Source organism: Deinococcus aquatilis DSM 23025, assembly GCF_000378445.1.
Classification (GTDB): domain Bacteria; phylum Deinococcota; class Deinococci; order Deinococcales; family Deinococcaceae; genus Deinococcus; species Deinococcus aquatilis.
Genome location: NZ_KB899698.1, coordinates 1 through 56,211, shown reverse-complemented (window position 1 = coordinate 56,211; position 56,211 = coordinate 1). Strand labels below are relative to the sequence as shown.

59 protein-coding genes and 2 pseudogenes (1 of these 61 only partly in view) are annotated in these 56,211 nt (G+C 62.3%); 46 read left to right on the top strand and 15 right to left on the bottom strand.

The genetic code is table 11. The features are described from left to right. The 22 genes from F561_RS0103495 to recQ form a co-directional block, all read left to right on the top strand. On the top strand, positions 1 to 877 hold the 3' portion of the coding sequence (locus F561_RS0103495; protein ID WP_019008557.1) for a hypothetical protein. Its footprint begins 245 nt before the window's first position; the window shows 877 of its 1,122 coding nt (coding positions 246-1,122); the start codon falls outside the window, past its left edge; the stop codon is at positions 875 to 877. Between the two features lie 70 nt (positions 878 to 947). Then, positions 948 to 1,340, top strand: coding sequence for a hypothetical protein (locus tag F561_RS0103490; RefSeq protein ID WP_157451525.1), 393 nt, complete (start codon positions 948 to 950; stop codon positions 1,338 to 1,340). 179 nt (positions 1,341 to 1,519) lie between these two features. Then, positions 1,520 to 2,536: a type II toxin-antitoxin system prevent-host-death family antitoxin gene (locus F561_RS27700; protein WP_169389483.1), complete on the top strand. Its 1,017-nt coding sequence runs from the start codon at positions 1,520 to 1,522 to the stop codon at positions 2,534 to 2,536. 110 nt (positions 2,537 to 2,646) lie between these two features. Further along, positions 2,647 to 3,414 carry a ParB/RepB/Spo0J family partition protein gene (locus F561_RS0103475; RefSeq protein WP_169389482.1) on the top strand — a complete coding sequence of 256 codons (768 nt, stop codon included), beginning with the start codon at positions 2,647 to 2,649 and terminating at the stop codon, positions 3,412 to 3,414. A gap of 549 nt (positions 3,415 to 3,963) precedes the next feature. After that, on the top strand, positions 3,964 to 9,072 hold the full coding sequence (locus F561_RS0103465) for an N-6 DNA methylase (protein WP_019008551.1): 5,109 nt from the start codon (positions 3,964 to 3,966) through the stop codon (positions 9,070 to 9,072). 180 nt (positions 9,073 to 9,252) lie between these two features. Then, positions 9,253 to 9,873: a hypothetical protein gene (locus tag F561_RS28590; RefSeq protein WP_157451524.1), complete on the top strand. Its 621-nt coding sequence runs from the start codon at positions 9,253 to 9,255 to the stop codon at positions 9,871 to 9,873. 50 nt (positions 9,874 to 9,923) lie between these two features. Beyond that, positions 9,924 to 11,126 carry a PRTRC system protein E gene (locus F561_RS0103450; protein ID WP_083922282.1) on the top strand — a complete coding sequence of 401 codons (1,203 nt, stop codon included), beginning with the start codon at positions 9,924 to 9,926 and terminating at the stop codon, positions 11,124 to 11,126. A gap of 36 nt (positions 11,127 to 11,162) precedes the next feature. Then, entirely contained in the window at positions 11,163 to 11,390 is a 228-nt protein-coding gene (locus tag F561_RS0103445) for a PRTRC system protein C (protein WP_019008547.1), read from the top strand. 46 nt (positions 11,391 to 11,436) lie between these two features. After that, complete coding sequence (locus tag F561_RS30280) at positions 11,437 to 11,559, top strand: hypothetical protein (protein ID WP_281166570.1); 123 nt, start codon at positions 11,437 to 11,439, stop codon at positions 11,557 to 11,559. A 44-nt stretch (positions 11,560 to 11,603) separates the two neighbouring features. Beyond that, positions 11,604 to 12,572, top strand: coding sequence for a hypothetical protein (locus tag F561_RS0103435; protein ID WP_019008545.1), 969 nt, complete (start codon positions 11,604 to 11,606; stop codon positions 12,570 to 12,572). Next, complete coding sequence (locus tag F561_RS0103430; protein ID WP_245556417.1) at positions 12,569 to 13,339, top strand: PRTRC system protein B; 771 nt, start codon at positions 12,569 to 12,571, stop codon at positions 13,337 to 13,339. The genes F561_RS0103435 and F561_RS0103430 overlap by 4 nt, the downstream gene beginning before the upstream one ends. 35 nt (positions 13,340 to 13,374) lie before the next feature. Beyond that, entirely contained in the window at positions 13,375 to 14,175 is an 801-nt protein-coding gene (locus tag F561_RS0103425; protein ID WP_019008543.1) for a PRTRC system ThiF family protein, read from the top strand. Between the two features lie 55 nt (positions 14,176 to 14,230). After that, positions 14,231 to 15,397 carry a hypothetical protein gene (locus tag F561_RS0103420; RefSeq protein ID WP_157451523.1) on the top strand — a complete coding sequence of 389 codons (1,167 nt, stop codon included), beginning with the start codon at positions 14,231 to 14,233 and terminating at the stop codon, positions 15,395 to 15,397. Between the two features lie 35 nt (positions 15,398 to 15,432). Next, a complete protein-coding gene (locus tag F561_RS0103415; protein ID WP_051096815.1) occupies positions 15,433 to 16,152 on the top strand; it encodes a PRTRC system protein B in 720 nt (239 codons plus the stop codon). 39 nt (positions 16,153 to 16,191) lie between these two features. Further along, positions 16,192 to 16,434, top strand: a complete 243-nt coding sequence (locus tag F561_RS0103410; protein ID WP_019008540.1) for a hypothetical protein — start codon at positions 16,192 to 16,194, stop codon at positions 16,432 to 16,434. After that, positions 16,431 to 16,676 carry a hypothetical protein gene (locus F561_RS27695; RefSeq protein WP_083922280.1) on the top strand — a complete coding sequence of 82 codons (246 nt, stop codon included), beginning with the start codon at positions 16,431 to 16,433 and terminating at the stop codon, positions 16,674 to 16,676. The genes F561_RS0103410 and F561_RS27695 overlap by 4 nt, the downstream gene beginning before the upstream one ends. Before the next feature lie 204 nt (positions 16,677 to 16,880). Next, a complete protein-coding gene (locus tag F561_RS24685) occupies positions 16,881 to 17,216 on the top strand; it encodes a hypothetical protein (RefSeq protein ID WP_040379720.1) in 336 nt (111 codons plus the stop codon). 97 nt (positions 17,217 to 17,313) lie between these two features. After that, on the top strand, positions 17,314 to 17,712 hold the full coding sequence (locus tag F561_RS0103395; RefSeq protein ID WP_019008537.1) for a hypothetical protein: 399 nt from the start codon (positions 17,314 to 17,316) through the stop codon (positions 17,710 to 17,712). A gap of 53 nt (positions 17,713 to 17,765) precedes the next feature. Continuing rightward, a complete protein-coding gene (locus tag F561_RS0103390) occupies positions 17,766 to 18,521 on the top strand; it encodes a hypothetical protein (protein ID WP_157451521.1) in 756 nt (251 codons plus the stop codon). A 64-nt stretch (positions 18,522 to 18,585) separates the two neighbouring features. After that, the gene (locus F561_RS0103385) at positions 18,586 to 18,795 is read left to right on the top strand and encodes an antitoxin VbhA family protein (RefSeq protein ID WP_019008535.1); all 210 of its coding nucleotides are present in this window, start codon (positions 18,586 to 18,588) and stop codon (positions 18,793 to 18,795) included. Next, the gene (locus F561_RS24680) at positions 18,695 to 19,498 is read left to right on the top strand and encodes a Fic family protein (protein ID WP_083922278.1); all 804 of its coding nucleotides are present in this window, start codon (positions 18,695 to 18,697) and stop codon (positions 19,496 to 19,498) included. The genes F561_RS0103385 and F561_RS24680 overlap by 101 nt, the downstream gene beginning before the upstream one ends. A 202-nt stretch (positions 19,499 to 19,700) precedes the next feature. After that, positions 19,701 to 22,412: a DNA helicase RecQ gene (recQ, locus tag F561_RS0103375; RefSeq protein WP_019008533.1), complete on the top strand. Its 2,712-nt coding sequence runs from the start codon at positions 19,701 to 19,703 to the stop codon at positions 22,410 to 22,412. Positions 22,413 to 22,458: 46 nt separating this feature from the next. Here the strand turns inward: recQ and F561_RS27030 are convergent, their stop codons facing one another. Then, positions 22,459 to 23,424, bottom strand: coding sequence for a competence protein CoiA family protein (locus tag F561_RS27030; RefSeq protein ID WP_245556418.1), 966 nt, complete (start codon positions 23,422 to 23,424; stop codon positions 22,459 to 22,461). Positions 23,425 to 23,586: 162 nt separating this feature from the next. Between F561_RS27030 and F561_RS0103365 the strand changes: the two genes are divergently transcribed. The 3 genes from F561_RS0103365 to F561_RS0103355 all read left to right on the top strand — a co-directional run bounded on the left by F561_RS0103365 (position 23,587) and on the right by F561_RS0103355 (position 24,798). After that, positions 23,587 to 23,925: a hypothetical protein gene (locus tag F561_RS0103365; protein ID WP_019008531.1), complete on the top strand. Its 339-nt coding sequence runs from the start codon at positions 23,587 to 23,589 to the stop codon at positions 23,923 to 23,925. 146 nt (positions 23,926 to 24,071) lie between these two features. Then, positions 24,072 to 24,263, top strand: a complete 192-nt coding sequence (locus F561_RS0103360) for a hypothetical protein (protein WP_019008530.1) — start codon at positions 24,072 to 24,074, stop codon at positions 24,261 to 24,263. Continuing rightward, entirely contained in the window at positions 24,244 to 24,798 is a 555-nt protein-coding gene (locus tag F561_RS0103355) for a Fic family protein (RefSeq protein ID WP_019008529.1), read from the top strand. Before F561_RS0103360 ends, F561_RS0103355 begins: the two co-directional genes overlap by 20 nt. Positions 24,799 to 24,966: 168 nt before the next feature. Here the strand turns inward: F561_RS0103355 and F561_RS0103350 are convergent, their stop codons facing one another. Continuing rightward, on the bottom strand, positions 24,967 to 25,287 hold the full coding sequence (locus F561_RS0103350; protein ID WP_019008528.1) for a hypothetical protein: 321 nt from the start codon (positions 25,285 to 25,287) through the stop codon (positions 24,967 to 24,969). Positions 25,288 to 25,629: 342 nt separating this feature from the next. Here F561_RS0103350 and F561_RS0103345 point away from each other — a divergent pair, with 342 nt between their 5' ends. From F561_RS0103345 to F561_RS0103320, 5 genes are all read left to right on the top strand, one after another. After that, positions 25,630 to 26,424 (top strand): hypothetical protein, encoded by a 795-nt coding sequence (locus tag F561_RS0103345; RefSeq protein ID WP_019008527.1) that lies wholly within the window; start codon positions 25,630 to 25,632, stop codon positions 26,422 to 26,424. Between the two features lie 106 nt (positions 26,425 to 26,530). Next, positions 26,531 to 27,463, top strand: a complete 933-nt coding sequence (locus F561_RS0103340) for an NAD(P)/FAD-dependent oxidoreductase (protein WP_040379756.1) — start codon at positions 26,531 to 26,533, stop codon at positions 27,461 to 27,463. Between the two features lie 89 nt (positions 27,464 to 27,552). Next, a complete protein-coding gene (locus F561_RS0103335; protein ID WP_157451519.1) occupies positions 27,553 to 28,527 on the top strand; it encodes a PIN domain-containing protein in 975 nt (324 codons plus the stop codon). A 156-nt stretch (positions 28,528 to 28,683) separates the two neighbouring features. After that, on the top strand, positions 28,684 to 29,844 hold the full coding sequence (locus tag F561_RS0103330) for a hypothetical protein (protein WP_019008524.1): 1,161 nt from the start codon (positions 28,684 to 28,686) through the stop codon (positions 29,842 to 29,844). A gap of 771 nt (positions 29,845 to 30,615) precedes the next feature. Then, on the top strand, positions 30,616 to 30,885 hold the full coding sequence (locus F561_RS0103320; protein WP_157451518.1) for a hypothetical protein: 270 nt from the start codon (positions 30,616 to 30,618) through the stop codon (positions 30,883 to 30,885). A 52-nt stretch (positions 30,886 to 30,937) separates the two neighbouring features. Here F561_RS0103320 and F561_RS0103315 read toward each other — a convergent pair whose 3' ends face one another. Further along, on the bottom strand, positions 30,938 to 31,258 hold the full coding sequence (locus tag F561_RS0103315; RefSeq protein WP_019008521.1) for a cyclic-di-AMP receptor: 321 nt from the start codon (positions 31,256 to 31,258) through the stop codon (positions 30,938 to 30,940). Between the two features lie 226 nt (positions 31,259 to 31,484). Here F561_RS0103315 and F561_RS24670 point away from each other — a divergent pair, with 226 nt between their 5' ends. From F561_RS24670 to F561_RS0103270, 4 genes are all read left to right on the top strand, one after another. Further along, positions 31,485 to 32,012 carry a single-stranded DNA-binding protein gene (locus F561_RS24670; protein ID WP_083922276.1) on the top strand — a complete coding sequence of 176 codons (528 nt, stop codon included), beginning with the start codon at positions 31,485 to 31,487 and terminating at the stop codon, positions 32,010 to 32,012. 314 nt (positions 32,013 to 32,326) lie between these two features. Beyond that, complete coding sequence (locus F561_RS0103305; protein ID WP_019008518.1) at positions 32,327 to 32,644, top strand: hypothetical protein; 318 nt, start codon at positions 32,327 to 32,329, stop codon at positions 32,642 to 32,644. Between the two features lie 793 nt (positions 32,645 to 33,437). After that, positions 33,438 to 35,135, top strand: coding sequence for a UvrD-helicase domain-containing protein (locus F561_RS27690; RefSeq protein ID WP_083922275.1), 1,698 nt, complete (start codon positions 33,438 to 33,440; stop codon positions 35,133 to 35,135). 65 nt (positions 35,136 to 35,200) lie between these two features. Then, a complete protein-coding gene (locus F561_RS0103270; protein WP_157451517.1) occupies positions 35,201 to 35,878 on the top strand; it encodes a hypothetical protein in 678 nt (225 codons plus the stop codon). 37 nt (positions 35,879 to 35,915) lie between these two features. On the opposite strand, the pseudogene F561_RS0103265 reads toward F561_RS0103270, so the two are convergent. The 4 genes and pseudogenes from F561_RS0103265 to F561_RS0103255 all read right to left on the bottom strand — a co-directional run. After that, a pseudogene (locus F561_RS0103265) lies at positions 35,916 to 37,526 on the bottom strand (Tn3 family transposase); the annotation flags it as partial. A 6-nt stretch (positions 37,527 to 37,532) separates the two neighbouring features. Next, positions 37,533 to 37,934 (bottom strand): annotated as a pseudogene (locus F561_RS30690) (DUF4158 domain-containing protein); the annotation flags it as partial. A 4-nt stretch (positions 37,935 to 37,938) separates the two neighbouring features. Next, positions 37,939 to 38,496 (bottom strand): recombinase family protein, encoded by a 558-nt coding sequence (locus F561_RS0103260; RefSeq protein WP_019008509.1) that lies wholly within the window; start codon positions 38,494 to 38,496, stop codon positions 37,939 to 37,941. 222 nt (positions 38,497 to 38,718) lie between these two features. Further along, the gene (locus F561_RS0103255) at positions 38,719 to 39,612 is read right to left on the bottom strand and encodes a LysR substrate-binding domain-containing protein (protein ID WP_019008508.1); all 894 of its coding nucleotides are present in this window, start codon (positions 39,610 to 39,612) and stop codon (positions 38,719 to 38,721) included. Positions 39,613 to 39,692: 80 nt separating this feature from the next. Between F561_RS0103255 and F561_RS0103250 the strand changes: the two genes are divergently transcribed. From F561_RS0103250 to F561_RS0103240, 3 genes are all read left to right on the top strand, one after another. Beyond that, a complete protein-coding gene (locus tag F561_RS0103250; protein WP_019008507.1) occupies positions 39,693 to 40,832 on the top strand; it encodes a TDT family transporter in 1,140 nt (379 codons plus the stop codon). A gap of 85 nt (positions 40,833 to 40,917) precedes the next feature. Further along, positions 40,918 to 42,201 (top strand): molybdopterin-dependent oxidoreductase, encoded by a 1,284-nt coding sequence (locus F561_RS0103245; RefSeq protein ID WP_019008506.1) that lies wholly within the window; start codon positions 40,918 to 40,920, stop codon positions 42,199 to 42,201. A 9-nt stretch (positions 42,202 to 42,210) separates the two neighbouring features. Beyond that, positions 42,211 to 42,885, top strand: a complete 675-nt coding sequence (locus tag F561_RS0103240; RefSeq protein WP_019008505.1) for a c-type cytochrome — start codon at positions 42,211 to 42,213, stop codon at positions 42,883 to 42,885. A 101-nt stretch (positions 42,886 to 42,986) separates the two neighbouring features. Here F561_RS0103240 and F561_RS0103235 read toward each other — a convergent pair whose 3' ends face one another. Next, positions 42,987 to 43,814, bottom strand: a complete 828-nt coding sequence (locus F561_RS0103235; protein ID WP_019008504.1) for a TolB family protein — start codon at positions 43,812 to 43,814, stop codon at positions 42,987 to 42,989. 217 nt (positions 43,815 to 44,031) lie between these two features. On the opposite strand from F561_RS0103235, the gene F561_RS24665 reads away from it, so the two are divergent. From F561_RS24665 to F561_RS0103215, 3 genes are read left to right on the top strand one after another with little or no spacing between them, the layout of a single operon-like run. Continuing rightward, entirely contained in the window at positions 44,032 to 45,681 is a 1,650-nt protein-coding gene (locus tag F561_RS24665) for a YncE family protein (RefSeq protein WP_019008503.1), read from the top strand. A gap of 11 nt (positions 45,682 to 45,692) precedes the next feature. Then, positions 45,693 to 46,427 (top strand): plastocyanin/azurin family copper-binding protein, encoded by a 735-nt coding sequence (locus F561_RS27025; RefSeq protein WP_019008502.1) that lies wholly within the window; start codon positions 45,693 to 45,695, stop codon positions 46,425 to 46,427. Between the two features lie 29 nt (positions 46,428 to 46,456). Then, positions 46,457 to 46,906, top strand: coding sequence for a CHRD domain-containing protein (locus tag F561_RS0103215; protein WP_157451516.1), 450 nt, complete (start codon positions 46,457 to 46,459; stop codon positions 46,904 to 46,906). Positions 46,907 to 46,954: 48 nt separating this feature from the next. Here F561_RS0103215 and F561_RS0103210 read toward each other — a convergent pair whose 3' ends face one another. From F561_RS0103210 to F561_RS0103190, 5 genes are all read right to left on the bottom strand, one after another. Beyond that, positions 46,955 to 47,659, bottom strand: a complete 705-nt coding sequence (locus tag F561_RS0103210) for an anti-sigma factor (protein ID WP_019008500.1) — start codon at positions 47,657 to 47,659, stop codon at positions 46,955 to 46,957. Further along, positions 47,656 to 48,210 (bottom strand): RNA polymerase sigma factor, encoded by a 555-nt coding sequence (locus F561_RS0103205; protein ID WP_019008499.1) that lies wholly within the window; start codon positions 48,208 to 48,210, stop codon positions 47,656 to 47,658. Before F561_RS0103205 ends, F561_RS0103210 begins: the two co-directional genes overlap by 4 nt. 118 nt (positions 48,211 to 48,328) lie before the next feature. Further along, a complete protein-coding gene (locus F561_RS28585; RefSeq protein WP_157451515.1) occupies positions 48,329 to 48,547 on the bottom strand; it encodes a hypothetical protein in 219 nt (72 codons plus the stop codon). A 45-nt stretch (positions 48,548 to 48,592) separates the two neighbouring features. Beyond that, the gene (locus tag F561_RS0103195) at positions 48,593 to 49,063 is read right to left on the bottom strand and encodes a putative iron-sulfur cluster-binding metallochaperone (protein WP_019008497.1); all 471 of its coding nucleotides are present in this window, start codon (positions 49,061 to 49,063) and stop codon (positions 48,593 to 48,595) included. Positions 49,064 to 49,096: 33 nt separating this feature from the next. Beyond that, a complete protein-coding gene (locus tag F561_RS0103190) occupies positions 49,097 to 49,516 on the bottom strand; it encodes a MerR family DNA-binding protein (protein WP_019008496.1) in 420 nt (139 codons plus the stop codon). Between the two features lie 340 nt (positions 49,517 to 49,856). Between F561_RS0103190 and F561_RS28580 the strand changes: the two genes are divergently transcribed. From F561_RS28580 to F561_RS0103160, 4 genes are all read left to right on the top strand, one after another. Further along, a complete protein-coding gene (locus F561_RS28580; protein ID WP_157451514.1) occupies positions 49,857 to 51,203 on the top strand; it encodes a hypothetical protein in 1,347 nt (448 codons plus the stop codon). Beyond that, the gene (locus tag F561_RS0103170) at positions 51,200 to 51,886 is read left to right on the top strand and encodes a hypothetical protein (RefSeq protein WP_019008492.1); all 687 of its coding nucleotides are present in this window, start codon (positions 51,200 to 51,202) and stop codon (positions 51,884 to 51,886) included. The genes F561_RS28580 and F561_RS0103170 overlap by 4 nt, the downstream gene beginning before the upstream one ends. A gap of 225 nt (positions 51,887 to 52,111) precedes the next feature. After that, positions 52,112 to 52,357: a hypothetical protein gene (locus F561_RS0103165; RefSeq protein ID WP_019008491.1), complete on the top strand. Its 246-nt coding sequence runs from the start codon at positions 52,112 to 52,114 to the stop codon at positions 52,355 to 52,357. A 136-nt stretch (positions 52,358 to 52,493) separates the two neighbouring features. Then, positions 52,494 to 54,203, top strand: a complete 1,710-nt coding sequence (locus F561_RS0103160) for a hypothetical protein (RefSeq protein ID WP_157451513.1) — start codon at positions 52,494 to 52,496, stop codon at positions 54,201 to 54,203. 300 nt (positions 54,204 to 54,503) lie between these two features. Here F561_RS0103160 and F561_RS29855 read toward each other — a convergent pair whose 3' ends face one another. Together F561_RS29855 and F561_RS0103145 are read right to left on the bottom strand one after the other, a co-directional pair. Then, entirely contained in the window at positions 54,504 to 54,881 is a 378-nt protein-coding gene (locus F561_RS29855) for an integrase core domain-containing protein (protein ID WP_040379743.1), read from the bottom strand. A gap of 477 nt (positions 54,882 to 55,358) precedes the next feature. Continuing rightward, positions 55,359 to 55,646 (bottom strand): transposase, encoded by a 288-nt coding sequence (locus F561_RS0103145; protein ID WP_019008487.1) that lies wholly within the window; start codon positions 55,644 to 55,646, stop codon positions 55,359 to 55,361. Positions 55,647 to 55,701: 55 nt separating this feature from the next. Here F561_RS0103145 and F561_RS30465 point away from each other — a divergent pair, with 55 nt between their 5' ends. Both F561_RS30465 and F561_RS0103135 read left to right on the top strand, forming a co-directional pair. Beyond that, positions 55,702 to 55,986, top strand: coding sequence for a restriction endonuclease (locus tag F561_RS30465; protein ID WP_019008486.1), 285 nt, complete (start codon positions 55,702 to 55,704; stop codon positions 55,984 to 55,986). Further along, positions 55,983 to 56,211 (top strand): transposase (locus F561_RS0103135; protein WP_019008485.1); only part of this gene is annotated, 229 nt, incomplete at its 3' end. The genes F561_RS30465 and F561_RS0103135, both read left to right, overlap by 4 nt.

The window sequence follows — 56,211 nt, the reverse complement described above, 5'->3', positions numbered from 1 at the left end:
TGGCACGCAAGCCCGGCAGGAACTGCTGCGGTTTACGGGCACGCCGAGTACGTTTGACGAGGGCCAGGGCAGCGCGGGCGAGTGTGCAGCGCCGGTGCGGGTCAGCGTCCTGGCCGAAGCTCGTAAGGCCCTGGCGAAACTCACCCCCATGAAAGTACGCGAGGTCGACGCGCTGCGGCGCACGGTCAAGAACTTGCGGGAAGGCGAGGCGCCTCAACAGGACCTGGCTCGGCGAGGACTGTGGCCGACAGGAGATCTACAGGCGGTGGCGCAGGACGGACAGTTAGTCTTCATCGTGCGGGGGCCGGATGGACGGACGTGGAATGCCAAGCGCCGGAGTGTGGGTGAGGCGGAGGGGCCGAAGTACCGCTTACTGGTGAGCGGGATTGGCGCACCGGCGTGGTGCAATCCAGGGTTTGGACGGGCGTCCCGGGTGCTGCTGGTGGAAGGGGAGTTGAATGCGGCGGCCGCTTGGCGGGCCGTGACGGCGTTGGGTTTGGATTTCGACGTGCAGGGTGTCGCTGGTGCAGATGCTTGGCCGTTCCTGGAGGGCCTCGATCGGGAGGTCTGGATCTACGCGGATAGGGATGCGAGTGGGGAACGGATGCGGGCCCGGCTGCAGGACCTGGCGTTCGAAGTGGGGGCGCCTCGGGTGCGGCAGGTGCCGGCGTTAGAAGCGGGCGTGGATTTCTGTGATGTGCTGGGCGAGTCTGGAGTGCGTGCCCTAAGTGCGGTGCTGCATGCCGAACACGCGGTGCCAGAGCAGGCTATAGAAACGCTGTCGTGGCCGTTGCCCTTGTCTGCGGTGGCGCGTCAGCGGCCGGAGGCGCTGCTGGGGTTCAAGCAGCAGATCGGTGAATGGCCGTTAATGCGGTGAGGGGGGCTTGACTTTGAGAGGCGGTGATGCTCCAAAGAGAGAGGGGGTACGAGACATGCAGATTATCCACATGAGTTACCACGGGCCGGTGCTGGCCGTATTGAGTGCGGCACTCGCAGAGGTGGCGCAGGAGCGCTTGCGGGCGATCTATCCCATGGAGCGGGTGTGGGCCGAGGTGGCTCAGGGGCCGGAACTCAAAGGGCTAGAAGTCGCGGTGGTGCTGGAGGATCTGGAGATCGTGCAGGCGCACCGGATGGACTGGACGGAAGTGGACGGGCAGTACCGGCAGAAATCAGTGCGGGAGACGCTCCGGATCTTGATGGGGCGGTATGTGGTGGGGAATGCGCGAGGTCGGCGAACAGAAGCAGAGTCGTGGGAGGCCGCGCGTGATCTGGTGCTGGCGAGTCGTTCGTCTGGAATCTACCTGACCGGGCAATCCGTCGAGGAAATGATGCGCCTTTGATGATCGACCACCAGTGAGCCTTAACATTATGCGTATGCCTCTCTTGAAGAGGCATTTTTTGACTGAACTGAGCCCTGAGAGGCGAAGTCGAGGTGAGTCACTGAGCGTCCTCTATCGGGTCACCAGTACGGTTTGTAACTTTCTTGCAATGTTTGTACAAAATGTGTTACGGTCACGATATGGCTCGTGAACACCTCACCGTCAGCGCAGGTGACCTTCGCAAGTCACTCTCGGATGTGCTGAATCGAGCAGCACAAGCAGGCGAGACCACCTTGATTACTCGTCATGGTGCATCCATTGCCGCCCTCGTGCCCATTACGGTGTATGAGGCGTTATGCCGTCCCAAGGAGACCCCTATGTCGATGCAACCTGCCACTCGCTTATGTATGGCGAATATTGCTGGAGGAGCGGGCAAAACGTTTCTCACCCTTTCCATTGGTGCTGCCCTTGCCCGTCAAGGCTATCGTGTCGCTGTTCTGGACATGGATGCTCAAGCTTCTGCCACGAAATGGGTCGGATTACATGATGACCGCTCCAGCCCAGGTCTCGATCCTGAGCGTACAGCCGGGGTCGTTTTCCGAGTTGATGAACCGAGCGATGCAATTTTGCCAGACCCTATTCGCGTCCAAGATTTTGATCTGTGGCCGGCGAATGATGGCATCATCCGTGACGTCGCTCCGAACATTACGGCTGACTCTTTTCGAATGGGAAATCTTCGAGAGGCCCTCCGAAAACGTGAGATGGACTATGACTTTATTCTGATTGATACACAGCCTGGACGAAGCGCTGACCTACCAGCAGCTGTCGTAGCGGCAGATCATGTCCTTGTTCCTGTGTGTGATGTCAAAGGACTTGAGAATCTCCAAAAACTTGTGACGCTGATTAAAGGTGGACGTGCCTATGCGCCGAATTTGCAGCTACGCATGTTCATTCCCAATAAATATCAAGCCCACCGCAGGATGTCGCGTCGTGAGCTCGAACTCCTTCAAGGCTATGAAAGTGTTGCTGTCATCGCTCCTCCTGTACGTTTAGGCGATCTAGCGCGCAGTATTCAAGAAGATCACCGTTCGATTTTTGATATTGATCCAAAAGCTGGGATTACCCAGGACATCGTTGAACTCGCTCACTTCATTGTCAAGACTTTCCGTCCGCTTCAGCAACCTGTCGGAGCTGCCTCTCAAGAGGTTGCTGGATGAGTTCGAGTCTTCCGTCTCTCTCCGACATCATGGGTGTCGAGGGCCATCCCTCTCTTCTGCCACTGCCTCAGATTCAAGTGGTCTCTGAGCGGAATCCCAGGCGAATTGGAATGTTGCCGGAAGACAATCCTTTCGAAGAGTCTGTCCTCTCTGAATTAATCGACAGTGTGCGTGAGCATGGGATCTTACAACCTCTTCTGGTCAGGAAGATCGACTCCAAGTACCAACTGATCGCTGGTGAGCGGCGATACAATGCCGCACGCTTTGTTGGCCTGAAAGAAGTGCCTGTTCTGATCCGTGAGATGACGGATGCTGAGGCACAAATCTTTGCCATTGTTGAGAATGCTCAGCGCAAAAATCTTAACCTTGTACAAGATGCCTTGATCGGGCGTCAAATTATTGCACTCCATTTAGACATCCAGCCGGAACAAGTTGGGGCCTATCTCACGGCGATTCATACCGGACGTCGTCCGGATGATCGGAATGTGTCAGCATTTATTGCTCGGGTGTTTGGGAATACCTTGTCGACCTGGTTGAACTCTCGCCTGCCTCTTCTCAAATTGACTGAGTCCGAACAGCAGGCTCTCCTGAATGGCGTCCCCTTCGTCTTACTTAAGCCTCTACTCAAGTTGGATCCAGATCATCCAGAGCGGTCCCAATTGTTGAAGCGGATTGAAGCAGGTGAGCTGACGACTCAAGAGCTCAAAGCTGAAATAGAACGCCTTGTTGGGCGAAATCGATCTGTAAGTCCGATGCAGCAGCTTGGTCTTGAAACGAAAATGCTCCTCCCGAAGTTGTCTTCGCTCCAAGGTTCAGACCTCAAGCGTGCAGAGCGATTGCTCAAAGAACTCAACCAGCTTCTCGGGAAATTGTCGTAATTTCAGCACTCCATAAGTTCTGCCGTCACAGGCCCTTGGGTCCCAATCTGGTTGAGCATATTTTTTGAATTCTGGGGGTGATCTAAAATTTAGATCACCCCTTTTGCTGTCCTCATACATGTGTTGGAACTCCCATGCCAAGCGTTGATCTAAATTTTAGATCACGAGATCTTGGATCAACGAACGAGCGTTGTGGACAGTGAAAACTGACATCTAGGCTATACGTGCATTGACCACGCTGAGTTGTCCTACTCCTCACCTCATTGGCAACTTTCCAGTCTTGTTGCGCTGAACAGAACCCAAGAAGTTTCAGACCAATATGGTTGAGCTGAGTCCGTTCCAAAGCGCAGTTCTAGACGAGAAAACCTCTTGGGTCGACACGAGCACCGTTCTGAGAACTCTAATGCTCATTCTGTTGGCCTCACCTCTGTGGAAATTGAAGATGGGCCTGTCTTTTCCCAAATACGGGTATTGCTGAACAACCAGAACTGAACTTTCTTCCATGCTTGCAGACTTGGCCTGCGACCCGGTCGCAGGCCAGGACTAGGTATGACGTCCTTACCGCCTGTCCAGCGCCCCCTCACCACTGACCTGTTCGGCACGTACCGCCCCACGGTGAAGGGCAAACAGATCAAACCCGCCGTCCTGCCGACACCCGTCCAGCCGACAGATCAGGCCCTCGCTGCCTTTGCCCTGCGCGCGGCCCCGCAGCCTTCTCCCGCGCCCAGCTGCCACCCGTACGGCGTCGATGCCCTGCCCAAAGTCACCGACGCGGCCCGCGTCCACGCGAACGACGTTGCTCGGCAGACTGCGGCAAGTGGGGGCGAACTCACCGAGTCGGGCCGTGCTGCCCTGCGGGCCTGGAGCGGTGAAGGTGGCCTCGGCGGCAGCATCAACGCCTTCTACACCCCGACCGCCCTCACGGAAGTCGTCTGGGAAGTCGCCAGCGCGCTCGGCCCGATCACGCAAACGCTCGAATTCTCCTGTGGTGGCGGCATCTTCCTTTCCCGCGCGCCCAAAGACACCCTGCTAACTGCCGTCGAACTGGATGACATCTCCGCGCAAGTGGCCGCCGCCTTGCACCCCTGGGTCGCCACCCACGCGCTGAGCTTCGAAGCCTTTCACCAACGCCATGAAGGCCTGTTCGATCTCGTGATCGGCAATCCCCCCTTCGGTGTCCGGGGCGCGACTGCTCGCGTTAACCGACCCCGCATCACCCAAGCGCACTGGTACTTCATTCTCGCAGGTCTTGAACGCCTCCATCCCGGCGGCCTGATGGCGGTCATTGTGCCGGAAAGCATGCTCCGCAACCCGAGTGAACAGGGCTTGCGTGAACAGGTGCTCGACAGCGCGCATCTCCTCACGGCTAGCCCCATTCCCGAAGACGCCTTCAAAGCCACTGGAGCGGGTGTCACCACCGTGCTCCTCGTCCTGCGCCGTCACGATGCAGGCGTGCGGGAAGCGTTGGGCGCATTGGCCTTGGAAGAGCAGACTGTCATTCGGGACGCCCGTCTTAAGCAAGACCCAGCCCTGCGTGCCTTCATTGAGGGTCAGGTGTGTTTTCGATCCCTCCCGGATGGAAGTTGGGAACTGGCCACCACCTTTGTGCCCCTCGGTCTGTCCAGCTGTCAGAAGGCGGTCGTGCGGACGGGACGTTTTGGGGAACCCAGCTACGCAGGACCCGTGCAATTCAGCCGCGTCGAAGACCTGATTAAAAACGCCAAAGCACGCCGCTTAGATCTGTTGACCCGCTCTGCGGTGGAAGCGGCTGTGCGTACGCTGCTTGGGGTCGAAGCAGAGCACCGCGTTCGTGCCGCCCCCATCCAAGCCCACCCGTTTGTGGAAGGCCAACTCTCTGCGTGTGGCACGTACCGTTTCCAGCGTGGACAATGGGGCTACCACAGCGCTCTGAACCACCCGGCCACGTTGAGTGCCCTGCAGGTTGCGCAGAGCTTGACGGCGGCCCGGAGTGCCGTTCAGCGTCGCCGCTCGAATGCCGCGTCGGCCCGTGAGCGGACTCGGGCCCTGCACCAAGCGCACCTGGAGACGTATGGACCATATGACCTGACAACTCTAGGCCGGGCGACGGCCGCTGCACCCGTCCTGGGCGTGCTCCTGTCTGCCAAGGGAGAGGTTCTGGCCGCGCTCGCCGATCTGCCCGACCCCACGCCGGCGATGACCCCGGGCACCCTGACCGAGGTGGCCCAGCAGCTCGAAGCGTACGGTCTCTTGGATGAGGTGCACCTCAGTCAGCACGCGGGGGTCAGTCCGACCGTCGCCGCGGCCCACTTGCGGGCGGAGTACGCCTTCACGGGTCACACCTGGGAAGCGAATACCACGTACTACCGAGGCCGCGCCCACCAGAAAGCCCGCCGCGCCGAAGAACTCGCTGACACGGTCACGGGCCTGCGTCGGGAGGCCCTATTCGCGCAAGCGACTCGGCTCCGTGAGACCGCGCCTTGGGTGGATCTGGCCGACATGACGCTCGAGCCCCGGGACGCCCTGATTCCCGAAGCCGTGCTCACCGAATGGGTCAATGCCTACCTCGGGACCTTCGTCGCGGTGAAGCGCAACACTTGGGATACGGCTGGAGAGCCGACCCATCTGATCTATGCCAGTCGGGACGAGCACGGCCTCTTCCTGCGCATGCGTAACGCCCTGAACGATGACTTGAGCCGCGCGGAACGTCAGGCTATCTCCCCTGCCCGCGTCCGCTTGCTGGAGGCGTACCTGAACTGCCGCACGCCTGTCGACGCGGTGATCAACCAAGACTTGAAGACGACCGAACAGATCGCGGCGGAGCGCAACGCCCATCAGGGCAAGGCCATCCGGATGGAACACGCCTTGGCAGCGCACTTTCGTTCTTGGTTGCTGGACAGCGAGCATGCAGGCGCGGTGGAAACGCGGCTGAACGAGGAACGCTATGGCCTCCTAATTCCCGCACCGGATATGCGTACCCTCACGCTGCCGGAGTATCAGGGCCCGCTCGCCCACCCCTTTCAGGCCGGACATGTGCGCACGGCGGCCCGTTTGCAGGGTGCGATTCTGGATTTTGCCGTCGGATTGGGCAAGACGTTGACTGGCTTGATGCTCGCGGCGATGCTGCGCCAGTCCGGGCGAGCTCGTTTACCCGCGATTGTGGTACCGCTCAGCCGCTTGGGGGACTGGGTCATGAACGCCGCCAGTGCGCTCCCTGACCTACGCATCCGTGTGATCGGGGGCGAACCCGTACGCGGCCCGGATGGACAGATCCTTCTCGATTCAGACGGGGAACCGCAGTTGCGTGAGGACTCCGGTGACCAGCGCCGCCGCAAGATCGCGTCCCTCCTCACCGACGCGCCTGATCTGGTGGTGATGTCGTTCGAGGCTTTCGAGATGATGCCCATGCTGGAAGAGACCCGAATGCGCTTCGTGCAGAGCGACAGCACCCTGATGGCTGGAGTGGGCCGGAGTGCGACCTTCGACGAGCGCCACCGGAAGATGGGCGGGCACCGCCAGCTCGCGCAAGTGGAACGCTTCACGGGACGGCATCTGGCCCGCGTGCGGGTGGCCACCGAGACCGACATCCCCTTTGAGGCCACCGGCATCGATGCGATCCTGATTGACGAAGTGCAAGCAATGAAATCAACGTACGCTGCCCCCGCGGTCTACGGGGAAAGTGCCCCTAAATTTCTGGGTGGTGGGAACGAAAGTAATCGGGCGCTGGACACCAATCACAAGTGCCGCTTCGTGCGCGCGAATGGAGGCTGCACGATTGGCCTGAGTGCGACTTGGTTCACCAACTCCCCCCTCGAGATCTTCAATATGTTGAGCTTAGTGACGGATGCTTTGCCGGAGTACGGCATTCATAACGTCTCGGCGTTCACCGCGCGATTCTGTGTGATTGAGCCGCGGCTGATTACCGAGCCGGATGGCAGTGTGGCGTACCGCTCGTGTGTGGTGGGCTTTCGGAATCTGGACGAGTTACGGGCGATCATCGGACAGCATGTGATTCGGGAGACGGAGTTTACCTGTCAGATGCATGACCGCGTCGGGATGCCGCTTCCGCCTCTGACCACCGTTGAGCACCTGTTCGACCTAGCCCTGGTCGTGCAGGAACGCTATGACGCCGAGCAGGCTTTGGTGGAAGCAGCAGACAGTGAGGGAGAAAACCACTTGTTTGCAATCTTCGCGCGTCTGAGTAAGCTCACGCTGCATCCCCCGTTGTTGGACGTGGACGCACCGAATGCCCGCTTCGCGGCGTGCGTGCAGGCGTGTGTCGCGGCTCGGCAGACGGGTGGTCGGAATGTTGTGTTTATGTATACAGGTGGCGAGGACGGCCTCACTTACCGGGCGCTCAAGGAGATGCTGATCGCTGCGGGATACCCAGCCCAGGAAATTGAGATCATCACCGCGAGCACGCATCCGAGTAGTGGCGAGCGGCTGAATGTCGAACGGCGCTTCCGTCGAGGCGAGCTGACCTGCGTGCTGGGCAGCAGCGTCATTGAGCAAGGCGGGAACTATCAGGGCGGCACAGACATCCACCATCTGGATTACCCGCATCACCACATGGCGTTCGTGCAGCGGGTCGGGCGGTGCCGGCGTCAGGGCACGCGGGTAGGGGAGATCCGCAACCACTTGTACTTCGCGCGTGGGAGTTTTGACGTGTTGCGCTACCAGAACATGCTCGGCAAGAAGGGCTGGGCCGATCAGGTCTTCGATGCATCCATCACGACCTGTGAGAACGCGGCGGTGGGCTTTGACGGCGAGGAGATCGCGGTGATGCTGAGCCGGAATCCGGTGGCGACGCGTGCGGCGATTCGGGCGAAGAAGGAAGCGCGTGCGCAGGAAAGGCGTCAGGCGAGCTTGCGGGCCGACCTGACGGTGGTGCAGGAGTACTTGGACATGCTGGCCTTGTTGGCTCGTCGGGATGCGGTGGCGCGGAGCCGGGAGAAGGGGCCGAGCATGCAGGATGTCGCGGGCATCAACCGCCTGGTGACCGGCTTGCGGGCGCGACATGCCCAGGTGAAGACGCTCCGGGCGGCGGGCCATCCGTTGGCGGCGTTGACCCGGCTGAACGCACCCGTGGTCTGGATGGAAGGCTTGCCGCTGCATGTCGGCATGACCTTCACCGTGTCAGGAACGGCGTATGAAGTGACAGGCCTGTCCGGTGTGGAAGCGGGCGTGCCAGTGAAGGCCGTCGCCAGTGGGAAGGCCGAGGTATTGGACACAGCTCGCTTGGTGCAGGCCGCGGACGTCTTGCCCACGGCAGATCTGGCGCAGTATGGTCGGGAGCGTTTCTCCCTGTTGTCGCCCGCACTTCAGGAGCGCCTGGAACGGGTGGACGTGCAGGCGGCAGTACCAGCAAATCTGATCTTGACCCCTGCTCCTGTGGAATCAGGCTTACCCGCGCTGCGCTTGCGGTACGGCTTGAGTGTCACGGCCAGTGCGCCGAGTCGGCCTGGGGTGGAGGTGTACAGCCTGGTGGAAGGCCGCTTACGGTTGGGCGAGGTCGTGGGGACACCGCAGTTCTTGGTGGAATGGCGGGGCGTGCGGGACGTGCGGCAGGTGACCGTGGTGTTACCGGATGAGGGCAAGCGGGAGCAGACTCGCCGGTTGCTACGGGCGCAGGATCCGAAGTTGCGGGCCCGAGTGGATACCCTCTTGCAAGCCATTTAGGTCGGGGGGGGTGGGCCGCCTTATTGGGGGGGTGGCCCGACCCTCACAGCTTGGATACGCCTCGCTGCTTAGGGTAGAGGTCGCTCGCTTCACGCCAGCTTCCTTCTTATGATGACTCTCCCCTTACCTGTCCTTGAACACGACCCGTGGGCCTCCACTGCTGGAGGCCCCACCGCGGTCATGCCCCCCGTCCCCCCGATTGATCGCCCGTCGGTGCCCAGTCTGTTCCCTTCACAATTGGTTCTCGAACAGACCGTGCTTCAGGACCTGCTTCGGCATTTCCGCCAGCAAGGGCTGCCGTATAAAGCGAGTGGCGTCAGTCGACTGACGTTCGCCATCGTGCGGGCGGCCTTGCGTCTCGGCCACCGATTGATTGAGGGGCGGCTCCTGTGCATGCTGCCAGACCACCTCGGCCGCCTGCCCGCATTAGGGTTCTTAGCCCTGACCGAGAATGGGTTGAATGCCCGACCAGGGGCAGCCTTATTCAGCATGCCGCTCTGCCGCTTGGTGTTGGACGAGGTGTTTACCGACGACCAGGGGACAGCCGTGCGCCCGATTTATCAGTCGGTGGTGACCAGTGAGCAGCGGATCGAGATTGAGGAATTGGCGGAAGTGGTCGTGCAAAGTCCAGATCTGGCCTACCGTCTGGATCTGTTGGCGAGTCTGGCCGAACAGGGCACCCCGATGTGGAGTGAGGCAGCAGAACGGGCCCTCCGGGCGGGGGTGGATGCCCGGCATCCAGAGGCGCACCGGAGTGTACGCACCAGTCGCTTGAGCGTTCGTCCGGAGGATTTTTCTTAGCGCTGGGGAACAGATCAGTCTTGGCCCCCAGATGGGGGCCAAGGTGCGGTATGACCACTTATACGGACGCTGCCCCCCCTCTCTCCGCTCTGAATGCCCCTGTGCTGCCTGAGGACAAGGCGCGCGCGGCCCAACTCTGGGAGGCCGTCAAGGGCACGGCCTTGGAAGCCCCTTACCGGCAGGTGAGCACGGTGCATGCCGAGAAAGCCCTGAACCGGGAGAACTATCTGAGCTTTCTGGAGGCGCTCGAGGAGTTGTTCGTCGCCACGCCCGTCCAGAACGCCGCGCCAGTCGCCGCGTTTGATCCAGCGCGCCGGAGTCTCGCTGTGGAGGTCACCGCTGCACCGGTGGCCGAGGAGACTGAAGCAGATCCAGAGATGGAGCCAAATGAGGAAGGCCCTGTCGCTGTTGAACTGGACGAGGACCTGCCAGTCGCAGTGGAATCGGACGAGCCCACTTTGCCCTCAGGAGAAGGGGCTGGCTCAGCCTTGTTCATCCCGCAGAGCAGCGGTCTGCTCGCGCAACTGGCGGGCTTACTCGCCGACGGCGGCCAACTGACCCTGCAACTCCTGCGCGTGGGCGATCAACTCACGCTCGGCATCTTCCCACAACCTCATCCCGGTGAAACCCAGGCACAACCCCTGATGGTGACCGAGACGCCGGCGTGGCTCGATCTGCATCTGGTGCAGGCCATGCAGGGCTATGCGGAGGCCCGACGGGATGCGTTCCAGATCTGCCAGAGGGCCGCTCAGAAACAGCAGCAACTCAATCACAAGGCGACGGAGAAGCCGAAAACGCCTGCAAGCCCCGCGAAGGGCAAGCGTTTCCAGGTGGTGTTACACGCGGCCCCAGGCACGACCCTACAAGGCGATGTGGGCGGGACGGCGTGTGACTTAACTCTCGGCGAGAACGAGGTACCGCAAGGCAATCTGATGATCACGGCCACCCACCCGCTCTTCGGCGAAGTCAAAAAGACGCTGAGTATGTATGCGAATAAGACGCACAACTTTGAGGAACAACAAGGCGGGTGGGTGCGCGTGACGGTGACGCCCGTAGACGCGGCGCTCACGGCCACGAAAGGGGAAACCAGTGTGACATTCCACGGGGAGGTCCTGTTGCCTGCAGGCCGCTGGACGATCAGTGCGGAAGCCGCCGAGCACGAGACGACCAGCCAGCTCGTGACCGTGCGGGCAGGCAAAGAGGAGCCCGTGACCCTCACGCTCACGCCCATCACGATCAATTCGCTGTTCTGAACAGGCTTGGCCCCCGCTGGGGGGCCAACAGCTCGTATGAGTGATTCTCTTTCCACCCCAGTCCAGCCCCTGCAGCGCCGCTTCAAGTTCGACGGTCAGACGCTGGAAGACCCGAACCCGAAGCTGACTCCAGAGCAAGTCAAGGAGTTCTACGCGCCCCGGCATCCCGAACTCACGACGGCGGGTATCGGCAGTCCGGTGACCGATCTCGCGAAGGGCACGGTGACCGTGGAATTTATCAAGAGCTATGGCCGCAAAGGGTAAGGCGGTTCCCGCATGCCTGCCCAGTCCGCGGCTGCCCTCCGGGGTGGTGATCTTGCCCGGGGCCCACGACGTGGCCGCCAGTCGCTCCCTCGTGGCCCTGCGCGAGAGTCTGCGGACGTCCGGGAGTCTGCCGGTGCAGACCAGCGAGGCGGTCCCGATGCTGCCGTAAGTTGGGCCGACCGCGCTGTTCCGAAGCTCTCAGGCGTGGGCCCTGTGTTGTATCAAGCGGATTTGGATGGTTTGGCCGCGCAGTGGGTCGCGTTGCAGGCGAATGATCCGACGCCCCTGGTCCTGCCCTTGTTTGGTACTGTCCTGCCTGATCTTGGGCAGGAGGGTAGTTTGGGGGAACGACTGACTCGGGCCTTGAACGCGGCCGCGCCGTTGACTGAAGTGACGGTGCACGTCCAGAACCGGGACGGCCACTTGGTCTTTCAAGCGGCGGCCCATCAGGATGGGGTGGTGTCTCTTGGGCGCTTGCACACCGCACTGTGGGCAGTAGAGCCTCGGTTACTGCCGGGCATCCTCGCCGTCCTGGAAGACTCTTCGAGCCCGGTGATGCCGGTGCTTGGGCCGCGGGCGGCGGCGGAGATCGCGGAGTATTGGCACAACACCGATCACCTCTTGGAACTGGGGCTGCCCGAACATCTGGGCCGGGACGAGCCGTTCGAACTCAGCGAGCGGCAGGCCATCCGCTTGGCGCGCCGATTTGGCTTACCTCACGCGCGCCAGGTGCAGGATGCGACGCCGTGGCAGTATTTCCGCAGGTTACTGACCTTGCCAGAAGTGCTTGCCCAGCTGGAGGCCCTGCCGGAGAGGTGGGAGAAGCTCAAGGCCCTGGGCCCCTTGCTCGCTCAACTGGCCGAGGCCACTGATGCCTTACCGGAACTCTCCATCCAGGAGGCCAGCGAAGTGGGTGGCTTGCTCATTCCGCATACCTTCCTGACGGTCTGCGAGGCGCCGTATGGCATTGCGGAAGAAACAGTGGATGAATTTGTGCGTAACCATTGGGAAAGCGGAGACGAGGATCCGCAGTACGTCTTGCACGTGGACAACACGGCCGAGTCGCACGCACGTCTGGCGGCGTATCTCCAGCACGCTCCAGTGATCGAACGATTGTGCGAAGCCATCGTCGACCTCTTGACGGCCCTGGATGAAGACTGTCCAACGGGACCGACGAAGTGACCAGAACTCACGCGTGGCCCAACTCCGGGCCACCGACACCTATGCCGTTTGATGTCACGCTTGATCTACCGCCCAGCGAAGCCGCCGTTCCCCAACCGTTGCGGCCCGAACTGGCCTTGCTGCTGTACAGCCGCCAGAACGCCCATCTCCTGCTCAAACATCCCGTCCATGCGGGCCCAGACGGGAGCTGTTCCTTGGGCGCCGGACAGGCCCTGAGTCCGGCGGATCATGGCTACCTGATGCAGTTTCTCAGCGGTTTGGACCTGCAACTCACGCAGGCCACGACCTTGGCCGTGGGAGTGAACAGTTTGATCTGGTGGGTGCCCCCAGCTGAGCGTCCCGTGTGGTTTGATGCGAAGTATCAGGCGACGGCGAGTATTGCCCGGCTCTCCGGGCAGCCGGTTCCCTGGCCGGGGCTGGTGATGCGCGCTTCTGCGGGGCGGTTGCAAGTGTTTGCGGTGCGGGGAGAAGAACGTCCTACGGCGCAGACGCCACTGATGCATGCCCCCTTCTGGAATCTGTTCGCGCAAGGCGTGGTCTGTCGGGGCAGTGTGCAGTACCCAGCCGCGTGCACGCCCAGCTTGCAAGAGGCTTGGGAAGCCGTGTTCTTCCAATCCGTCTTTACTGGGCCGAGCCGGACAGATCGGTACATGAATTGGGGTGCCGGCTATGAAGCGTTGCTTGACCAGGCGCGGCAGCTTGGACACTTTCCGGAAGAGGTGCTGGTCGATGCTGGACTGACCTTACAAGCACTCAGTCGGACGTAACAGGGGTGGCCCCTCGAGTGGGGCCACGTGCGGGGATGCATCAGTTGACTTTTGATCCCCGGCAGGTCATTCGCGTGTTCCTGATTGGGGTGGGCGGGACGGGCAGCCTCTTGTTGACGCACCTGTTGCGGCTTGATCAAGCCATCCGGGCGCTGGGAGGAGCGGGCCTGCACGTGACGGCTTTCGACGACGATCAGGTGAGTGAGACCAACCTGACCCGGCAACACTTTGCGCCCGCAGATGTGGGCCGATACAAGAGCATCGTGCTGGTGGAACGCTGCAATCTGTATGCAGGCCTGAGTTGGGCGGCGTGGCCGCGCTGGGTGCAGGCGAGTGATTTCGGGTCACCCGTACAGGTGGTAATCACGTGTGTGGATTCGGCACAAAGTCGCCGAGCGGTGCACGCGGCCATGCTGGGGCGTTCGGTGGGGTACTGGTTGGATTGTGGGAATGCAGCCCGGACGGGACAGGTGATTCTGGGTCAGCTGAGCGGCCCAGTGGCGCAGCGCTTGCCGCATATTTTGGAGCGTGATCCGTCCATGCAGGTGGGGGAGGACGATGACGCGCCGAGTTGTTCGGCAGCGGAGGCGTTGACCCGGCAGCATTTGTTCATCAATCCAAATGTGGCGTTGCAGGCCGCGCAGCTGTTAGGGGAGCTGCTGCTGCATGGACAGACGGCGACCTGCGGGGCGTTTATTCACTTATCGCAAGGCGTGCGGGTGGTGGCCCTGCCCGTGCCGGAGGGTCAAGTGCCAGCGAGACGCGGAAAAGCACCGAAGCCACTCTTGGTGCCCGCCAAGATTCGTGCGCGGCGGCCACGTCGGGCGAAGGTGTAAGCAGTGGCCCCAGAACGGGGCCACCCAGCGGTATGTCTGAAGAGGAACTCGAGTCATGGCTCAACACGTTTCGCTGCACACAACCGCCCGTGCGAGCCTTCCCAGCGCGAATCTTTCGCGAACCATTGACCGCCGCCCTGGCGCACCTGCTGCACGCGTCGCCCAGCCCAGCGTTGACCCCAGTGCCCGGCCCACCCCCGCCGTTGCTGCCCTAGCGGTTCCACTCGCTCACCGCTTGCCGACAGGGTTCCGCGTCACGCCCGTGTCGCCCAGCTTGCAAGATGAGACCTGCGACTTGATCCTGACGCTGACTCGGCAGGGCATCTTGCCCCGGGTGCAGCCACAGGCGGACGACACGCCAGCAGGCTACCTGTGCCGAGGCTATGCGGCCGCGCATCAAACGGTTTTTGATCTCGCGAACGTCGAGGTGGAACTGAGCATGTCGCGGCACTGGATCTCCTTGGTCGGGGCGCAGCCCGTCTTGGAGGTGCGGGTGCTGCCCCCACAGGCGTGGCCGACAGATCGGATCATTGACCTCCGGGGTCTCCGGGCAGACTTGGCCCGTTCTGACCCGCACTTGTTTGGGGCGTTGGTCGGGGGCTTACGAACAGCCTTGGCGCCGTACGCGCCGATCTTTACCGCCGAGGATGCCTTGCTCGGAGAAACTCAGTTCCTCTTTGGCGAGAGTTGGGAGGAGATGACCGAGGAGGCGCTGAGCGAAGCGCATCAGGGGTTGTTGCTGAACGTCGGTCCCCGCGATCTGGTGCGGTGGGCCGACCGGCAGGGGATCCCCCATCCGTATGCGCTCGGGCCGAAGTATCCGCGCCCCCTCTGGACCGCGCCGAAAGCCGTGCGAGATCGCTTGCTCGACACCTTGTGTGGGCACGTCCATCCAGGTTTGCGGCAAGCGGGCGAGGTGTTACGCTTCGTCGGGACTCTCCCGGAGCACTGGGGGTGTGCGCGGGAGTGGGCAGGACAAGGGCTGCACCCGGGCCTGATTCATGTCGTGACTTGCCAGGCCGATCCGGTTCGAGATCCGGTGCTGGAAGTTTTTCGGGATCTGGCCGATCTGGTGGGCACACCGGATGAGGTTGAAACCGAGCCGCTCCAAGTCTTTGGGGTGCACGATCAAGCCTCACATCAGGACGTGCTCGCGTACGTGCAGGCCGTGGGGCGCATTCAGGAGCAGGTGGCGGAGATGTGGGCGAGCTTGAGCGGTTGAAGGGGTGGCCCCGAGCTCCGGGGCCAGTCCCGTGAATGTCCGCAGTCTTCCGTTTCCCTGAATCCTCAAGCTCCTCCTCTACACCCGCCCTGAATCAGCCGCAGTTGGCTTTGGTGCTGTATGCGGGCGAGCGCTCGTTCGTGCTGAAACATCCTCTGACTGCGAACGCCAAAGGCCAGCCCGTCATGGGCGCGGGACGAGGGGTGAGCACCAGAGATCGGCAAGCCTTGTTGCAGGCGTTGGGCGTTCAGGGCCTGACGCCGGTTCAGCCGAATACCTTAGCGACATCGCCCGTCGCGTGTGCATGGTGGGTGCCGGCAGGTGAGCGGGCCTTGTTATTTGAACCGAAGTATGGACAGACGGCCACAGTCAGTCGACTGTCTGGGGTGCCGATTCCTTGGCCGGCGTTGGTGTTCATCGCGTCTGCGGCCCGCTTGCAGGTGTTCGCCTTGCGGGAGAATGTCCGCCCGACATTGGAGACCCCGTTGATGCATGCACCGTTCTGGAATCTCTTTCAGGGCGGTGGGGTGTGCCGAGGGAGTGTGCAGTACCCCACGGCCTGTACCCCGGGCTTGCAGGAGGCATGGGAAGCCGTCTTCTTCCAGTCCGTCTTTACCGGGCCAAGTCGCACGGATCGGTACATGAACTGGGGGCGGTCGTACGAGGAGTTGTTGAGCCACGCCCTCAAGCAGGAGCAGTTTCCGCTGGACGTGCTGATGCCTGCAGGGGTCACCTTACACGAGGCGTTGAGTTGAATGATCAGCCTTGGCCCACGGGGTGGGCCAGGAGAAGGCATGATTCATCCTTCGAGTCCGCACCTTCGGCTGCTCGCTGACCAGCTCTTGCACCTTGCTCAAACGCTCGACCTGAATGGGCAGCAGGAACCCGAAGTCGGCGATCAGTTACGTGCGATGAGCCAGCACTTGGAAGTCTTGGAGGACGATCTCAGTGCGCCGCCCCCAGTGGCCGTGTGGGCCGCGGGGATTGCGACTCGTGCCGGACAGTACGAGGCGTTTCGTCGAGCGGATGACGCATGAGGCGCCCGAGGTTGGCACAAGTGCATGCAGCGTACTTACCGGATGTGCCTCTGGAGCAGTTGTGCGCGATGACGTTGGGTACAGAGCAAGCAGAGACCGCCCGGCAGCAGGGAGCGGTGGCTCGGCGGATTCGGCGGGAAGCGGAGACTCGGCTGACGTGGCGACAGACGCAGGCGCAGGTTCGGGAACGCCAACAGACGCCGGAACAATTGCAGGCGGCCGCCGAGGAACTCTTACGTTAACTCCAGGGCAGTGGTGGCCCCCTGAGATGGGGGCCAACCGTGCGTATGTATCAGCAACATAGTGATCTCGGGCTGCTCTGTCCGCCCCAACCGTTTCCAACCGTCGACGCCCACCTAGGGTGGTTGCGCGAGCAATATCGCGCGCAGACGCCCGTGCGCACTCGGCTGTGCCGGTTGGCATCCTTGGTCGCTGCAGGGCGTCCCGTGCAGTTCCATGGCTCACCTGTGGCGGTGACGGCAGTGCAGCAGGCCGTGCGGGGGTATGCGTGCCAGAAACTGGGCTATCAGCCTCCCGTGTCCGGGTGCAGCAGCGCGGCGGTGCTGGAGGCCTTGAACGAGCACGGGCAGGTCAGCGTGACGCAAGTGGTCGGCGGTCTGCCGGCTCGGATGTACGCGCTTCGGCAGGACGGGGTGAGCGTACAAGTGACCTGTGTGGACGGAGTGACGCGACGCTTGACGCCTGAACGCTTCGAGGCGTTGTTCCGCGAGGCCGTCTGGGTTGTTGCCCCCAGGTCTGCCTCGTCACCGCTTGCCGCCTAAGTCGAGGGGGGTGACACGGGATCTGCCCCGCGTCACCCCCAGCCGTCTCACCATACCGAGGGGATTGATCCCCCACTGAACTGAAAGGAGTTTGACCATGACGCACCGCAACCCGAACTCAATTGACCTCGGCCCTGAAGATTTGCTGAAAGCGCTCGAACGCTATGCCACGCTGAGAGACACCATCCAAGGCCTAGAAGTGGAGCGCGACGCCTTAGCCAGCCAGCTGAAAGAGGCCCTGACCGCGGATCCGACCTTGCGCTTGCAGACCGACTTGTACCGCGCGGATGTGCGCAAAAGTATGGCCACAACCTACCCGACTGAGCGATTCCGTGAGGTCTTTGGGGATGCAGCCACCCTGGAAGTCTCGGTGGTGGACAAGAAGAAAGCAGACGCCCTGGTCAAAGCGGGCGAACTGGATGGGGCGGCCTTGAAAGCCTTGGCGGTGACCAAGGAACGGGCGATCAGTCTGGTCTTGACGGCGGTAGACGGGTGACGGTGGCCGAACCGATCCCGCGCCACTTGACGCCGACGCGTGAGGCTGCGGTCTTGTCTGCCTTGGAAGACCAAGGGGGGCGAGCGAAGCCAGGCCGACTGGCGGCGGCATTGCAGACGAATATTCCTGCGCTGACCGCGTGGCTGGAGGAGTTGGTGGAGCGCGGTCTGGTGCGCCGGGTGCAGACAGGCTTGCATGTGGAGTGGGAACGGGTGAACTGGGTACTGGACAAAAACCTGGTGTGTGAGGCGTACATGCCGCGCATTACGGCCCTGTTGCTGGGGCGGCGGGAATTGGCGAGCCGGATCGCTCAGGAACTCAGCTTGCCTCGGGTGGAAGTGGAGGAGACCTGTCGGGCGATGATGCTGGCCGGGCAGTTGGTGGGCACGCCCGTGCAGGCGACGTACGTGTACAGCTTGGGGGTGCGTGCACAGGTGCGGGTGGATTGGGACGTGGTGGCACGGGTGGAGACCAGTCCAGGAGCCGTATTTCAACGCGGGCTGAGGCAACGCTTGGAGGACTGGGGGCAGGATGGCGTGCGACCGCTACTGGACGACGGGGCAGCACGGGCTGAGCCAAGCGGGGTGCCGTTGAACGCGTTGCCTCTGCCCTGCCCCCCGACTGAACCTGCGGTCCTGCCTCGCGTTCAGGTCACCTTGGCGGTGGAGGAGCAGCTGCGCGAGTTGCTGCCGGGTCGTCAACGCCGCCGTGCTGGGGAGACCGCTCGGGTAGCGGCGCTGTTGGGGTTGAGTGTGCGCCAAGTGCGTCGGGCGCTGGCCCGCATTCCGGTGGAGGGTGGATCAATATGAAGAAGACGGGCGGCTGTCTCCGTTCGTTCAGAATGGGGTACGCTGCATCTAGGAGGCTGTTGCCATGACTGTTGCTCTGCACGGATCGACCCTGCCCGACACCGAGCGTCAGCGCCGCCAGAAGGCGGTGAACACGGCCCGAGCCAGCGTGCGCCTGGAAGGGTTTGTGCTGGATGAATTCGTTGAAGGCCTGTATGCCCAGTATGTCTGTGGCGAGCTGGAGCTGGCCGAAGTGGTGGCGCAGGTGCAGCAGTACGCTCGGCGCAGTGCCTGACCCACACGCCCTCGAAGGTGTCCTCACATCCGCCCGGATTCTGGAACTTCAAGAGTCCCCTGTCAACGGACGTTTTGACGTCGCTCACTTGAGAGAAGCGCATCGCCGGATCTTCCAGGATTTGGCGCATCATCGTCCGGGTGAGTTCAGGCCGCAGGTCCGCACGCATTTCAAGACGCGCGTTCTGGAAGGGGAAGGGACGCAATATGTGATTGGGTACGCGGGGGGCGACCTGGGCCCGCGGGTGGAACGCGTCTTGAGTGAGTTGCAGGGCGGCGCGGCGCTGGAAGGCTTGGCGCTCGACGAGTGTGCGGAGCGCTTGAGTCAGCTGTACGGCGACCTCGATCATCTCCACCCGTTTCAGGAGGGCAACTCCAGAACCTTGCGCGAATTCACGCGCGAATTGGCGCTGCATGCGGGCTACGAGTTGGATTGGTACAGCACGAGCGCGGACGCGAACACCCGTGACCGGCTGGATGTGGCGCGGGATCTTGAAGTGTATGAGCGGCAGTATCCCGGCCTGAACGCAGAGATGCTGAAGGCGTACGGCCGTCACCGGGACTTCGCGCAGATGCATCATGCGTCCCATATGCTGACGGTCTTTCGGGAGCGGGAGCGGTTGGCGAGCATCATTCGCGAACAACTCGTGCTGCTCCGGCGAGTACACCCGGCGTCCAGCAGCGATGGGACTGCACAGGGCTGAGCGGAGGTGGGGCGCTGTGGCCCGTATGACGGGGAGGTGTGTCCTCAGGGATCTCTGAGGTGGCCGCTTGATGGAGCCAACACCCGCGCTGGTGGGGGGCCCTCGCGTCGCTGAGGGCCGCGAAACTTGCGGGGCGGAGTGCGGCCTGCGCCAGTGGAACCGTGTCTGGGTGAATTCTGTTTTGAACAGAATGGGGAGTAGAATGAGGGCGATGACTGGAGAGGTGATGCCTCAAGCGCTGGAGATCTTGCAGCGGGTCTGGGGGTACAACGAATTTCGGGGCGTTCAGGCGCAGATCGTGCAGACGGTGGCTGGGGGCCGTCACGCCCTGGTGCTGATGCCGACTGGTGGGGGCAAAAGCCTGTGTTACCAGTTGCCGAGTTTGTTGCGGCCTGGGGTCGGCATCGTCGTGTCGCCCCTGATCGCGCTGATGAAAGACCAGGTGGATACGCTCCGGCAGTTAGGCGTTCGTGCCGCCTTCCTGAATTCCACGCTGACCCCCTCTGCTGCTCGCGCGGTTGAGCAAGCCGTCCTGGCGGGCCGCCTGGACTTGCTCTACGTCGCTCCTGAACGCCTCCTGCTTCCTCGGACGCTGGACTTGCTCCATCAGGCGCAAATCGCCCTGTTTGCGATTGACGAAGCGCACTGCGTGTCTCAGTGGGGCCATGACTTCCGCCCGGAGTACCAACAGCTCAGCGTGCTCGAAGAGCACTTTCCGGAGGTACCCCGCCTGGCTCTGACCGCGACGGCCGATGACCGCACACGCGCGGATATCCGCCGAGTTCTCGGCTTGACCAACGCACCGGAATTTATCTCCAGCTTTGATCGACCGAATATTCAGTACCGGATCACAAACAAGGACAAACCCAAAGACCAACTGTTGGAATTCATTCAGACCGAACATCTCGGAGATGCCGGCGTCGTGTACTGCCTGTCGCGGCGGTCGGTAGAGGAAACGGCGAGCTGGCTTCAGGAGCAGGGCCTTCCAGTGGTGGCCTACCATGCCGGCCTCGCCCCGGAGGAGCGGAACCGGGCACAGGAGCGCTTCCTGAATGAGGAGGGCGTCATTGTCGTGGCGACCGTGGCGTTCGGCATGGGTATCGATAAGCCGAACGTGCGCTTCGTGGCTCACCTCGATCTGCCGAAGAGTTTGGAGGGGTACTACCAGGAAACCGGACGGGCGGGCCGAGATGGGCTGGCCAGTACCGCATGGATGGTGTACGGCCTCGCCGATGTGGTCAACGTGCGCCGGATGCTCGCGGACAGTGACGCCCCAGAGGACGTCAAGCGGATTGAATCCGGCAAGCTGGATGCGCTGCTGACGTACTGCGAGACCGCGTCCTGCCGTCGTCAGGTGCTGCTGGGGTACTTTGGAGAAGCGTATGCCGGCCCGTGTGGGAACTGCGATGTGTGCCTGAACCCGCCGAGTGTGCGGGACATGAGGCGAGAAGCGCAGATGGCGCTGTCAGCAGCCATCCGAACAGGCAACCGGTTTGGTGCGGCGTACCTGGCTGATATTTTGCTGGGCAAGGAGAATGACAAGAACAAGCGGCACCGGAGCCTCCCGACGTATGGGATTGGGAAGGAGCATGATCCGAAGGTCTGGCGGAGTGTCCTGCGGCAGCTGGTGAGTTTGGGCTACCTCACGGCGGGGCCGTATCACGGGTTGACGGTCACGCCGCAAGCGAAGGCGATCTTGAGGGGTGAGACGCCGTTGCTGTTACGAGAGGACACCTTGCTGCCTCGGCAAGCAAAGCGTACTCGGGAGAAAGCTCAGGCGACTCGGGTGGCGATCGGTGCGCACGACAAACCCTTGTTTCTGGCTTTGCGCGCTTGGCGGGCTGAGCGTGCGGGGCAATTGAAGGTGACGCCGTACGTGATTTTCAGTGACGCGACGTTGAAGGCGATTGCAGAACTGCGGCCAGGGAGCTTGCATACGCTCGGGACGGTGAGTGGGATTGGGGAGCGGCGGTTGGCGGAGTACGGTGCGGAAGTGCTTCGCCTGGTGCGAACTGGGGTGCACGAGGAGCAAGCACGCCCTCGGGGCACCGTGCAGGCGCACGAGTTGGGATTGGCTCCGGAGGTGAGCTGGGGAGCGGTGGGGACGCCCGTGCACTCGTTGACGCCTCTGGTGGGGGCAGAGCAACGCTCTGCCGGAGGGCCGTCAGGAACAGTAGCTGCCCCGTCCTCTCGGGTCACAGAGGTGCCCAGGCCTGCAGAGGTCGTGGACGCTTCGGGGGCGCGCGACGTGCCGGTGGAGCGTTCCAGCCTGGCGCACTCTGCAGGGGTGGGGGTGGCCGCCCAGCCCTCTGGGGTGACCGAGATGTCCAAGTCACCGCAGGCGATGAACGATTCAGACCCGGCGATGGTGCGCGAAGTGCCGGAGGAGCCTGTGGTTATGTCAGGTGCGGTGCAGGCGGCTGAACCTGACGCGGCGGTGGCGGTCGCGTTAGGGGAGGCGCGGCGCGCCTTGGCTCGGGAAACCGGGTATGCGGCGTACCTGATTTTCCCGAACGCGACGTTGACGGCGCTCGCTGCGCGTCGACCACGGACGATGGCGGAGTTAGTCGGTCTGCCGGGTTTGGGGCCGAAGCGGATTGAGGCGTATGGCGAACGGATTCTGGACGCGATCGCGAACGCACTGGAGAGAGAACCGCACGCTTTGGGAGGAGCCGAACACGCTGTTCAAGAACCTCTGCCCTCAGAGACCGCCGAACTCCTGCATGTGGCGACGCTTCTTGAACAGGTAGCGAAAGACCTCCGCAGTGGTCAGGCTCAGCTCAGTTCCGGCACCCTCGTGACGATCTGGCGCGAGGTGTTCCCTGAGGGGACAGGTGCCAACTTTGATGGCTCTCAGGTTCAGGAGAAGGATGGCGTCACGACGCTCGTGCTTCGCGTCAAACGAGAGACGTGAGTGGAGGTGCGGTTCGCTCGCAGACGTCGGCGTTCCAGACCCACCATCAAGGCTTATTCGTTCGCGGCCGCAAGACCCAGACCTGCCCGGTGGTTTGGGTCAACCAGGCGTGGTATTCCGGTGGCAGCGTGAGCGTCCGCTCCCAGACTCTGACATCGCCTCTGGCCCAGGTGGTCGCCGCCTGCGCGGGATCCAGCCACGTCTTACCAAAGCGGGCAGCAGATCGTGCCGCTCCACAATTTGGACAACGAAAGGTGTGTGGTGCTGTTGAAGGCCAGGACACAAAAGGTGCGGTTTGGGGCCACGGCACCAAGAACCCCGCATCAAGGTCGAGCGTCTGAAAGAGGGTAGTCAGCTGGGGACCCAGCTCTGGGTGGATTCCAGGCGTCATCACCAGCTGGGTCGGTATCTCCGGGTCGGCGACGAGGACGGCTCTTGTCAGGTAAAAATTCTGGAAGCATCGAAAGCACCGTTTGGGTTCCGCCACGACCCGCAACTGCACGGGCTGGTCTGGGATGGGGAACAGTTTGAGATGTCCGCCTAAGGCCGCCCGAGTGAAGCTGGTGAGGTTGAGGTTGAGATCCGGGATGTGGCGGTCGTGACTGAGGTAGAGCGCGGGCGTCTCGTGCTGCCAGGGTTGAGCCTGCCGCAGTCGGCGTTCATGTGTGCGCATCAACCAGAAGCCCCGGACACCACTGGCCCGGTAGAGCGCTTGCCGGGCGTGCAGCTCCTGTAGCACAATGCCGCTGCGCTGTACCTCGAAGGCCACCCGGTGCCGGCCTCGCTCACATAGGACATCGGCCCGCCACCGCTGGCCCTCTGGGGTGTGCCCACGGACTTCGACATCGGCCACCCACCCTGCGGCTCGTGCGGCTCGCAAGATCTCCACCTTGGCGAGCACGTGCAGTTCACTCTCCCCGGCATATTCACAGGTGCCTCGGCTGTGATGTGCGAAAAAGGGCAGACCTAGGACACTCCGCTTTGGAATGGCCCGCGCTTCACAACAGGTCATAACGAGGTCGGTGGCGCCACGCAGCGCTTCAAACGCAGGTGAAGGCAAGTCCACACTGACTAATCGGATCTCTCCGTGAAGGGCGGTGAGCGGCACGGCCGCAGTGTAACGACCTCAACGTAGGCGTGTTGAGGCGTGGCCCTGAGGGGGCCTGCATCGGGGATGCAAACAATTTGGCTGGAAAGTGGGACAGAACTGACGTTGACGCCTGTGGTGGACGCGCTGGGGCAGAGTGTGGTGTGGCGAGCCGAGGAAGGCGTGGGCGGTCTACCAGTCACTCAAGTGGCTGCCTGCATCACCGCACTCGAACAAGGTCTAGAGGCTCATTTTGTGGATGATCAAGATCCACTGGCGGTGGCGAGCGTCAGCCTCACGGCCCAGACGCTGGGCTTAGTGTTGGAGGAGGCCTCGCAGACTTGGCGAGTGACGGCCGCGGATCGGAGGCGGTTGGCGCAGACCTTACGCGTGGTCGTGCAAGAAGAAGCAGAGCGCGTGGAGTGATGGACGGGTTGCCGCCCGTGGGCCGTGCAGCACGCTCGGGCGGGCGGACGTCCAGTCCCGTTCACTTCTGGAAGGTGAGTTGAGCCGTCGACTGAACGTGTCTCGACACCTTGCTCGACGCCGAGGAGAGAGGAGATACTGAGCCGATGACCAAGGTGATCTTGCCGACGAACGAACAGACGATCTTGGCGGTGAAGCGTCCCCAAGGCCCGCCGAGTGCGGCGTTGCGGGCACAGATCGTGGCCCATGCCGTGAGCAGTTTGCGCTTGGAAGGGGTGGAAATCACCCCTGAACAGAGCTCTGCTTTGCAGGAGCAACATGACACATCTGGGCAGTGATGGGAAGCGGTTTTCGCCGGAAGAACTTGAGCGCCTGACCCGGGCGCTCATTTCTTTGGAACTGAGTTGCTTGGACACGGCTCCGGAGGCCCTCAGCTCGGGGGTGTTGTTGGCGTGGCATACCGCGTTGTCTGCAGGGTTGGATCGCATGCAGCCAGGTCAGTACCGTCACGCGGACATCACGTATGGCTTTGAAACGGGCACCGCGCCGGCGCTCATTTCAGCGGCGGTGGAAGACGTGATGGTGACGCATCAACAGGTGTTGGCGGAATGGTCAGAGGCACCGACCACGTCCGAGGTTTTATTTCATGCCACCTGGATCCATGCGGAGTTGATTCGCATTCATCCGTTCTGGGACGGGAATGGCCGTCTTGCTCGGCTGGTGCAAGCCTGGCTGTGCTGGAGTTATGGCCTCCAAGTACCGATATACACGAACCGAACGGCATATCTCGGCGGGTTGAATCGTTACCACTCGACTCGAGATTTGAGTCTATTGATGACCGTAACGTGGGCGAGTCTCCCCGCAGCGACCTGAGTCTCCGGCGGGCGGCTTGCACGCTATTGATAACGGCCAAAGTCTGAGTCGGTTTTCGTCATCAATTGAACGTGCTAGACAGAACCTAAGAATCTGGAACAGTTTGAGGCCCATGCGAACTTACGCTGTTATCAACACACGTCGACGTGACCGGGATGGATGAATCTTTTACGTCAGCAAAGCTGGGAGGAGCATGACACAAAAGATGCAGCCAAACATAGTTAGTGGAATAGCGACTGGGTTTTTCACCACCAGTCCCAGAAGAAGCAATGCTGGAGCGACGTACGCGAGAATGAGCCAAAGACCGTCTGATTGGCTGAGTGCGGAGACATAGAGGAAGAGAAGTGGAGCAATTAAAGCAAAGAAAAAGACAGATATTATATAGTTGGGGGCATATAGTCTTTCAAATAGGCCTTTAAAATGAAGAATGATGACTGAAGCTACGAGGCCGAGCACGATTCTCGTAAAGACAACAATGAAAATTGACATATGACTCTCCTGCCCATTACAGACAATATGGGTGGTACACACCCCTACTCAAGGTATTATTGATGGCGGCGTAAGTTCACATCGCTTGCAGACGATCCTACATTCTCAAGCTTCATCTAGCACGCTTCATCGCTGTTGGAAGACGACTCGAACTTTGGCCGTTATCAATAGGTGAGTTGGACTGGGAGGAGAGGTGAAGAGGCCCAGCTGCTCCTCGCCTGTCCAACTGGAGCAGAGCGGGGAGTTGAATCATGCGGCCATTCATCGTGGCTCTTGTTCCAGCCGTCCGTCTCTTCCGGCGTGTGAAAGGTGGTGGCCCCAAGTCTGGGGCCCAGCTCACGTATGGCCAACCTGGTAGTAAAATTGCGTCCCGATCTGCTTGACCTGCCGGGTGTACTGGCCCGATGGACGCAGAGCAAGATCCTCAAACTGGAAGTGGATGGCGGCGTGGTGTACGCGGCTGCTCAAACCGCGCAAGCGACCACGGCCCTGATTGTGACGGTCACGCCTCTCTCCTCTCCCCTACCAGACGGATCAAACATGGCCCTGAACATCCTGGGTGAAGCGGAGAATCCTTCGCCTGCGCGGGCGAGTCGGGCGTTGACGAAGCTGCTGACGCCGATGGACGGCTTGTTTGCAGTGAATGCATCTTGGCGGGAGCGGTGTGCCGAATGGCAGCGCCGAACCAAGGCGGCTGAGACAGGGGAACAGTTGTTGGGCGAATACCCAAACGCCGATGGGGATGTGGGGTACAACCCAGTCGGGAAAGACGCGTTTGAACGGGATGCGAGACGCTACTTAAAAGCCGTGTTGCGACACTTGGGCTGGACAGGCAAAGTGACGTACAACAAGGCCGGGATTGCGGTGTCAGGAGAAGCTTGCTTCCATGCCGCTCCAGGAGGAGGTGATATTGGTGTGTTCGTGGAAGTGTCGGCGGGTGGCGGCTGGCATCCGGTGGTGCCGAGTCCGAGTGGGGTGACGGTGCTGTGGCATCTGGAGCCGTTGGGGGGGCAGGATCGTTGGAATCCTGTGTTCCGGAATCAGTGGGTGGGCTGGCGGCGGAGTGCGACGGCCTTAGCTGACCAGATTCAGGCGGCACACGCGGCAGTCAGCCCGCCTGTCGCGCAGTCCGCTTGAACCCGGATGTTGCTTGAGCAACGGTGGACAACCCTGGAAGACCGCAACACGCGGGGCAACCGCAGATGTGGGCCCCGCCCCGGACGTCCTGTCCTACAGTGCGGTGATGACTCATGCTCCTCTGGATGTCCTAATTATTGGTGGCGGTTTTGCAGGCTTGAGTGCGGCGTTGTATAGCGCGCGGGGGATGAAGCGTGGGGTGGTGGTGACGGCGGGGCCGAGTCGGAATGCGCCGTCCCGGCAGGCGCATGGGGTGTTCACGCAGGATGGGGAGGATCCCGTGCACTTGCTGCAGGTGGCGCGGGATCAATTGCGGCCGTATGACTTCCCGGTCCTCGAGGCAGGCGTCATCCGCGTCGCTGGGGAGAACGGGGCCTTCATCGCCACCCTGGCCGACGGCCAGACTGTCCAGGCGCGCAAGATCATTCTTGCGACAGGCGTCCGGGATCTCCTGCCGGATGAGCCGACCGGTCTGCGAGAAGAGTGGGGGAAAGGTGTACATCACTGTGCGTACTGCTACGGCTGGGAAATCCGGGACGGGCCCACGGCCTTCTATCAGGCTGCACTGGGGGGCACGAGTGGCGTGCAGTCGATCTTGTACCACCAGAAGATCAGCCGGGACATCCTGGTGTGCTCAGACCGTTCCTTGGACTTCACCCCGGAGCAACGGGAACTGCTGGAGACGCGGGGAGCTCATTTGATGGATGCCCCGTTGGTGCGTGTGGATGGGCGGGAGGGCGGGGTGCGCTTGACCTTCCAAGACGGCACAGTGGCAGATCGGGCCGTGCTGTATGCGCATGGCGAGCGCCGTGGCCAGGTGGAGTTGGCGGTGCAGTTGGGCTGTGAGGTGACGCCGAGTGGGATTCAGGTGGATGCCCAGCAGATGACCACCATCCCCGGGGTGTACGCGGCCGGGGACGTCACGAGTGGCAATCAGATCGCGTTCGCGGTTGCGGGGGGTGCGCGGGCAGCGATGTTTGCGGCCTCAGCCCTGTTTTATGACGACCTCCCGGATGGGGCCAAGGCCGAGGACGCATGAACGCTGGCTCCAAAAGCACGTCCGTTGCCCCAGCGTCTCGTCGATTCGTCTGGCCACCCGAGCGTCGTGCGCCGCGTGACTTACCACCCTTGGGCCTGCATCTGACGGGACGCACGGTCGTTTTGGTGGTGGATGCGAACTTGATCATCCGAGACCTGAAGCGCACGGCGAAGACTCCTGAAGGGCCCCGCCCTGCTCTGTTTGAGCTGTTGTCTGCCCCGCATGGTCGGCTGGTGATGTCTGCGAGTGATCTTGCGGAGGTGAGTCCAGGGATCTCCCGCTTGGAGGGGAACATCCGACGCAAGTGGCCGCAGCAGGCCGAGGCGATGCTGCACGTCTGGCGCACGGAGGTGGCTCCGCACGTGATGGTCTTGGATCCGGCCGGGATTGCGGACACGGCCCTGAGTGCGGCGGTGCGGACACCCGAACGGGATCCAGATGATGCGGATTTAGCGTTGTTGGGGTATGTGCTAGATGCAGATGGCGTGCTGACGTATGACCAGGAGGCTTTTGCTGGCCTGCTGCCGACGTTAGGGCAGCAGGGGGAGCATGGCCGGGTGTTGAGTGCGTTTCGGGATGAGCTGCGGGTGCAGGAGACGTTCGCATTCGTGTTTGGGCTGCCGGTGTCGGTGGTTGCGACCGGGCTGGGGACGGCGGTGCAGGCGTTAACGCGGCGGGGGATCTCTCCAGGGATTCAAGGGGCAGTGGCTTTGGGTCTGGGGGCCGCGCTGATGCTCTGGCCCAGGGGCCGGGCGGTGCTGGGACGCGTGCTGACGGAGTATGGGACAGCGGTTGAGGCGTTTACGCCGCTGCCCAAGGTTCACGCGCAGATCAAGGCTCAGAAGGCGCGCGTGGCGTTCGCGTGGCCAGAGACTGAGGATCCGGTTGTGCAGGTCGCGCGCTACTTGGTTCGTCAGCAAGGCGTTTGTTCGTGTACGGCGCTGGTGAAGAGACTGAACTTGCCGTTGACGGCTGGGGCATTGTTCGCACGCTTGGACGCACATCCAGGCCTGTTCACGTTGTATACAGGACGGCGTTGGGGGATTCGGTTGTCCGAGGAGTAAAGCATCAAGAGGGAGGTGCCGACAGGCGCTGGTGCGAGTCAAGCGGCGGTACGTCATGCTCTGTCCTGCTACCGCGAGGCACTCTCGTCGGACTGGATCAAATGGCTTACAGCTTCGCCACTGGCTACACGCATAATGCAGGGGAGGACAAACCCTATGCGCGATTTTCTGCCCCCAACGCTTCGATTTATTCTGGAACAGCAAGCGCGTCGAGACCGGCTGCTGCCCGCCCAACAGCTGTTGAGGCTCTCAGGGTTTCAGAGCCTCCGTTCGCCCGCTGACTCGTTTTTCAGGTCTTTGCCCAGCACCTTGACAACCCAACAGATGATCAGCGGTCCTCGTGGGATCGGAGCCTCGGTGCGGTCACCCGTAGAGGACTTACACAAACAGATGTTGCCAGCGATGAGTTCGAGCTTCGGGACAGACAAGCTGTTGCGGCATGTGCTGGGTACGCCGTTATTTGCATCGCTGCCGCAACGTCAAGGAAAAAATGTGTCAGCTTGGCACAGCATTGTTCGTACGGAGACGCTGGTGGGGCGACGTCTGTTATGGGCGACAGATTTCACGCCTTATGCGTTGAAGTTCGCGGTTCAGGGCACCGTACAGTACGACCGGTTTTTGACGCAGCAGCGGGAGCAAGAGCAGGAGGTTAATGCTCAGACGGAACAGGTGGTCAAACTGTTTCTCGAGGAGGGTTGGTACATCCTCCCCGTGCTGCTCTATTCAGATTTCCTGCTGCCCATCACACTCTCGCGTGCGGCGGAGCAAGGATTTGATGCGGCCAAAAACGTGTTAATACAAGCCATTCAGGAAGTGCAAGTGGATTTGCAAGGCTACATCTCAGAAAAAATTATGGCGTTAGGTCTCCCAGAAGAACGGGCACTGGAGCGTCGCACATCTGTAGAAAGCCAGTTCACTCTGGCGTGTGAAGGAAAGCACGTCGACAACGTAGCCTCGTTTATGATTGGCGAGGCAGAAGGTTTGTTCAACGATGTGACTGCGCGGTTTGGCCTGGAAAAGGCTTGCTTCTACACGAATGACCAGGCAAAGATCCAACATCGTACAGAGGTACTTGACGGCTGGCACAAACGAATCAAGGACGGCCAGCAACTTTTTGATGAGGAATTCACGCGCAGGCAGTACAAGATGTTTACGCGCACACGATCGAAAGTTGTGCCTCAGCGCGATCAGATTCAACATGGTGAACTCGGCTTTCGAAAGCAACAGCATGCGCTGTGGGCAACAACGTTTCTGGTGCTGACCTTAGACTATTTGAGCGCGCTGACGAAGCTGAGTGCTGAGCCAGCAGAGCTGTAACTGGACAAGATGTGACCCAGCAGGTGCTCTCCATCGATCAAAGGTACGCTGACCGTAACCACTGATCAGGTGTGGCCCTGTGAGGGCCATGGCGACAAATGTCAATCCTGTCGCAAGTACGTTCTACGGAAGAGAACTCTCTCAACCCACTCCCATTGAACCGGGCCAAGCCAATCCGGAAGAGAGTGACGCGCGAGGAGGCGAGCGCCCGGAATGCTCAAAAGTGGAATACGCGTCAACGCGCCGCGCTGCCCTTGTTCGTGCACGCTGGACTGGAAGATCATCTCGTCCAAGTAGGCGTCTTGGTCGACCGAAGCCCAGATCATCAGCTGCAGCGCGTGGCGGACTTGACTGAGCGTATGGCAGAACTGCATGAGGCGTGCCGGGCACGAGCAGAGACATGGCGCCAGGTGTTCAAGACGCAGTGCCCGGAAGCGTATCCAGAGGCCCTGTGGAAGCTACGTTACCTTCGACTGAAATTTCCCAGCATGCGTTCTCCGGTCTCGACGAGTGATTTCTGGTACACGGCGCTCAGGCGTGCATTGTCAGCGGAAGCGTTTCTGGCCGTCTTGGAAGAGCACTGGCCAGCACATGCGGCGGTCTTGAAACACGGCCAGAGGGTGCAAGCCAAAATCGCCCGCCAAGCAGCGTTAGGGCAGAGCAATTCGTGGTTCCCGGACGGCCCCCCCTTGTGAATCTTGAAAACGCTCCGTACGATGCGCGGGGATGCGTACTTACCCTGAAGCCCGGCCCCTGACTGGCCTGCCGACCTTGCTGATTGTGGCTTCTTTGTTGATCATTACGGCTGCGGGGACGCAGATGCCGGGCTGGGCACAATTGATCCTGGCGTTCGGGATTGGCTTCATTGGCTTGCCGAGTGCGTTGTTTCTTCCGATGCTGATGTTCTGGCTGGTTCGGGATACGCCCGAGCAACGCGCAGAGTTCTTCCGCTCACGCAGCCGCAAGCACACCATTCATGCGTTTGCGTTGATGTGTGCCGTCACGCTGGTCTTGGCTTTCTTCCGCAATTCCGTCTCTTGATCCTTGTGCACTTGGGGTCAGCGTTGGTGGCGGGCGTGCGGTCCCTGTGTCGTTAAAATTTGACGAACTCTTGCACGCCCATCACGAACAGGACGGCGCCGCCCACAGCCACTTGCACGGGATTGACTGAGCCTTCGCGCTGCTCGTCTATGGGCCCGTTGTGCGTCACGAGACGGGTGTGGCAGGTCTGTTGGACATGCCGTTGTAACTCGGCCAGTCGTTCGTCGGTGACGCCGATCATGAGGGTGGTATTGCCTGCGCGCAGGAAGCCGCCAGTGCTGGCGAGTTTCGTGACGTCAAAGGCATTGGCGGACAGGACCCGAACCAGTGCGGAAGCATCCGCGTCTTGAATCACAGCAAGCACGAGCTTCATGAGGCGCAGGATAGCAGCGCGACCGTGAGGGCGGCGTCATGAGCGCGGAATGGTGGAACAGCTCCAACTGGTCGTCCGTCAGAGGCCGCGTTGATCGCTGAGGTCAAGGCGTTCAAGCGGCGCCTGAACGATCATCCACAGGACGCCGGTATCACCAGGAGTGGCCCGCGCCCAGTGGGGCACGGGCAAGCCTCGCGTATCCCAGATGGGGAGAAGCGAGGGTGTGATGACAGAAAAGAGTGTTGGGGAAGGGCAACCAGTCAGTTTGGTCGTGGTGGATGAGATCGGCACGCACATCACGGTGTCTGCGGCGGACTTGACGGAATTGCGGGTGTTGCAGCGGCGGTATGGCGCGCAAGGCTACCGGCCAGCCGGGAACGTGCCAGCGGGGGGTTATCAATTGCCGTATGACCTGCACGACACGTTCGATTGGTCACTGATTGGGGCACGGCCGTGGATCAGTCCGGAGGGTGACAAAGGCGTGTTTCATGACGGGCATTTCTATAAGCAACGATTGCTGGAGCCGGTGGATTCACGAAAAATGAAACTACCTGCGGCGATCAAGTACAGCCGGGGAGCCAAGAACACCGATGCAGACGACGTGAAGGAGAAGGCAGAGGGAGAATTTGAGTACCGCTCGCTGATTGTGTTTCGTGGGCGAGGGTTGGTGCGGCCAGAGTTTCAGTTGCCGGGGCGGCGACGGCACACATTGGCGGTGCAGGGCACGGAGATCGAAGAAAACGCTGCGGATTAAAGCAGACCAGAAGCGTGGCCGGGGGTGATGCCCCGGCCTTGTTCGTTTGATCTGTAGGGGAAGCCCTATGGCAAAGGAGCAAACGCATGAATGCAGCAGAACTGTTATGGGAGCGGGCTGTGTTAGCCGTGCGGTTGATGCGGGGCGTCTGCTGCATGTGCCAGGGAGCGGGGCGTCTCGGGCATTTGTGTCAGTATGCAGAACTGGGAGAAATTGACATATCTGTCAGTGCAGACCAGCAGGCTTCAGGAGTTTCAGTACTTCAGAATGTCAATTGACAGCTTTGTGGTGAGGAGCTAGAGGTCGAGAATGCCATGAATCACGAACAACTCTTTCTAATAATGGCAGGAATAGGGCTTCTTGTTGGGATCGTAATGGCTGTGCACCGGAAAGCTTTGATCCGTCACATTGTGATAGCAGTGGCACTTCAAGTCATTACGTTCTATGCGATAGCCATCCTAGATGCATTGACGCAAGGCAATTTTTTTATATTTAGTGCATTCTTGGCTATTCCATTTGCGCTTTATTTCGGACGATATCTTTGCAATTTGCTGCAAACTTATCTCTTTATTTACGCTGTTTTCTACATCTTTCCTGCACTTTTAATTTTCACTGGAAAATTCTATATTTAGAGCGTTAGTTAAACAATGAGAGTGCGACCAAAATAGGACTTCGTGCAGCTGCACGAAGTCCTATTTTCTCTGAACAGGAAATACACCTATTTTGCCCGTCAGAACGACCCGCGGGGAACCTCAAGCGCAAGGTAGGGAACTGGAGAACGCAACGGATTAAAGGAGACCAGAGACGTGGCCGGGGGTGATGCCCCGGCCTTGTTCGTTTGATCTGTAGGGGGAGTCCTACGGCGAAGGAGCACGCGTATGGATGCAAGAGAACTGTTAGTGGAGCGGGCGGTGTTGGCGGGGCGGTTGACGCGAGTGGAAGCGAGACAACTGGTCGGTCGAGAAGCGGAAAAGATTCTCACGACCTTAGTGGAGGCGGGGCGGTTGTTGCATGTGCCGGGGAGTGGTGCATCTCGGGCGTCGCGGTCGGGGCATTACGTCCCAGTGCAGCACGGGCAGGTCCCGAGTGGGGAGGTCTTGGACCAGGCGGCGATGGTGTTCGCGGGGCGGTGGGGAACGCTAGCGGCCTTTGTGGAGGTGTGGGGGGGATCACGCATGGAGGTGCTGGGGGTGTTGCTGGGATTGCGGGCACAGGGGCGGGCGAGGGGTGGCTCCGTGGGAGCCACGTATGTGTTTCAAGTGGAGGAGGTTACTAGAGGAGTAAGGATGGAAGAAACCACCCTCCCCGTGCTCTCCCCTCCCCCACTTCAAGTTCATCGCTGAGCGCAAGCAGAGGCTAACGCCAGCACAAAAACAGTAAACAGGTCAGTCATGAATTCCAAAACAAGAAAGCCAATCCACACCCATGCGCTTTATTCCCTCAATAACTCCCCGCGTCACCCCCAGCCCCCTCACCATCCACGTCAAGGAGTCCCCACATGACCATGACCCCCCTCCTCCTCGCCCCCACACCCAACCGCAACCGACTCACTCCCCCTACCAGACCGCCATCCTCCACGCCGTCCAACACCACACCCACTCCATCACCGTCAACGCCACCGCCGGCAGCGGCAAAACCACCCTCATTCAGATGATCGCAACATTGTTAGACGAACAACACCTCGTTCAACCGAGTCAACCCGTCGGTGTACTTTCCTTTAATACCCACATTGTCAAACCCCTGCGTAAACTCGTCCCAAAACAGTTCGACGTCCGCACCGTCAGCTCCCTCGGACACCTCATCTGCACTAAAAATCTGCCAAAACTCACCTTCGAGCCCGACAAGTACAAGGGCCTGATCACTGAACATTTACAGAACAGTCGCATTGCCTCTCCCGCCGCTCGCCGAGAACTCCGCGAGCGCCTGAACGCCACCCTTGACCTGCACGTCGGCCATGGTCTCGGGCTCGACACTCCCCTCAGCGACTGGGCCGAACAACTCAACGATGTGGACGCCCCCATCATCGGCGCCGAAGACACCCTCTACCAGCTCACCCACCGCATTCTTCGCCAAGGCCTGCAACAACTCCAGCAACACCAGGTCATTAGCTTCCTGGATCAAGTTCTCGCCCCCACTGTCTTCGGCTGGCGACTCCCTGACCCGTACGCCTTCCTCCTGGTCGACGAACTCCAAGATCTGAGTCGCGCCCAGCTCACCTTGCTCCAAGCCGCCACCAACGACACCAGCCGCCTGATCGGCGTCGGCGATGGACATCAGAGCTTGTATGCCTTCAACGGTGCAGATGCCCACAGCATGCAGCGCTTTACCCAACTGTTTCACGCCGTCACCATGCCCCTGTCCATCTCCTACCGCTGCCCCACCCGCCACGTGGAACTCGCCCGGCCTTATACCACGGCGATTGAAGCGGCCCCACACGCGATTGGCGGCACCCTGGATGACCTCACCGGCGAAGAGTTCGAGCACCGCGCCCAGCCCGGCCACCTCGCGCTGTGCCGCACCAACGCCCCACTGATCGACTGGTGTTACCGGCTGACCGCGGCGGGCGTGCCTGCCCTCGTGCGCGGCCGCGACCTCTCCCGCAGTCTCGTCGTCCTCGCCCGGGACGCCGCCACCTGGGATGGTCAGAAGGCCCGCCGAGATCAGGTCAGCGATGGACTCAGCCTCAGCACCTTCACCTCGAACCTCAATGCCTACGCTGACCACCTCGCCCGCCACCTCACGCACGAGGCCGAACGCGACGGCCGCGATCCTGACCTCCGACTTGCCGGCCTCGCCGACCGCATCACCGCCCTCAACCTCGTCCGCGAACGCAGCCAGGCTCAGACGCTTGGGGAACTTACCACTGCCATTCGCAGTCTCTTCCAAGGCGACCCTGAGAAGTGCGTCGTCCTTTCAACTGTTCACCGCGCCAAAGGCCTCGAAGCCGACACCGTTTACATCTTGGCCCCCGAATTGCTGCCCCACCCCAGTGCCAACACTCCGCAAGCCGAAGCCAGCGAAACCTGCGCGCAATTCGTCGCATTCACCCGCAGCAAGCGCGCCTTGTACTTCGTGGACGCTCCACAGAGCCGCATCCCGGAATATCTGAGAGCCACGGCGTAGCACGGGCAGGACTCACGTCACCCCGAACGCCCTCACCCTTCAGTTGTGTCCTCCGGAGGTACCCCATGCACCAGCTCCCCATTCCCCCCAGCGAAGTCCGCCCGACCGCCTCGTTCGACAGCGGCAACACCCAAGCCCTCGTCACCCGCCTCCAGCGTTTCCTGGAAAGCCTTGAACCACCGCTGCACCATCCCGAACACCCAGATCTCCTGCCCGGCGAACACCCCGAGCACGCGTATCTCGCCGGACATCTCATGCTCCTCGGCTTCCAACTGCTCTTAGTCCGGCGGGAAAGCCCAGAATCACTGCGACTCCTCCAGGACGCCGCCTTTACCCTGACACGATTCCATCTCAAGGCCCAGGACTTCACGTTCACGCAAGCGGCCTACGACATCAGTTCGTTTTATGGCTACCTCCCCACTCATGCGGCACACCTGACCTGGAACGATCTCCCACACGCGATCCGCATGATGCACAGCACCGCTCAGCACGCGGGCCTCCCCCTCGATCTCACCTGGCTGCCCGGTGGACTCGCGCACCGCCTCATCCCCCCCACCAGCACGGCCGCCAATCCGCTGTGCCCACCCCCGCTTGACCTCTGCCCTCCACGCACGGCCTGTCCCGCGCACCAGTCCCGGGAAGCCGATCTGCTCTCCCACTTGCCCACCGCATTTCAGGTTCCAGGAGACCGCGAGGAAGCGCTGGCCACCCTGCTCCTGCTGCACTTGAATGCTGGGGTCTGACTAGCGAAGGAACAGAAATCCGCCCTTGGGTTCCAGATCACAATTCAATCTGCTCAAGGTACGCCTGCACGGTGTCAGGATCACGCAGGGGACGCAGTTGACCTTGGGCAATCTCCTCTGGCAGCTTGAATTCGTAAGTTCCCAGCATGCGGATATGCCCATGCAAAAGCGGCGTCAGGCGGGAGATGTCCCGCTCGTTCTCAATCTTCCCGGCCTGTCTCAAGTCGTCCAGGGCAACGCCCATATACCGGGTGTTCCATAGCACGATGGCATTGACCACCAGCCCCAGCGCGCCCAGTTGATCTTCCATCCCTTCCCTGTATTTCTGCCGCAGTTCGCCCTTCCGTCCGTGGAACACAGCCCGGCCCACGCCGTGCCGCTGTTCGCCCCGATTGATCTGCCGCAGGATGCGCCGCCGGTACGCCTCATCCCCGACGTAGTTCAGCAGGAACAGGGTCTTCTCGACGCGGCCAAACTCAGCGATAGCCCGTCCCAGACCCGACAGGCTGCCGCCGCGTTGCAAGGTTCGCATCACCGCCGTGGCTTTGACCTTGCCCAGCTTGAGTGATCCAGCCAGGCGCAGCATGTCTTCCCAGTGGGCGGCGATCAGCCCCTCATCGACGACGTGGCGGCTCAGGTCATCCAGCGCGCCGTAATCGGCCTCGCGGTCCAGTCGCCAGAAGCGCTGATCGGGCAGATCGGCGAGCCGGGGGCTGAAGCGGTAGCCCAGCAGCGCGAACAACCCGAACACCACGTCGCTGGAGCCGTGCGTATCGGCCATAATCTCGCGGGGGTCAAGGCGGGTCTGCTGTTCCAGCAGGCCTGCCAGGATGAACAGCGAGTCGCGCAGCGTCCCCGGAATCACGATGCCGTGAAAGCCGGTGAACTGATCGCTGGTGAAGTTGTAGTACGTCACGCCACGCTGGGAGCCGAAATACTTGCGGTTCCATCCGGCGTGCAGGGTCCTCACTGGCACCACAAAGCGTAGCCCATCGGCGGATGCCACTTCACCTCCGCCCCAGGTGTGCGCCAGCGGCAGGGCGAACTGGGCGTCCACCAGGCGGGCATTGGCCGCCGTGATGGTCTCAGCGCGGACGTAGTTCTGCTGAACCCATGACAGGCGCGACAGGGTGAGCGCCTGAACCTCTGGCGCGGCCACCGCCGCCAGACCGATGTTGCACGCTTGGGCCAGCAGAACCGCTGTGACACTTAAAGGCAAGTCCCGCAAGGTGGAGGTGCCATCGGTGACGTGGGTAAAGGCATCGGCCAGCCCCGTAAAGGCATGCACTTCCAGCAACAAGGCGGCCAGCGGCACGGCGGGAAGACGCTGGGCCACCGCCTGCTGAAGCCGCTGAAGGCTGGGCGGATCAGGGGCTGGTTCCAGAGGCGTCAGGCGTAGCCGGGTTCCACCCGGCTGCCCATCCAGTTGCAAGGCCGTGTTTTGGAGCAAGGTGCGCTCCACCTCGCGGTAGGCACCATCCAGCTCAAGGCGCAGACGTTCCAGCTCTGGTTGGGGGTCCAGCGAACGGTTCAGGGCGCGGCATACATCGTTGCTCACGGCGTCCCAGGCGACTCCATGTAACAGTTCAGCGCGCGGATCGCCGTAGCGGTCACTGCCGGGTGCAAAGACCTCACGCCGCCGCAGCGCACTCAGTGCCAGTTGAGCGTACAGCCAGCGAATCAGTCGCACGGCCTGCCCGCCGTCAAAGTCACAGTAGCCCAGAGCAGCCACGATGATCCGGCGGTGCTGGTAGCGGGTTTCCTCGCGCAGGGCGTAGCGGGCGATCACGCGGGCGGGCAGATGAAGTTGATCAGCGACGTGGCGGACCACGATGGACGGCACCTGCACAGGGTTGGGCAGGAATGAACCGAGAAAGCGCAGGGTGCAGAGCTGCACGGCAAAACCGAGCTGGTTGTGATCGCGGCGGCGTTCGGCAATCAGGGCCAGCTCGGCTTCGCTCAGGAAAAAGAAGTTGCTGAGTTGTTCGGGGGTGGGATCGCCCGCGTAGCGTCCGTACTGTGCGGCCTGTTCGTCGCTCAGAAACTCGACGGGCATCGCCTTAGCTCTGGCGTTGCAACAGTCGGGTAATGGTGCTGGGATGGACGCCGAACAAACGGGCGCACTGGGCCGCAGTGCGCTGCCCAGACCCCACCGACTCACGAATGTCCTGCTCCTGGTGCGGCAGCAACTTGCGCTTGCGCCCACCAACGCGGCCTTCCAATCGGGCCTGTTCCAGCCCTGCATTCGTTCGCTCGCGGATCATGGCCCGCTCAAATTCGGCGAACGCTCCCACCATCTGCATCATCATTCGGCCTGCGGGCGTGGTGGTATCTATGGCCTCAGTCAAACTTCGGAACCCCACGCCTTTCTCTCCCAGCAGCTCCATCAGGTGCAAGACATCCTTGAGGCTGCGGCTGAGGCGATCCAGTTTCCAGACCACCACCACATCTCCGGCGCGGAGCTGATCCAGCATCTTGTGCAGCTCAGGACGGTCCCAGCGGCCACCAGAAGCATGTTCGGTAAACACGCGCTCTGCTCCTGCCGTCTTCAATGCACGAAGTTGTGCGGCGGTGTCCTGCTCATTTTGTTTACTGACGCGGGCGTAACCGACTTGCATGGAGCCTCCAGTGTTGCGAAAACGTGTTGCCAGTGTAAATCATTGTGCAACAGAGTTTCGCAAGGCGGGGAGGCTGTCGGGATGGGAGCAGCCAATTCGTTGCGTTATCGGGCGTTTTTGCACGCCTCGTCCCGGATCATTCAGATGGCTCTTCCTCTCTCAGACCTCCGCAAAAGGTTGGCTGACAGGCGGGGCCGAGATCTGGGACTCCCCTCCCCTCCCTCATCCGGCGGGTTCCAGGAAAGTCACGAAGACCTGCACGGCCCTGGACAGCAGTTCAGTGGGCGCGCCCACCACGTCCAGCCGGCGGTTCAGGCCGGGCAGTTCCAGGGGCGGACTGGCCAGCACCCCCGCCGCCACCTCCCGCCGGACGATCAGTTCCGACATGAACGCCGCCCCCAGGCCGCTGATCACCGCCTCCTTAACCGCCTCGCTGCCCGTCAGGGTCAGGACCTCCCGCGTCTGAATGCCCGCTCGCTCCAGCGCAGAGCGCGCCACTTCACGGGTTCCTGATCCCGGCTCCCGCCAGACCAGCCCCAGCCCACTCAGGTGCGCGGCGTTCAGCGCCGAATGCTGGGCCAGCGGATGCTGCGGGGCCAGCACCAGCCGCAGCGTATCCTGGGCGAAAGTGCGCCGGATCAGGTCGGCAGGCAGCGTTCCGGCCACCCCCTCGATCAGTGCCAGCTCACAGGCCCCGTCCAGCAGCGCGGCCAGCACCTCCCCGGTGTTGCCCTGCTGCACGCGCAGGGTGACCCCCGGGAAGCGGGCGTGGTACTGCGCCAGCACCCCTGGCAACAGGGCTGCGGCGATGGTGCTGCTGGCGGCGATGTTCAGCGTGCCTGTTTCCAGGCCGCGCAGATCGGCGGCGTAGCGCGTGGCCCCGGCCAAAGCGCGTTCAACGGCCACCGCGTGCGGCAGCAGGCCCTGGCCCGCCGGGGTCAGCCGGACGCCGTAACGGTGGCGGGTCAGCAGCGGCTCGCCCACCGCCTGCGTCAGCAGCTTGATCTGGCTGGACACGGCGGGCTGCGTCAGGTTCAGTTCGCCCGCCGCCGCACTTAGATTTCCGTGACGGGCCACCCGCACGAAGGTCAGCAGATGATCGGGATTCAGGGGCATGATCCAGATATACACCAAATTTGGGTTGCTATAGCGAATGGCTATTTGAGTTTATAAAGAGGCGGGCCTACGCTGACGTCATGATTGCCCACCCTTCCGCACCAGACACTTCCAGAACTGCTGCCAGCGACGTGCTGCGCGGGCTGACCCCCAACTGGTTTACCGCCAGCATGGGCACCGGCATCGTGTCCCTGATGCTGCCCCACCTGCCCCTCCCCGGCACAGCGGCGCTGGGCGAGGGCCTGTGGATCTTGAACATGCTGATCTTCGCCGCGCTGACCGTGCTGTCGCTGGCCCGCATCCTGCTGCACCCGGCAGACAGCCGCGCCACCCTGCTGCACCCGGCCCAGAGCATGTTCCTGGGGGCCATCCCGATGGGCCTGGCCACGATCATCAACGGCCTGATCGTCTTCGGCGTGCCGCGCTGGGGCGTGGACGCGGCGCTGCTGGCCCGTGACCTGTGGGTCTTTGACGCCGCGCTGTCGGCGGCGGTGGGCCTGCTGGTACCGTACCTGATGTTCACCCGCCAGGACCACGCGCTGGAACGCATGACGGCGTTGTGGCTGCTGCCCGTGGTGGCCTCGGAAGTGGCCGCCGCCAGCGCCGGGCAGATCGCGCCGCACCTGGGCGTGGCGGCCGCCACGCCGCTGATCTACGGCGGCTACGTGCTGTTTGCGCTGTCGGTGCCGCTGGCCCTGATGATCCTGACCGTGTTCGTGCTGCGGCTGGCCCAGCACAAGCTGCCGGGGGCCGAACTGGGCGTGAGCATGTTCCTGCCCCTGGGGCCGCTGGGCACCGGCGCGCTGGCCCTGCTGCAACTGGGCGAGGCCGCCCCCCGCGTGCTGGCCGCGCAGGGCCTGGGGGAACTCGGCCCGATCCTGACCGGCGCGGGCCTGCTGGGCGGACTGGTGCTGTGGGGCTTCGGAACGTGGTGGCTGGCGCTGGCCACGCTGACCACGCTGCGTTTCATCCGGCAGGGCCTGCCGTTCAACCTGGGCTGGTGGGCGTTCACCTTCCCGCTGGGCGTCTTTACAGCCTCCACCTTCAGCCTGGGCAGCCTGACCCACCTGGGCTTTTTCACGGGCCTGGGAGAAGTGTTTGTCCCCGTGCTGGCGGTGCTGTGGCTGCTGGTCACGGTCCGCACCGCGCACAGCGTCTGGCGTGGGGAACTGCTGGGAAAGGTGCCCGCCCTGCCCACCACCGGCCTGCCCCACGTCTGAATATCGCGTCTGAAGCCCTGTGAACGCCGCTTCTGAAGCCCTGCACCTCAGCCTCTCCCCCCACCCCGTTCCAGGAGGTCCACGTATGTCCGATTCATCTGCTCCACTCACCCGCCGCGGCGCCCTGAGACTGCTGGGCACCGCTGGCGCCGCTCTGACGCTGGGCCGCAGCGCCCTGGCCCAGCAGAGCCTGCCCAGCGCGCCCGCCCCCACCTTCAGCGGTCCCGGCCCCCTGGACGCCTGGAACGGTCTGGGGCCGCTGATCGCCCTGCCGCAGAAGGTGCCGCTGATCCGCCTGGTGGACCGTCCACCGCTGTACGAGACGCCGCGCAGCTACTTTCAAGGTGCGTTCACACCCACCGCCGCGTTCTTCGTGCGCACCAACCTGTCGGGCTTTCCGGCCAGCGTCGATCTGGGCACCTGGCGGCTCAAACTGAGCGGCAACGTGAACAAGCCGGTGTCGCTGAGCCTGGCTGAGTTGCTGCGTGACTTCGAGGCGGTCAGCGTGAACGCGGTGATGCAGTGCACCGGCAACAGCCGCGCCCGCTTCCAGCCGCGCCGTCCCGGCGGGCAGTGGGGCAACGGCGCGATGGGCTGCGCCACCTGGACCGGGGTGCGCCTGCGGGACCTGCTGGACCGCGCGGGCCTCAAACCCGGCGGCGTGCAGGTGCAGTTCCAGGGCCTGGACACCGGGGCAGGTGCGCCCGGCAGCGGTGGGGCCAGCTACCAGAAGAGCCTGAACCTGGACGATCCGGTACTGGACGAGTGCATCGTCGCCTACGCCATGAACGGCCAGCCGCTGCCGCTGGTCAACGGCTTTCCGGTGCGGCTGGTGGTGCCCGGCTACTTCGCCACGTACTGGATGAAGACCCTGAGCTTTATCCGGGTGCTGACCCAGCCGGACGACAACTTCTGGATGACCACGGCGTACCTGCAACCCGACAACGCCCGGGGGAACACGACGCCGCAGGCGGTCAAGGACAAAACGGTCAAGCTGCGCCCGGTGGGGAGTATGCCCGTGCGCTCGTTCATCGTGACCCCGGACGAGACCGTCAAGGTGCCCGCCGGACTGCCCATGACCGTGCAGGGGCTGGCGATGAGCGGGCGCGGCAAGGTCAACAAGGTGGAGGTCTCCAGCGACGGCGGCAAGACCTGGAGCGCCGCGAAGCTGGGCGAGGACCACGGGCGCTACGCCTTCCGCCCCTGGACCTTTGCGTGGACGCCCAAGAAACCCGGTCACTACACCCTGGCCGTGCGGGCCACCGACACCAGCGGCGGAAATCAGCCGGACGGGGCCATCTGGAACCCGTCGGGCTACCTGTGGACCACGGTGGAGCGTCAGACGGTCACCGTGGGCCAGGCCGGTTAAAGGAGCGTCATGAAATATCCTGAATTGATGGGGCTGCTGTTTCCCCTCGCCGTCCTGGCCGTGGTGGTTCCGGTGGTCACGCTGAGCGTCCGCAACAACAGCGTGCCAGCCGCCACGGCCACCACTGGCGCAACTCCGGCTACGGCCCCCGTCTCCGCCCCTGCCCCCGCACCGTCCCCAGCACAGGCTGCCCCAGCAGCGCAGGCCGCTGCGAATCCCAAATCCGCCGCAGTGTCTGCGTCGCCTGAAACTGCGTCCGGCAGCGCTGAGACGGCCAGACCACAGACCTCCACGGCCCAGACCGCCACAGCTCAGACCACCAGCTCCCAGACCACCCAGCCTCAAAACACGATGGCCCAGTACGCTGAGCAGATGCGCGGCGTGATTGACCAGGCCGCCAGCGGCGCGTACACCACGGACGCCAGCTACGCCATCGGCCCCATTCCGCAGGACACCCCCGCCCTGGCCGAGGGGGAAGACGTGGAACTGGTCCGCAGCAATTGCAGCGTGTGCCACGCCACCACCCTGATCACGTCCCAGCCGCCTCTGCCCGGCGAGGTCTGGCACGCCGAGGTCTACAAGATGAAGGAGAAATACGGCGCGACGTTTATCAGCGACGAGAACGCCGACAGGATCGTGACCTACCTGAGCGCCCACTACACGCCGGAAACCCACAGGAAGTGAAGCTGCAAGAGTCTGCCTGTGCGGGGTCAACCACTCTCCCGCCGGATGGCTGGCGAACAGACAAGAGTTCGCCGACATCTGGCCTACACCACAGGGGGCGGTCAGGACACGTCCACCGTCACGAGGTACCCGCTGGGCGGCTCCGCCGTAGGTGTTCCCCGTGTGCAAACCAGTGAACGTCCGTCCGAACTCCAAGCGGGGAAGCTATGCGGCGCGCCAGATGTGACTTGCTGCCGTTCGGAACCATCCGGGCGCATGACCCACACCTGCTCCTGACTACTCCGGGCCGAGGTGAACGCGATCCACTGGCCGTCCGGAGAGGGAAACGGGGTGACGTAGGCTGTTTCCTCATCCGCGTCGCTCACTACCTTCCGGGCGGCTCCAGCCTGGACGGACTGGAGACAGACCACATGTCGTCCGTCCTCCTGCGCGTGGTAAACGAAGGTCTGACCGTCTGAACAGGGCCACGGCTGATCCTGCACGCCAGGGTGGTGGGTCAACTGGGTTGCCTGTCCGTCTTGACCCAGCGCGTAGATGTGAACCTCGTCTTTTCCGTCCTGCTGAAAGTACAGCACCGGCCAGGTGCTGGCGGTACCCAGGGCTGGGCCATAACTCGGCTGAGCGTGGACGTGGAGGAGCATCACCTGACCCTGGAACTGCCGGAACAGGGCCGTCAATCCCAGGCGGTCACTTACGAAGACCAGGTCGTCGGGAGTGAAGAAGGCGGGCCGTCCCGTGCTGTCCGAGTCGTCAGGTTCCTCGAGTGCGAGGGGTTCTAGATTGGAACCATCCGGACGCACACGGTATAGCCGCCGGCGACCGCCCTGGAGGCGTTCGAACACGATCCACCGGCTATCGGGTGTCCAGTTCGCGCGCAGATCGGTTCCGGCACCCTGCGTGATGGGTTGCGGAACACTGAAGGTGGGCATGGCTGAGCGTACCGGTTGCCCGGAGCCAGCAGGTCAGCGGGACATGGCATAACCTTCAGCAACTCTAGGGATGCCCGGCAAGTCACACTGTGAAGCTTCGGTGAAGGCGGCAACGCATCCAGAACAGGCGCGTGGGGCATACGGGTCATGAAGCCGTTCACCCGAGCAGTCTGCCGCCCTTCTCTTCCAGTTCTGAGCTGTCCTTTCGGAGGTTGTTATGTTCCAGATTCACCGTCCCGTCCTCATCACCGTCCTTGCCATCAGCCTGACCGGCGCACTCGCCCTGGCGCAGCAGGCCAGGGGGGGAGGTGCACAGGGCGTGGCCCAGCAGCCACCAGCCCTGAACGGCCCCGCCCTCTCCGCACGCGACCGGGTCTATACCGCTGACCAGACCTCGAACACCGTGACCGTCATTAACCCCGCAACCAACGCCGTGATAGGCCAGATCCCGCTGGGCCATCCCCGGCCCGGGGTGCTGGGGGCGCTCGACGACATGCAGGTCAATGTCCACGGCCTGGGCTTCTCACCCGACGGACGCTATCTGGACGTCATCAGCAACGCCTCGAACGGCGTGACCATCATCCGTACCCGCGACAACACGGTCATGGGAACGGTGTACATCGGGCGTGGCCCCCACGAGGGGTTCTTCACGCCGGATGGCCAGCAGGTCTGGGTCACGGTGCGCGGCGAGGATTACCTCTCGGTCATCGACGTGGCGAGCATGAAGGAGGTTGACCGCATCAGGGTGGCCGGGGGTCCCGGCATGGTGGTGTTCAGCCCGGACGGGCGGCGCGCCTTTGTGGATTCCAGCCGCACGGCACAGCTTGACGTGATCGACGTCCAGACCCGCAAGGTGATCGCCCGCGTGCCGGTGGTCAGTGCGTTCTCGCCCAACCTGGTGGTCACGCCGGACGGCAAGGAGGTCTGGTTGACCCACAAGGACGTGGGCAAAGTGAGCGTCATCGACGCCCGCACCTTCAAGGTGCTGCATGTGCTGGACACCGGCAAGGTCACCAACCACGTGAACGCCGTGACCACCAAAGCGGGCGACTTCATCTACGTTACGGTGGGCGGGGAGGACGTCGTCAAGGTGATCAAGCGTGGTCCGCAGCCGCAGATCGTGGCCACCATCCCCACGGGCTTCACGCCCCACGGCCTGTGGCCCAGCGGCGACAACACGCGCGTGTATGTGGGCCTGGAAGACCAGGACGCGGTGGACGTGATCGACACGGCCAGCAACACGGTCATCACGACCATTCCTATCGGGCAGATGCCGCAGGCGCTGGTGTACGTGGCCAATGCGGTTCCCAGCGGCCCCGGCACCCAGAACCTGAAGACCGTGCGGGTGGGCCTGCCCTCGGTGAAGATCAAGCTGGGCGTGCCGGACAAGCCCTTCGCGTTCCTTCCGGCGGCCCTGAAAGGTCTGTCTGCCCAGGTCATCGTCCGCTCCCTGGAGGGCACCGACGACCTGACCCTCAAGGCCGAGGGCCTCACGCCCGGCGCTCAGTACAACCTGTTCCTGACCGAATCGGCGGTGGCCCCTTTCGGGATGATGCAGCATGTGCTGGATTTCAAGGCCGACGCCAAGGGCAAGGCTGAGGCGAGCGCGATGACCAGTGTGTTCGATGCGTTCACGCTGCGGGGCACGGCAAAGGACGGGAAGCCCGACGGTGCGGCCATCAAGGCCAGCAAAGTCAACCTCGACCACCTGGTGGTCTGGCCGAAAGACCCCCAGACCACCGCGAAGCTCTTTGCCAATCAGGGTCAGCCGTATGCCGTCTCACCTTTCGACACCGATCTGGAAGCAGGTCCAGCGATCCTGAGCGACAGCAACAGCGCCTCCGCGAACAGCCCCCTCACGCGCTAAAAGGACCTGTCATGCTGAGCCTCATCCGTTCCATGTTGCTGCCCGGCCTGCTGCTGACCCCTGCGGCGGCTCAGACCCCGGCCACCCCGACCCCGACAAGCCAGGTCTTTCCCTTCACCGTGGTGGGCAAAGTTGCCCAGGCGGCTGGGCAGCTCAGCGTCCGCACGGTCTCGGCGGCCCAGTCCCTGTCGGTGCTGAGCCTGCGCGGCCTGACCCCCGGTACGGCCTATGTGGCCCACTACCACGCCCTGGGAGCGGGGGGCGGCGAACCCTGCGCGTCCAACGGACCCATTACCCTGGGCTTTCCGGCCTTCAAGACCGATGCCCGGGGCCAGGCCACCGTGAGCCTGCGGGCCGATCCCGCACGTGTGCGCGGCACCCTTGGGGCCTACGTTAACGTCCACACCGCGTCTGATCTGACCGACATCCCCCTGTGTGCCGCTGTCCTGAAGACCGCTGCCACGCCTGCCAGTACCGCGTCCCCAGCAACGGCGATAACGGTCAACATCGCCGATAACCGCTTCCAGCCTGCCACCCTGAGCGTCAAGGCGGGCACCACGGTGACCTGGATTCACACTGGGCAGGTCACGCACAACGTCCTGTCGGTACAGGTGGCTGACCTGCGCTCACCGGACCTGCGTCCAGGGGACCGCTACAGCTACACGTTTAAAACGCCTGGCACCTACACCTATTACTGCTCGTACCACGAAGGCATGAGCGCCGCAATTACGGTGACCAACCGCTGAGGCGGAGTCAATGCACCATGGAGGAACGTATGTTTGTACACAAGATTGTTCTGGGATTGACCGCCACCGCCCTGCTCGGCTCATGCAGCATGATGATGGGGGCCGGGGGCAGCACCTACACCTTCAAGCATAAGGCCAATGCGGCTGACCCCACGGCAATGGGCAAGGCCGTGGCCACCACCAAGGACGGGATGGTCAGCACCACCCTGACCCTCACGGGCCTGACGCCGAACAAGGCCTACATCGCGCATTACCACGCCTTTGGACCGGAATCGAACACCGATCCGTGCGCCTCTAACGGCCCAGTGACCCTCGGCTTCCCGGGCTTCACGGCGGATGCCAGCGGCAACGCCACCACGGCGGTCACGGGCGACATGGCCAAGATTGCCGGTGACCAGGGGGCCTACCTCAACGTCCATTACGCCAGCGACCCCAGCGTCGTGCCGATCTGCGCGCCGGTCAAGATGACCAAAGGCTGAGCGCCCACATCGGGGCGGCCCACACGGAGTCGTGTGGGCCGCCCTTGGTCATCCACCGGGCAGGGTGACACGGCCCAGCGGGTGGGTTGGGGCCGGGCTGCCCCCGGCGGGTTCCACGCTGATGCCCACGGACGCGTAGCCCCGCCAGGCCACCTGCATCACGGTTCCGCCGGTGAAGCCCAGACTGACCGGCTTCCTGGCCTGCACCGCGTCGGTCTGGCGGCCCCACGCCTGGTACACCTGTCCGTCCGGCGCGGGAGTCAGGAGGACCACCAGGGCCTGCCCGTCTGCGCGGACGAGCAGGGTGCCAAATGCCTGGCCGTCCCGTGACGTGAGCGTGAGCCGTGACGCGCCCCGCGCTTCCCACTGCTGGACTGTGGCGTGCTGGGACGGCGCGGTCATGAGGCGGGTCCCGATGGTGCTTAGCGCCAGCACGATGACAGCGGCGGCGGCCAGCCACGGCCAGCGTCCACGCTGGCCATGGGGTGATCTGCCGACTGGCTGCCAGAGCTTGCTGGTGCCAGGAGTCGCGATAAGACGGCGGGCCTGAATGCGGTCCCAGGCGTTGTCCGGTAGGGCCGCCCCGGGCAGATCGTCGGCCAGCGAGAACAGCGCGTCGCGCAGCCGGGCCACCTCGGCGCGGCAGGCGGGACAGGCGGCCAGATGGGTTTCGACCGTGTCGGCCTCAGACCCGTCCAGATCTCCAAGGACGTACCCGGGCAGCAGGTCCGTGGGATGGCCGTAGTTGGTCATGGCTGCATCCTTTCACGCAGTTTGAGCAGGGCGCGGCGCAGGCGACTCTTGACGGTGCCCAGGGGCAGCCCGGTGCGGACCGTGAGTTCGGCGTGGGTGAACCCACCGAAAAACATGTCCTCAAGAAGCTGCCGGTCTGACGCGTTCAGGGCGCTCAGGGCGGATTCAATCAGGGCCTGATCCAGGGGGTCATGCCTGGGAGCGGATGCTGGCAGATCAAAGGCTGGATCGCCCAGCGCGCCGTCCCGGGCCTGCGGTCGGGCGCGCCGGGCGCGCAGGCGCTCCAGGCACAGGTGATGGGCGATGGTCAGCACAAAGGTCTGCACCGTCCCGCGCGCCGGATCGTAACGCCCAGCCTGCGCTTCCAGGCGCAGGAAGGCGTCCTGGAGGACTTCCTCGGCGTCCTCTGGAGAGGCCAGCATCCGCAGGCACACACGGTAGGTCACGCCAGCGAAAGCGTCGTAGAGGGCTTTGAGGGCACCGTCCTGCCCCTGCTGGAGTTGCGCGATCAACCGCTGATGATCCAGAGCGGTCGGCAGGGTGGCGGGCATAACCGCAGTCTGCCGCACCGACTGCCCTTGCCGGGCATGAAGCCCAGAGGGAAGGGCAGATGCGGAGAAGATGGGCATACCTCTTGTATGCGCCCAGAGGGCTGGCTGGATGCACCGCTCAGGCAGGGAGGGGAAACGCTGCGCCTTGGATCAGCCCCGGCACAACCGAGCGACAGAACTGGTGAACGGCGGCGCAAATCTGGCCATCATCCACAAACGGCTGAGACACCAGCACTTTCAAACCACGCTCCGCTCCGCCGAAATCAGCGGTGGGGCCGCAGACCAGGAAGGGCGGCCATAGCGTTGCCAGCGCAACTGAAACGTAGGAGACCTTCACGAATGGCGGCGTGCCTACAGCGCTCGTCCCAGGAACAACGCCCGACTACCAGAAGCGGCACCCGCGCTCAACACTCCATCTCCGCCGAACGGTCACGACATTGCCCAGGCAGCAACTGCCCTGCGGGTTGTTGACCTCGCACCCGCAACGCCCGGCCTGCACGTGCGCGCGGATCGACGCCTCCAGCGCCTGACCCGTGCCTGTCACTGCGGCCCGTTCAAGGTCAGCCCGCGTGTGAGCAAAGCAGTAACAGACCGGAACTCCAGCCGCCTGATCCTTCTGGAAGACCGGCACCTTGAGATCTCCCGTGCCGTAGGTCTGAGACGGGCTGAAGTACACCACGTCGCAAACCGGGTCCGGGCACAGCCGGAAGGTCTCTTCCGGCGTGAGTCGCGCCAGGGCAGGCGGGGTCAGCAGGGCCTTGAGCGTGATCAGCGGCACCGCTTTTCCACGGATGCCACTGGCCGGACAGGCCGTGGCGTCGTGGACTTCGGGGGCGCAGCAGTTGGATTCCATGCCCGAAGCTAAAGTCTCCCCCCAGGGGGAGAGTCAAGGGACCGCTGGATTCAGGTACACGCAGCCGGGGGAATCGCACTCGGGATCAGGGTGCGTCTGGGCATACGCCAGCCGCCCGGCGAGTTCCGCTTTCAGCGCCTGAAGCTGGGTCAATTGCCGCCGCACCGCCTGAAGATGCACGCGCAACTCTTCGTGCACCTCCGCGCACGGCTTGTGGCCGTCTGCGCGCACGCGCAGGATGCGGGCGATCTCGCTGAGGCTGAATCCGACATGCTGGGCGGACCGGATGAACTGCACGCGCTCGACACTCTCGGTGCTGTACGTCCGGTAGCCGCTCGCGGTGCGCCCATGCTTCAGCAGGCCGAGGTCTGTCCAGTAGCGCAGGGCCTTGACCCCTTCACCGGTTTCGGCGGCCAGGTGTCCGATGGAGAGCGGCGCAGCTTGAGCGGTCATGCCCCGAGTGTCGCAAGTTTGTGGTCAGGGCATCGTGGGATGGGTTGCCCCGCCCAGGCTGACTGGAAGTGAGCTGGCCCCTTCCAGTGAGGGCACTCCCCGGTAGCCCTCCCCAGGTCTTATTTTCGTTCAGGATTGAAAATTTGCTGGATCGTGCCTTGACCCCTGCGAATTCAAACTCCCCAAAGAAATTGCCCAGGGCCGACTGCGTCCCCTGCGCGATCCTGACACCGTGCAGGCGTATTTTGAATAGATTGAATTGTAATCCGAGTGACAAGGGCGGATTCCTGTTCCGCTGCTAGTCGCACCCCATGCTCGGGATCAACTCACCCACTTACCCGTGCTCCCCCTGCTCGAACTCACCGTGTCCCTGCTGCTGATCGCCCGCGATGAACGCCGAGACGCGCAGCAGTCCACCGACCGTGTCTCTGCGCTGCTTGCCCATTTCCATGCCGTTCGCCAGGAATTCGGCCCGCTGCGCGTCCAAGCCTTACGGCCCGGCACCGTGATCGCCCGCCGCGACCGAGCGAACACGATCCTCACCACCTATAGCGTCCTGCGCGACCTCTGCAGTCAATACGAGACGGCCCTGCCCCGCAAGGCGCTCATTGAGCACCAACTCTGGACGCTCTTTGACGCCATGGACGTCGTCCTGGCCCAGGGGTTCAGCCCGGACAGCGACCCCCCGCTGTTTCTGCTCGTGCAAGTCACCAACCTGTGGGCCCTGACGCACATCACCCGTGCCCCAGGCATGCCGCTCCCCCTCGTGGTGGAGATCGGCTGCCAGCTCGCGGGGCACGATCCACTCTGGGGCTGGAGCACCCTGCAAGGCCTGCCCGACCCGAGTGACCTGAATGTCACCTTGCAGTACCTCGTGCAGTGTCTCGAGTTCCTGGGCCAGGAACAGCTCGATCCAGAGCATCAACTGGAAGTGCTCGACCTGATCCAGCAGTGGGGTTGCGAAGTGTTTGCCCTCGCCCGGCAGCTGGGCCTCCGCTTTCCACAGCACGACCGGCTCGAAGACCTCCTGATCGGTCCACCCCGCGCCCAGCGCCAACGCCTCCTCCTCGGTGAAGAATACGGCGCCCTCCAAGCCCGCTTCATCGCCGTCGCCGACGCCATCAACACCCACGAGGCCGAACTGCAAGCCCAAGAATCACTGGAAGACCTCACCGTCACCCTGGCAGAAACCCCTGAACTCCAAGCCCCACAGCACACCCCTCTCCCCGCAGCTGAACCCAGCGCGCCTGAAGCCGCCCCACCCCTCCTGCTCCCCGCGCACGTGCTCCAAGCGCGAAGTCTCCTCGCTGGACGACACGTCACGCTCCTCGGTGGCATCCCCGATCCCGCCCATCATGCCGCGCTCGTCGAAAACCTCGCCCTCGCCGGACTCGACTGGATCCCGAGTGCCCGGTACGACCACGGCCATCACGTCCCCATCTCGGCGGACACTGGGTTGGTCATTTTGGCGGTTCGCTGGATGGGGCACGCGCACAACGGCTTGAGAGACCTCGCGAGGCAACGCGGCATCCCCTACGTCTTGCATCCCGGTGGCCTGAATCCTTCGAACGTCGCGTATCAGGTGCTCAAGCAGGTCAGCCACCGCCTCCACGCCAGCACTTCAAGTCCCGTTGAGTTCAATTCCCTCAACGGAGAACATCACTCCCCATCCCGGAGGTTTGTATGACACCACTGGCCTCAACTTTTATAGCGACCAGCTTCGACGACATCGGCTCGAACGACTGCACCGACATCTATCGTGGTCCGAGCGAGCATGACGCCCTGATCGCCGCGCAAATTCACGTCAGCCTTAGTTTCCAGACCAATCATGTGGTCACCGTCCGGACTCAGCACGACCGAGGGGATGTTCATGAATTTTGGTCCGACCCCGTTCATCTCTATTACGCCTACCGCCCATATCACCGGGCCGAGTACCCGTGGGAGGACGACGAACCCTACGAACCCTGGGACGTCCTGACGGCGCGTTGTTTCGCGCTGGATCGGAACCGGGCCGCACGGTTGCGTCCAGCCATCGACCAGGCCGAACGCCTGCGGTATACGCTTCACATCCACACGGACAGCTTCACCAGCACCCTCGCCGGTGTGCACACCCTCGCGGTGTCCAATCTTCAAGGCTTCATTGGCCCTGGCCCCACCCTGGAACACGAATGGGACGTGCACGGTAACCCCAAACGGGCCGTGCAGTACCTGCGCACCCTCTGTGCTCAGGGAGACGGCCGCGCGGCGCTGCGGGTCTACGAACAATACGCACTGCACACCATCACGGGCGTTCCTGTGCACCTGAGCACGGGCTTGATCCTGCTCTCAGGCGCAACCGTCAGTTCCCTGTCAACCTGGGCCAATCGTTGACCCAACGTTTGACTCGTGGTCAACTCATCCGTTCCATCTCTCAAGCGCGACTGAGCCTCCTCCACAACAACCTCATCCCCGGAACACCAACTTCAAGCCAGCGCCTGATGCGGCGGACACGGCCGTGTATGGGGCAGCAAACGTCTACCAAGCATTGTGCCGATTCGGAGATCGGCCGCACCAGCATCGATAACCGGTTCGGGACCGCACCACCATCCACCGGGCGTGCACGAACCTGAGCTTCGAGACACGCTCATCAAATTGGCCGTGGCCCTGAAGATGCCCACGCATGAGCTGCTGTACTTGATCGATCCGTCCGCTCCCGGTGCAGACTTGGTCACAGGCGTTCAGCACTTGCCCGTCTATGTCGCCGACCGCGTGGGCACTGGCCCCGAGCCACTGGCGCTGTCCGGCGAGGTCGTGTGTGGATCACCCAGCGGTGGAGCGACTGGTTCAGATCCTGAGGTCTGACTGTGCCTCTCAGGTTTTTTTGTTCCATCGCGTCTATCGAAAAGTAATCTAATTTGCTATTGTAATAGACAGCCAGGCACTTACCATTCTGGGTGCCACTGACGAGGTCGACGTGTCCACACCAGCCCCTGCCCCTATGACGCCGCCGAATGTCACCCCAGGACCATACACCGCGGTGGTCACTATTCACGGGATGGGGGATCCCAGACGCTACGATACCCTGTGCAATCTCGTCGACACATTGGAGAGATACGCCTCTCTCAATCCGGTCAACCGCGGAACATGGAGAAGCGTGGATGGCAGGCGCTGGCAGCATCAGCTGAGCACCCAGGAGTATCTCTACTACGTTCGGGCCACCTATCTCCCTCCAGACCAGCAGGGAACACCCACACGGGTACGTTTCTTCGAGGCCTATTGGGCGCCCAAATTGGCCGGCGGCCTTCCTTTCTGGGACGTGATCAAATGGTTTCTCAAGCAGATTCCAAAAGCCTGGCAACGCGGGCAGGCGCCCTGGCGGTCCTTTACTCGCATCAAAGTTGCTGAGCTCTACCAGTGGCTCGAACAGCAACCCCCAGGCCAGCAAGCCAACGCTCAGGCCTTGCTCGGACTCTATAATGAATTTGAACAGATCCCTCAACTGATCAGTTTTCCGGAAGGTACCTTCGATCAATTTGTCGAGTTTATAGAAGCACAGGCCCCAAATCCACAGCAAGCCACCCTAGTTGGCTTGGCACACACTTGGAAAGCCTGTGTCGATCAGGCCAACAGGCGTGCGTTCTGGAGTGCCCTCGGGTTCGCGGCACTGGTGGTGGCCCTCCTGGTCTGGATCGTCACCCTGATCGGGGCCCTCACCAGTAGGAGTTGGGCACCTCTAACCAGTCCGCTTGGCTTCTGGGCAGAGAATGGCACGGGCAGAGCGATTGTGCAGCTTTTCCTCGGCGTGCTGCTGGCCAACGGGGTGGGATCGTTCGTATCCACCTACCTGGGCGATGTGGCGACCTGGGCCACCTATGACGAGAACGACGAAAAATTCGAGAAACGTAAAGAAATCCTGCGGACGTGCACCGAGACCTTGGAAGCGGTCGTTCAGGATCCAGCCTGTGAGCGGGTGGTGATCGTCGCACACAGTCTGGGGTCCCAGATCGCCTATGAGACCTTGCGCTGGCTCAATTACCGCCGATTGGCCCAGAACGGGAACAACGAAACCGGAGCCCTCCAAGATCTGGATAAAATCAAACAACTGGTCACGTATGGCTCTCCCATCGATAAGATCTACTACTTTATGGAGAGCCGCAACCGTTTTTCACACCGCTATGAGCGCACGTACAACAAAATGGTCGGAGATGCGGGGAAAATGCCCTTTCAGATGAACGGGCAGCCTCACCTGCTGTGGGTCAATTTCCATACACCCGGGGACGCGATTTCCGGCCCCGTTCAAACGCCCAATGATCTGACCTCGGCCAAAGCCATGATTTACAACGTTCCCACCGTCAATTACGACAGTATTCACCTGGGAAGGAACCACAGCGGCTACCTGGACAATGCACTGGTGGTCGAGTGGATTCATAGGGTAGTGATTGACTCCACGGCTGACCGAGGAAACGTCCCTCTAACCCCTCCAACCCCATCTCCTCTGCAGCCGCAGGCCCAAGCACACTTGAAACGGACGCAAGCGCTTTACACAGTGCTGCTGACCTTTCCTCTGGCTGTACTGGCGGCCTTGTTCGCCGGGCTTATGGGGCAAGCTACCCCAGCCATCGCCTTGTGGGGGCTTACCCTGTGGCTCCTTGGTGGGGTGGCATGGCGAGCACTGTCAACAAACCGGCACGTCAATCCAGTGCGTTAACCACTGATCTGTAGCAAAACGTCGGCACTGTTGCTTGCCACGCCCTGGGCCACCACCGGATTCGCACTGAATACGCCTGGGTGCAGCTTGTAACAGTTGGCCGAGCTGATGCAATCAACCACTGGAGACACTCACATACAGGTGGCAAGCCAGATATGGTGGAAGACGTGACCGTGCCTGTTACGCCCCAAGTCTTGGTGCCCCTACCGACTTGGCTCGCCCAGCCAATCGGGGACGCCATACATCCACCCAGCCATACCCGTCTACAGGCATTGCCGTGGTAGTGCTCCAGGAAATTCTTCAAGCGGCGTTACGAGCGTTCGCCGATGAGGTGAGTGTAGACCAAGGCGTGGCGTAGCCCAGCGCCGAGTGACGGCGCTGGTGGTTGTACCAACGGTGAACGTCTGGCATCGCAGCGCGAACCTCAACCATGGACTGCCAGTCGTGACGGAAAGCGAATTGATATTTGTACGTTCGGTTGAGTCTTTCCAGGATTCCGGTGCCGCCGGGCTGGGACACTTTGGAGCGCACCCAGCTGCCGTACTTCAAACAGCCCTGTTGGAAGATCTCGCCTGTGAAGTCGCTGCCGCCATCACTTTGTACGAGGATGGTGTCCGCGTGGCCCTCGGCGCGCAGGACAGCGACGGCTTCGTCAAGCGTGAGCTTGGCGAGGTGCATGGACAGACTCCGCACCACCCGGCTGGCCAGAACCACCCTTGAAAGGACGTCCAGCACGAAGTAGATCCAGCAGACACCATCCGGGAGTGAGAGGCGCGCCCGCATCGATCTGCACCCGTCGGCCTTCGGGCCAGTCCTGAGAACTGGACACTTTGGGGGAAGGTGCCCTTGTTTTCCGAGGCTGTGGGGGATGCAGTTGCAGTTCACCCAGGGCCACCCGGATCTTGTGTAAGCCAATGGTTTGGCCTTGAGCTTTGAGCTCCTGGTACAGCAAGCGGTAACCAGAAGTGGGGTGCAACAACGCCGTCTGACGCACCTGTTCGTACAGTTCATCCCGATGCTGCTGGCGCGCACAGCGCACCGGTGCGCTGTGCTCACAGTCTCGGAGTCGCCAATACGGAACCTCGACATATTGGGCGAAGCGCCGCAGGCTGAGTTGGGGATGGCTCTGCCGGAGGACGATCAACTCGTCCATCGTCAGAGCCGCCGTACTTTTCGCGCGATATCCAACTCCAATTCCTTCTCCGCCACAATGCGCTTCAGGCGGTCGTTCTCCCGTTCCAACAGACTCACCCCTTGATCCGGACGATCTCCCGCGAGGCGGGCACGGCCCGCCTCCAGGAACTGGGCTTTCCAGCTATGGATCAGGCTTTCGTTGACATCATGCTGTCGGGCCGCTTCTGCCACGCCCAGTTCTCCCCGGAGGACGCTCAAGACAATGGCTTCTTTGACGTCGGTCGTCCAAGTTTTTCGCTGTTTCCCCATGGTGCTCTCCAGTGTGCTCGTCCCTCGCTTCAAAAGGGTCAAGTTCTAGAAGTCATTGCTGGAGCATTACCCGTATCACGACCTGAGCTGGCAGGATTTTGAACGTCTGTGCCTCCGACTTGCCCAACGGGACGCGGCCGTGGAGGGCTGCCGCCTCTATGGTGAGCAGGGTGACGCACAGGCAGGTATTGACCTATACGCGCGTGAGCTCTACGGTGAAAAGTATGTGGTGTATCAGTGCAAACGTGTCAGGGAGTTCGGTCCCGCAAATATCAAAGTGATCTTGCTAGGGTTCTGTGGAGGAGGAGTTCAGTCTGACCGACAATGGAGACTGATATGACCGCCAGCAAAAACCACTACACCGCCGAGTTCAAAGAAGAAGCCGTGCGCTTGGTGATCAGCAGCCAGAAAAGCTGCGCAGAGATTGCTCGCAACCTTGGTGTGCCGCCCTATTTGGTGGTGCGCTGGAAACAGCACCACGAGCAGCAAGGGGCGGCGGGCCGCCCCCAGTTCACCGGACGCGGTGTCGCCGCGTTGAGTGAGCAGGAAGCGCGATTCAAGAAGT

Coding starts and splice junctions, on each gene's coding strand:
- F561_RS0103235 (WP_019008504.1), bottom strand. CDS start 43,814: ATGCCCACCTTCAGTGTTCCGCAACCCATCACGCAGGGTGCCGGAACC.
- F561_RS0103410 (WP_019008540.1), top strand. CDS start 16,192: ATGATTCATCCTTCGAGTCCGCACCTTCGGCTGCTCGCTGACCAGCTC.
- F561_RS0103330 (WP_019008524.1), top strand. CDS start 28,684: ATGCGCGATTTTCTGCCCCCAACGCTTCGATTTATTCTGGAACAGCAA.
- F561_RS0103395 (WP_019008537.1), top strand. CDS start 17,314: ATGACGCACCGCAACCCGAACTCAATTGACCTCGGCCCTGAAGATTTG.
- F561_RS27030 (WP_245556418.1), bottom strand. CDS start 23,424: ATGACCTGTTGTGAAGCGCGGGCCATTCCAAAGCGGAGTGTCCTAGGT.
- F561_RS0103415 (WP_051096815.1), top strand. CDS start 15,433: ATGTCCGCAGTCTTCCGTTTCCCTGAATCCTCAAGCTCCTCCTCTACA.
- F561_RS28590 (WP_157451524.1), top strand. CDS start 9,253: ATGCCCCCCGTCCCCCCGATTGATCGCCCGTCGGTGCCCAGTCTGTTC.
- F561_RS0103385 (WP_019008535.1), top strand. CDS start 18,586: ATGACTGTTGCTCTGCACGGATCGACCCTGCCCGACACCGAGCGTCAG.
- F561_RS0103350 (WP_019008528.1), bottom strand. CDS start 25,287: ATGTCAATTTTCATTGTTGTCTTTACGAGAATCGTGCTCGGCCTCGTA.
- F561_RS0103340 (WP_040379756.1), top strand. CDS start 26,531: ATGACTCATGCTCCTCTGGATGTCCTAATTATTGGTGGCGGTTTTGCA.
- F561_RS0103160 (WP_157451513.1), top strand. CDS start 52,494: ATGACGCCGCCGAATGTCACCCCAGGACCATACACCGCGGTGGTCACT.
- F561_RS0103270 (WP_157451517.1), top strand. CDS start 35,201: ATGCACCAGCTCCCCATTCCCCCCAGCGAAGTCCGCCCGACCGCCTCG.
- F561_RS0103190 (WP_019008496.1), bottom strand. CDS start 49,516: ATGACCGCTCAAGCTGCGCCGCTCTCCATCGGACACCTGGCCGCCGAA.
- F561_RS24665 (WP_019008503.1), top strand. CDS start 44,032: ATGTTCCAGATTCACCGTCCCGTCCTCATCACCGTCCTTGCCATCAGC.
- F561_RS27695 (WP_083922280.1), top strand. CDS start 16,431: ATGAGGCGCCCGAGGTTGGCACAAGTGCATGCAGCGTACTTACCGGAT.
- F561_RS0103240 (WP_019008505.1), top strand. CDS start 42,211: ATGAAATATCCTGAATTGATGGGGCTGCTGTTTCCCCTCGCCGTCCTG.
- F561_RS27025 (WP_019008502.1), top strand. CDS start 45,693: ATGCTGAGCCTCATCCGTTCCATGTTGCTGCCCGGCCTGCTGCTGACC.
- F561_RS0103250 (WP_019008507.1), top strand. CDS start 39,693: ATGATTGCCCACCCTTCCGCACCAGACACTTCCAGAACTGCTGCCAGC.
- F561_RS0103465 (WP_019008551.1), top strand. CDS start 3,964: ATGACGTCCTTACCGCCTGTCCAGCGCCCCCTCACCACTGACCTGTTC.
- F561_RS0103205 (WP_019008499.1), bottom strand. CDS start 48,210: ATGCCCGCCACCCTGCCGACCGCTCTGGATCATCAGCGGTTGATCGCG.
- F561_RS0103210 (WP_019008500.1), bottom strand. CDS start 47,659: ATGACCAACTACGGCCATCCCACGGACCTGCTGCCCGGGTACGTCCTT.
- F561_RS0103255 (WP_019008508.1), bottom strand. CDS start 39,612: ATGCCCCTGAATCCCGATCATCTGCTGACCTTCGTGCGGGTGGCCCGT.
- F561_RS0103215 (WP_157451516.1), top strand. CDS start 46,457: ATGTTTGTACACAAGATTGTTCTGGGATTGACCGCCACCGCCCTGCTC.
- F561_RS27690 (WP_083922275.1), top strand. CDS start 33,438: ATGCGCTTTATTCCCTCAATAACTCCCCGCGTCACCCCCAGCCCCCTC.
- F561_RS0103420 (WP_157451523.1), top strand. CDS start 14,231: ATGGCTCAACACGTTTCGCTGCACACAACCGCCCGTGCGAGCCTTCCC.
- F561_RS0103260 (WP_019008509.1), bottom strand. CDS start 38,496: ATGCAAGTCGGTTACGCCCGCGTCAGTAAACAAAATGAGCAGGACACC.
- F561_RS0103445 (WP_019008547.1), top strand. CDS start 11,163: ATGAGTGATTCTCTTTCCACCCCAGTCCAGCCCCTGCAGCGCCGCTTC.
- F561_RS0103355 (WP_019008529.1), top strand. CDS start 24,244: ATGACACATCTGGGCAGTGATGGGAAGCGGTTTTCGCCGGAAGAACTT.
- F561_RS0103360 (WP_019008530.1), top strand. CDS start 24,072: ATGACCAAGGTGATCTTGCCGACGAACGAACAGACGATCTTGGCGGTG.
- F561_RS27700 (WP_169389483.1), top strand. CDS start 1,520: ATGGCTCGTGAACACCTCACCGTCAGCGCAGGTGACCTTCGCAAGTCA.
- F561_RS0103475 (WP_169389482.1), top strand. CDS start 2,647: ATGTTGCCGGAAGACAATCCTTTCGAAGAGTCTGTCCTCTCTGAATTA.
- F561_RS0103315 (WP_019008521.1), bottom strand. CDS start 31,258: ATGAAGCTCGTGCTTGCTGTGATTCAAGACGCGGATGCTTCCGCACTG.
- F561_RS0103425 (WP_019008543.1), top strand. CDS start 13,375: ATGCATCAGTTGACTTTTGATCCCCGGCAGGTCATTCGCGTGTTCCTG.
- F561_RS0103490 (WP_157451525.1), top strand. CDS start 948: ATGAGTTACCACGGGCCGGTGCTGGCCGTATTGAGTGCGGCACTCGCA.
- F561_RS0103195 (WP_019008497.1), bottom strand. CDS start 49,063: ATGGAATCCAACTGCTGCGCCCCCGAAGTCCACGACGCCACGGCCTGT.
- F561_RS0103365 (WP_019008531.1), top strand. CDS start 23,587: ATGCAAACAATTTGGCTGGAAAGTGGGACAGAACTGACGTTGACGCCT.
- F561_RS0103170 (WP_019008492.1), top strand. CDS start 51,200: ATGACACCACTGGCCTCAACTTTTATAGCGACCAGCTTCGACGACATC.
- F561_RS0103345 (WP_019008527.1), top strand. CDS start 25,630: ATGGCCAACCTGGTAGTAAAATTGCGTCCCGATCTGCTTGACCTGCCG.
- F561_RS24680 (WP_083922278.1), top strand. CDS start 18,695: ATGAATTCGTTGAAGGCCTGTATGCCCAGTATGTCTGTGGCGAGCTGG.
- F561_RS24670 (WP_083922276.1), top strand. CDS start 31,485: ATGACAGAAAAGAGTGTTGGGGAAGGGCAACCAGTCAGTTTGGTCGTG.
- F561_RS0103145 (WP_019008487.1), bottom strand. CDS start 55,646: ATGGGGAAACAGCGAAAAACTTGGACGACCGACGTCAAAGAAGCCATT.
- F561_RS29855 (WP_040379743.1), bottom strand. CDS start 54,881: ATGCACCTCGCCAAGCTCACGCTTGACGAAGCCGTCGCTGTCCTGCGC.
- recQ (WP_019008533.1), top strand. CDS start 19,701: ATGAGGGCGATGACTGGAGAGGTGATGCCTCAAGCGCTGGAGATCTTG.
- F561_RS0103450 (WP_083922282.1), top strand. CDS start 9,924: ATGACCACTTATACGGACGCTGCCCCCCCTCTCTCCGCTCTGAATGCC.
- F561_RS0103305 (WP_019008518.1), top strand. CDS start 32,327: ATGAATCACGAACAACTCTTTCTAATAATGGCAGGAATAGGGCTTCTT.
- F561_RS0103245 (WP_019008506.1), top strand. CDS start 40,918: ATGTCCGATTCATCTGCTCCACTCACCCGCCGCGGCGCCCTGAGACTG.